The organism is Bacillus sp. RB3 (assembly GCF_030164735.1).
Lineage (GTDB): Bacteria > Bacillota > Bacilli > Bacillales > Bacillaceae_G > Bacillus_A > Bacillus_A cereus.
The window spans coordinates 171,930-229,215 of record NZ_JASNGE010000003.1 but is presented as its reverse complement, the minus strand read 5'-3'; the positions used below and the strand labels follow the sequence as shown (position 1 = coordinate 229,215).

Genomic DNA, 57,286 nt, shown 5'->3' with positions numbered 1-57,286 from the left:
GGCTGTATACTTTCGTCGGTAAACCAAATAATGAAATGAATCCAACTGCTGCATCATGATTAAATTCGTCCTGGGCAGTATATGTTGCTAATTTTTCATCGTATAAAGAGTATTCAGATTTACGTCCTTCTACAATCGCATGACCTTTAAATAATTTCACACGCACTGTACCTGTTACATTCTTTTGCGTTTCTTGTAAAAATGCATGAAGCGCTTGTTTTAAAGGTGAGAACCATAAACCGTTATAAATAAGTTCTGTTATTTTCTGTTCAATCACTGGTTTAAAATGCGCTACTTCTTTTACGTGTGTTAAATCTTCCAACTCTTTATGCGCAGTGATTAACGTCATTGCTGCTGGGCATTCGTATACTTCACGAGATTTAATACCGACAAGACGATTTTCTACGTGATCAATACGTCCAACGCCGTGTTTTCCAGCAAGCGCATTTAACGTTTTAATTAATTCTGCAAGTGAATATGCAGTGCCATTTAAAGTAGTCGGTACGCCCGCTTCAAATCCGATTTCTACAAACTCTGGTTTATTCGGTGTATCTTCTAACGCTAATGTCATCTCATATGCATCTTCTGGCGGCGCTGCCCATGGATCTTCTAAAATTCCACATTCGTTGCTGCGTCCCCATAAGTTTTGATCGATTGAAAACGGGCTATCTAAATTAATCGGAATTGGTACATCGTTTTCTTTTGCATATGCAATTTCTTCTTCACGTGACCATTTCCATTCACGTACAGGCGCAATCACTTCTAAGTAAGGATTTAATGCTTGGATAGAAACTTCAAAACGAACTTGGTCATTTCCTTTTCCTGTACATCCGTGTGCAACTGCAGTTGCGCCTTCTTGTTCTGCGATTTCTACTAATTTCTTCGCAATAAGCGGACGAGATAATGCAGAGACAAGAGGGTATTTTCCTTCGTATAATGTGTGTGCTTGCATCGCCATCAATGCATATTCGTTTGCAAATTCTTCTTGAACGTCAATCATATATGATTTAATTGCACCTACTGAAAGTGCCTTTTCTTTTACAAATGCTAAGTCTTTACCTTCCCCTAAGTCTAAACAAAGCGCGATAATATCATAATTCTTCTCTTGTAACCATTTAATTGCAACGGAAGTATCAAGACCTCCGGAATATGCTAATACAACTTTGTTCTTCTCCATTTTGCATCCCCCTAAAGAATAAATATTCATTTTCTTTTATAATAATTCACACTTTAACACCTTTCACAAAATGTATCAAGAGTCATTTTCAAATTTTTTCAAACAATTTCGTCGAACTTCTTTCTGTTTTTCTGTACAATATAAGCAGGAAAACGGGGGTGAACTTATGGAAAAGTATTTCTTATACGATGAACATCTAGGAATTGAAATTCCACATTTACAAGAAGACTGGGAAGAAATCCCCGAAAAAATGCAACATGCTATTTTACTAAAATGGGAACAAGTTCGCGGGAAAATTCCTGATCGTATAAAAGAACTTGAGCACTATATTAATAAAAAACAACATTATTTAAATAACGAAGAAGACTTCGAAGTTTCTTGTAAACTAAATTCAGAAATTGCCGATCTTGCTTCCATCATTAATGACCTTTGGCTTTGGTATCGACTCACTCAAAATGTATCTGAGGGGAAAGCACACCAATGAAAAAAGCATGCCCCTCAATTACTTTGGGTCATGCTTTTTTTGTCGTAACATGATTTACAATATATCTCTTGTGCTGTTTTTGCCAAACACACATCAAAAGGGCCAACTAATATACTTCTTTCTTTCGGCAACTTTACAAAAGCAACAAGCTCTTCTTCATATTGAATTTTTTTCTGACATGAAATACATATTAATTCTTTTCTTTTGAACATTTCTTTTAGCATACCTTCACTCTCCCCTTCATCTATCTATATTAATATACTCTCATAATAGTTAAGACTTGTAAAAAAATGACACATTCCGAATCGAATGATTCATATACTATGTACAAAAGGAGGTCTACAGCTTATGCGTGCTTTCGTTATTATCGCTTTAACTTTTTTAAGTGTGATTAGTTGGGATGCGTTTTTCAAAGATAAAAGTGATGAAAAGAATACAACGGAATAAAACCTTTTTTTCTTACTTATTGGACAAACCGTTACAAACTGTCCAATCCTCCGAAATAACTTAGGCTTTTCTACAAAAATATTTAAACATAACATTTTTTGTAGATTCCCTCCGTTTATTGTCGGTTTCCATCCGCATACATTTTTTAAAAGTATGATATAATAGTATAAATCTTGAAGGAAGGGATTTTGATATCATGATCGCTCGAAGGAGCATGTGGCATCGTATTGACGAATCATACACGTAGCGTATTTTTCAGCTCAGATACTTTAGTCTAGCGAAAAAAATACGAGAGTGGGGAAATTATGATTGCCCGAAGGATAATTTGGCAAAAAAAAGACTCTTCTTACACATAGCGTTTTGTTTAGGACTTAATTGTTACTAACTAAACAAAACAAAGAAGAGCAGGATTGCTAAATGAAGAATCCTACTCCACGTTTTGTTTAGTCGTTTTAAGACTTAAACTAAAACGAAGGTAGGGAGAATTGATGGACGAGAGGATTATTCGTTATTTCTTCAGCGACATATAGCGTAGTTAGTTTTTTCGTAAACTAACTGAAAGCTACATGTGAGCTCGTAGTTAGTTTACAACACAAAAAGGACTACTAACTACGGAAAGAAGGAATAACGATGAGGAACATCCAAAGTCGGCAAATTATTAAAGAAATTTTTATGGTTTTAATCGGTTCATTTATTTTAGCAGCAGCGCTATATCACATTCACTTCCAAAACCACTTAACAGAAGGTGGCTTTGTAGGAATTGCACTATTCATTCAAAACTTTTATGATATTTCACCATCTATTTCAACTGTATTAATGGATATCCCAATTATTTTACTGTGTGCTTCATTTTTAGGTAGAAAAATGGTTGGCTATTCATTCCTAGGTTCAATTTCATTCGGAGTATTTTATTCCTTTATGGAAAATTATTCTCCATTTACGGTAGATTTATCAAATAACTTATTGATAGCTGCAGTAGTTGGCGGTGCGTTAGCTGGTATTGGACTCGGTTTTATATTGCGATTTGGCGGTGCAACCGGTGGAGACGATATTTTAACAATTGTATTAAGTAAACGAACTCGTTTTACAATTGGGCAAATTTTCTTCGTCTTTGACGCGATTGTTCTTGCGCTTTCATTATATTATTTAAATTGGACAGAAATTGCTTTTACTATTCTTTCGATTGCCGTACAGGCAAAAACATTGGATTTAATTTATTATCCAAAAACAGAAAAAACAGCAGAAAAGCAGCCAGTATCTGTTCCAATGTCCAAAAAACATGCAACAAATTAAAAAAGCGAAAGGCTTCGGCCTCTCGCTTTTTTTATGCTCTTTTTTCTTTCTCGACTATATGGCGCACTTGATAAAATCTATTTGCAAATTCAGTAACGTTTCTTGTTAAACGATAATTCACTGTAGATCCAATTGCCATTCCAATTACCGGTATACCTTGGAATAATTTACGACGAAGAGCATAAATCGAAAATGTCTTCAAAATTTGTTTTAACACAACCTCAGTAGAAGCTGTTTGTAGCACTGCTTCTTCTCCTTCGTAGAAGAACGAATCTTCTTGCTCCAGCTCTTGCAATAAATTGTACCATGCGTATTGCTGAAGTCTTCCTGGTAGTAATGACGCATGAAACACCTTTAACGCAAGCATCATTTCATACGGCTTGTTCACATCATGTCCAAATGATGTTGCAATAAGTTGGACTGCCTTCACATTTAATGCGATCATAACCGGAAAATCCGCCGTTAATAATAATAAACCTCCAGCACCTGTTGCCCCGCCTTGTACAAATGAATATAGACGATGACGTGCTGTTTGCTGCTCTGCTATGTATGTTAATTGATCAATAGATAATGCTTTCAAATCTTCAAGCTGTTCAATCGATTCATCAAATAATCTTGATGTTCCTAAAATCCGATTACGTGCATCTAACTGTGCTTGTGAACTTTGAATAAATGCATGCAAATGAAAGAGCCATCCATCTGCTTTCGTGAAGAATTCTTTTCGCTTTTTCTCAGGTAATTTCGCAACTGTAGTATGTAACCATTTATCAAACACTTTTTGAAAATCGGTCGCTTCTTGCTCAACTAATTGCGCTTCCCATTCTTTTATATTGTCTAAAATGGCTTGTTCTCGCTTCGATCGCATCGTAACAACCACCTCGTTCGATTTTTTTCTATTGTAACATATTTCTGCTTATTCTTTGCAAATATGCTTGTCTATCTTTATTCACATACCATTTTTGAATGGCATAAAATATTAACAAAAAGGATGAGATAAATCACATGAATCTATCCGATATAAAAAAAGAATATAATGCGGTATTCAGCTTAGGACAAAACTGCTGGCCTGCTTGGGCATTATATCAATTAGAATTATCACCATTTTTTGGCGTTATTGATTTTATGCTAAGCCCCTCATTAGAAAAAGTGAATGTATTATTACAAAATCGATTTGACCGCTTTTTAAATTTCGAAAATTTATCCTTCATCTCATTTTGGGATGATGATGCAAAATTAAGATTAAGGGACAACCTTTATGAAATTGACTCCTGTCATGACTTTAAAACAGATGTAAACACACCAACTTCTTGGCCTTCTTATACAGAAATTAAGTTAAATTATGAACATCGTATTAATCGTTTTCTAGCTACAATTGAAACGGCCGAATCCATATTATTTATTCGAACTGGAGGAACATATGAAGAAGCATGTTCCCTAGAACAAATTTTATCTCAAATCGTTACACATACATTCTCTGTCCTGTTACTAATTCCTGCCGATATACCAACTATCACCCAAGAAGATTGGGGATTACAACGTGTTTGCGTTATGAAATGTCCTATTATGGATGTATACCAATACAATGAAGCATTTTGGAAAGACTTATTTGATGGAATTACGATTAGACCACATTCTTAAATACATGACACCTTTACTACAAAACATATTATAATCTTCCTTATACAAAAAAATAAGGAGTGATTGTATATGTATCCACGTGCAAAGGCTTTTGGCATTGCTATACATCACGGGCGTCTTCTCGTACAAGAATATCATTCAGCCGATGAAACATTTTACCGACCTCTTGGTGGTTCAATTGAACTTGGTGAACAATCAGCACATACCGTTATTCGTGAATTTAGGGAAGAGCTTCATACAGAAGTGGAAATCACCAATTATTTAGGTTGTTTAGAAAATGTCTTTCATCTAGATGGAGACATTGGTCATGAAATTATTCAACTATATTCTTTGCGTTTATTAGACACGTCACTATATGAAATGAAAATATTAAATATACAAGATGAGGAAACAGTAGCATATGCGAAATGGATTCCTATTACGGCATTCATTCAGAAAGAAAAAATATTATATCCGGATGGAGTTTTAAAATACATCCAAAAGAAAAAAGACGAAATCCTATAGGATCTCGTCTTTTTTTTCATATATTAACCAATATCTCCAAGACGTAGTACGTCACGAGCAATCATAACTTCTTCGTCAGTTGGAATTACGATAATTTTTACTGGAGAGTGTGGGAAGCTGATGAATGCTTCTTCACCGAATACGTTATTACGTTTTGCATCGAAGTATACGCCCATGTACTCAAGGCCTTCTAATACGCGCTCACGAATAATCGCACTGTTTTCACCTACACCAGCTGTGAAGATGATTGCGTCTACACCTTTCATACGAGCAGTGTAAGAACCGATGTATTTGTGGATACGGCTTACGAATACATCAAGTGCTACTTTCGCACGGTGGTCGCCTTCTTCTTCTTTCGCAATGATGTCACGTAGGTCACTAGAGTAACCAGTAAGACCTAACATACCACTCTTCTTGTTTAATACGTTAACTACTTCTTCTACTGTTTGGCCTGTTTTTTCCATGATGTATGGAATTAACGCAGGGTCAAGGTTACCAGAACGTGTACCCATTGTTACACCAGCAAGTGGCGTGAAGCCCATAGAAGTATCAATAGATTTACCGCCTTCTACTGCTGCGATACTTGCACCGTTACCTAAGTGACAAGAAAGTAAGCTTAAGCTTTCAATTGGACGACCTAATAATTCAGCCGCACGCTCAGTTACATATTTATGAGAAGTTCCGTGGAAACCGTATTTACGGATGCCGAATTTTTCATAGTACTCATATGGTAAGCTGTATAGGAATGCAGATTCCGGCATTGTTTGGTGGAATGCTGTATCGAATACTGCTACTGCTGGTACGTTTGGTAATACTTCTTGGAATGCTTTAATACCAACAACGTTTGCTGGGTTATGAAGTGGTGCTAAATCGCTTAATTCTTCGATATCAGCTAATACTTCATCAGTAATTAAAACAGAGTCAGCAAATTTTTCGCCGCCGTGAACAACACGGTGACCGATACCGCCAATCTCATCTAGAGATTTAACGATTCCGTTTTCAGTTAACTTTTTAAGAAGCATATTAACTGCTACTGCGTGATCTGGAATGTTTGTAATTTCTTTTTGTTTTTCGCCATCTACAGTAATAGTGAAGATACTATCTTCTAAACCGATACGTTCTACTAAACCTTTTGTTAATACTGTTTCACTTGGCATTTCAAATAATTGGAATTTTAAGGAAGAGCTTCCTGCGTTAATCGCGATGATTTTTGACATCTAGTCTTTCGCCCCTTTTTCTCTTGGTAGTTGTGTGGATGTTTCCACAAACCGCTCGATTTTATCTGATCAAATTCACTAAATATGAAAACGTTTCATCATTAGCAAATTTTATACTCACGATTTTAATTTAAACATCGTCCGACATATATTTCAAGTGAAAAAATTGTAACACCAAGAAAAAATATATATTACAGATTTCAAAAAAATTCAGTTAAATCTTGTATATATTTAAAAATATGACATATTATATAAAACTGTACTACATAAATCACTAATGCTGTTACATATACCTAGCTTTATTTATGTGTTGCAAACCAAGTATTTAATTGATCCATAATGTCTTCCATCGCCTTCATGTTAGAGAATTTAGGCAACTCCACTAATAACGCCTGTTTTGGCATTGTTACATTAGCGCCTTTCTTTTGGAGAACAAATATACTTTTTGCATTTTTCTCGTTTTTAAACATGGAAACAGGAAGCTGTAATAACCCTTGAATAAAGCATGTTTCTTTAATAAATGCATGTAATTTCGGTGCTTGGTCACTTTCAAAAATGAAGTTTGGTACTAAGAAGAATAAGTAACCGCCCTCTTTCGTATGTTTCACACTTTGTTCAATAAATAAGTGATGGGCATACGACATTCCTTCATCTGCTTTTAATTTATATTCACTTGCACCGATTTCGTTTGGATAATAACCAACCGGTAAGTCTGAAACGACTGCATCAACTGGATCGATATAAAGTGGTGCTAGTCCATCTTGATGGAAGAATTCGATTGCATGCTTTTGTAAATTTGCATTTACTAAAGCAAGTTTAATTAGCACTTCATCCACTTCTACACCAAATCCACTCATTGTTAGTCCTTCTTTAGCGCTATTAAACACTGTAGTCATTAAGTTACCTGTTCCAATTGCAGGATCTAAAACTGTAATTTCATTTTGACCTTGCATAAATTTATGGAATAAGTAACTCATGAACATCCCAACTGCATCAGGTGTCATTTCGTGATTCGCTTGTACGCCTTCTTTCATTCCTTTTAAGATGGCTAACTGAAATGCTTTACGAATTTCTTCACCTTTATATGTTTCTTCATTAAACGTACTATATTCACGATTCAGCCTTTCAATTGCTGATTCGGATAATTCCTCTTGTAAAATCGCTCCCTCAAACAAGTTATCACCTGTTTCTACAAGCGCCTCTAAATATGTTACATCTAATTCTTTACGTAAAACTACCGCAGAAGAATCAAAAATAGAAAATAATGTTTCTACTGTCTGACTCACGTACATTCCTCCTTCTCTCTTTTACACATAACTTATATCATACCACAAAGTGATTTTTTCCAAAAAGAAAAAGCGACCTCCTGTAAAGAGCTCCCCTTTAGTTATATATGATATAACGTTTTTTCTCATATATCGATGCCGTTACAGAGCAATATATGAGAAAAAACGACCTCTTTATAAGAGGTCATTTTCTTCACATTACTTCGCAGATTTAGCTGCTTCTAATGCTGCTTCATAGTTTGGATGGCTTGTACCTTCGCTTACGTATTCTACGTAAACTACTTTGTCATTGCTATCTACTACGAATACTGCACGAGCAAGTAAACGAAGTTCTTTCATTACTAAGCCGTAAGCTTCACCGAATGAAAGGTCGCGGTGGTCAGAAAGTGTTACAACATTTTCTAAACCGTTTGCTGCACACCAGCGTTTTTGAGCGAATGGTAAATCAGCGCTAATTGTTAATACTTTCGCGTTTTCAATACCTGCTGCATCTTGGTTAAAACGACGTGTTTGTGCATCACACACACCTGTGTCGATTGAAGGTACAACACTAATTAATTTCACTTCGCCTTTGTATGTTTCTAAACTTACTGGAGATAAGTCGTTTGCTAATACTTGGAAGTTTGGCGCTTGATCGCCAACTTTAACTTCTGTTCCAACTAAAGTCATTGGATTACCTTTAAAAGTTACGTTTGCCACTTGAAAATCCTCCCTTATTTAAACAAAATATGTACAATGTAAATGATAGTTTGTCCCTATCGATAATGCAAATAAAATCGCTTTATTTACAAAAAAATTAAAGAAGCTAACCTATTGATTAGCTTCTTTATTCGTTAAATTTGAAATTCAGGATCATCTTCTTTTCGTTTATCCATCATTTCTTTCACTTTATCAACAGCTTGTGGCGCTAATTCAATTATTTTATCGATGACATGTGTTTGTTTATCTAAGTGCAATACTTTCACACCATCTCCATTTATAACAAGAAAGGCAACAGGATTAATAGAAACTCCTCCACCACTTCCCCCGCCAAATGGATGGCGGCCTGAATGTTCTACTTTACCAAATTCACTTCCACCAGCAGCAAACCCGAAACTTACTTTCGAAACAGTAAGAATTACACTTCCATCTGCCGCTTTAATTGGGTCACCAACAATTGTATTTACATCAGTCATTTGTTTTAAATGCTGCATTGCTGTTGTCATTAAACCTTGAATTGGATGGTCCATTCTATATCCCCCCTATGCTTGAACAGATTTTTCTGTCATACCAGATCTTTGCTTCCTCATAAATATGAGCAATTTCACCGCTGTTTTTATAGTGCGGAATATACGAAAAGATGCTGTTAACTCACATCTTGATGCAAATCCTTTTCCTTGAAAAACTGGGGTAATTTCAAATTCTGGTACGTCGACAATATGCATATATTGTCCGACAACTCCAGCAGCCATACCTTTTGTCCCCCATGCATATCCAGTGACAATTCCAGTACTAGCTGCGTCGCCTGCTCCAATTTGTGTATGCCATTTCCAACCATTGATTTTCACTCGTTTGAGAAAATCTTTAACAATAGTATGAACTTCTTGAAGCTTTTTTATCAGTTCACCAATGCTGTCAAGTTGCGCCATAATTTTATTATCGAGTCCGCCGTCCTCTTCAGCTTTTTCGATTTTCTGCCCTGTCTTTTTCTGCTGTTTTTCAATTCTTTCCAACACATCAAATGTATATCGAATCATCCATATTTTCACTTGAAGCAAACATTTCTTTTCCATTTCTGAATATAAAAATGTCACCTTAAGCTTTATTTTTGACAATAGTATAAACAAAATAAAAAGAAGAAGAATTATTATTCCAATTACGAGCCACTTCATACGTATCATCCTTTCACTCCGTACCCATTATCGACAACTTTATTCATCATTAAACAGAGTTCTATAAGATTGAATATAAAAATTTTTCTAAAAATAAAAAGGTATTTTGACATTTTATATCGAAATATATTATTTGAACATATCATCAGGGAACGGACTCTAATGATATGTAGCACGAAAAACAGAAAATTTAACTGCAGTGGAGGGATACATAATGGCAGATCGTCGCAATTTATTTTTCTTTTATGGTGATGACAAAGCAACGCTCGTTGAAAAAATGAAACCAATCTATCGTATTTTAGAAGAGAATGGATTTACCATATTAGATCATCCAAAAAATGCAAACGCTATCGTCAGTGTTGGAGATGATGCAACCTTCTTACAAGCCGTTCGTAAAACTGGTTTTAGGGAAGATTGCTTATACGCAGGGATTTCTACGAAAGATGAAACTTCTTTCTACTGCGATTTCCATATTGATCACGTTGATACAGCCCTTCAAGAAATTACAAAAAATGAAATTGAAGTGCGTAAATATCCAACAATTCAGGTAGATGTAGATCACAGTACATCTTTCCATTGTTTAAATGAGTTCTCATTACGTTCTAGTATTATAAAAACATTCGTTGTAGATGTTCACGTTGATGATTTATATTTCGAAACATTTAGAGGTGACGGTTTAGTAGTTTCTACCCCAACAGGAAGTACTGCTTACAATAAATCATTACATGGCGCAGTTGTTGACCCACTTATTCCATGTTTCCAAGTAAGCGAACTAGCATCTTTAAACAACAACACTTACCGTACGCTCGGTTCACCTTTCATTTTAAATCACGAACGTACATTAACTTTAAAACTAAGACCAGACGGTAACGATTATCCTGTTATCGGCATGGATAACGAAGCGCTTAGCATTAAACAAGTGGAAAAAGCTGTTGTACGCTTAAGCGATAAACAAATTAAAACAGTTAAATTAAAAAACAATTCTTTCTGGGAAAAAGTACAGAGAACGTTTTTATAGGATTAAAATAACCGCAGAATTATGGAATTCCATAATTCTGCGGTTATTTATTTACCCCGATTGGCGCGGACAATACTCTCTTACTATCCACCCGTTATTCTTGTCAGTTTTTGTCGGTAAGTCGATATATTTTAATAATCGCTCATATATTTCGAGTTACGGTAGATATATTTCAATAATCGCTTATATACTTCGAGTTACAGTCGATATATTCCGAAAATCGCTGATATATTTTTACGCATTTTTTCTATAGACAACTTGGCCATCTATTACGGTCATTTCTGCTTCTACTTCTTTTATTTCTTCTGCCTCAATTTCAAACATATTGCGTTCTAATATTGTAAAGTCTGCTTCATATCCTTTTGTAATTTGCCCTCGCTTCGCTTCTTTTCCGATTGCATAGGAACTTCCTGTTGTAAATAAAGAAACAGCCTCATAAACCGTTAATCTCTCCTCAGGCATATAGCATACACCGTCAATAAAACTTCTACGTGTAACAGCGCTATATATACCTAGAAACGGATTTACTTGTTCAATGGGGGCATCTGAGCCACCATTACAATGTAGCCCTGCTTCCAGTAATGTCTTCCAAGCATACGCATAACGAAGACGGCGCTCTCCTAGTTTTTCAATGACTGACGGAAAATCTGATGAAAGAAAGACTGGCTGTATATCTATAATGACTTGCAAGTTTTTCATTCTTTCAATTAACTCCTCACGAGCAAGCTGACAATGAATAATGCGGTCACGTAACCCTTTTGCTGGTGGATATAATTCGAGTGCATCAATGACATATTCAAGCGATAAATCACCGATAGTATGAATCGCAACTGGCATATGTAAATCTCGTGCTTTCTTCACTAATTCTGCAAGTTCTTCACATGAGAAAATCGCAACCCCATTCGTTTCCTTCGCATCTTCATACGGTTCACTTAATAATGCTGTTCTTCCGCCAAAAGAACCGTCAGAAAAAATTTTCATTGCCCCAAATTCAATATAATGTTCATTTTCATATTCTTTTCGTTCATGTGCTACTTCATGGTGAACGAGCAAATGGGCTTTAAATGGCATTTCTTTTATCACATGAGAAAACGCATTATGCGTTTTTCTAAAACCACCATAATAATTTAAATCTTCCGTATGCCCGCCAACAAGTCCGTATTTCCAGCAATCTTTAATCGCTGTTTGCAGAGCTCTTTGTAAATAAGCTTCATCAATTTCTGGCTGAACATGTTTAATTAATTCTTGCCCTTGTTCATATAAAAGTCCTGTTAACTTATTTGATGAATCTCTGCCAATTTTCCCGCCTTTTGGATCTTCTGTCGCTTCTGTTATATTCGCTTCTTGCAGTATGTATGAATTCACCCATGTAACGTGACGACAAACTCTCTTTAATAAAATAGGATGGTCTTTCGAAATTTCATCTAAATCACGCGCGTGAACATCTTTCGTATCTGTAAAGTTATTTTCATTCCATCCTTCTCCAATAATCCAAGAGCCCTTTGGAGCTTCTTCCACTCGCTTCTGAACAAGAGTCAGTACTTCGCTATAAGATGTACAATTTGATAAATCTAGACGGAGTAATCTCTCTCCATGCCCAATAAGATGCATATGGCTATCAACGAGACCTGGGATCATTGTTTTTCCTTTTAGGTCATGTAACTTTACGTTTGAATATCTGCTTTCTAATTCTCCCTTATTACCAGCATCAACAATTATGCCGTTTTCAACGTAAACAGCGTCCACTTTTTCATTTTCTTCTCTCATTGTGTAAATGGTGCCGCCATACCAAATTTCTCCCATATATCCCATCTCCTTTATTTTTTATTGTATAAAAAAAAGCACCATTTCAAAACATGGTGCTTTTCTAAAAATTACTTTTGTTCAGTAGTAGACGTTGTAACTTGCCATTCAATATTAAATTTATCTTTTACTTGTCCGTATGCTGGGCTCCAGAATGTTTCTTGAAGTGGCATGATAACTTCTCCACCTTCTTGTAACTTATCGAATACTTCTTTTGCTTTTTCTGCATTACTAATTTGAATTGCGATTGTTACTTGAGATCCGTTTGCATGTCCTTGACCTGGGAATGTATCAGAAATCATAAGATCCGTATTACCAACTTTTAAAGTAGCGTGTAAAACGCGCTCTTTCGCTTCAGCTGGAATCGGGTATTCTGGATTTTCAGGCATGTCACCAAAAGTTTGCATGACTTCTACTTTTGCATCTAAAGCCTCTTTATAAAACTGTACAGCTTCTTGCCCACTACCATCTAAAACTAAGTACGGATTAATACCTAAAATCATACGGACACCTCTTTTTTAAGTTTATAAAATCGAACTTGTGTTCGTTTTTATATTATCATTGTTTTGCATTTCATTCAACTATTTACTTCACTGTTTTCAAAATTATTTTGACGGAATCTCCATCTCTTGTTTTCTAAGTTCAATACGGCGAATTTTTCCAGAAATCGTTTTTGGTAGTTCATCTACAAATTCAATTTTGCGAGGGTATTTATATGGTGCAGTGAGTTCTTTGACGTGTTGTTGGAGTGTTGGAATTAATGCTTCTTCGTTCTTTTCTATATTCTCTCTTAATACGATAAATGCCTTCACGACACTTCCACGAATTTCATCAGGACTTGCGACAACTGCACATTCTCTTACGTAAGGATGTTTTACAAGTGCATCCTCTACTTCAAACGGCCCGATTGTATAACCAGAGCTAATAATGATATCATCACCGCGCCCTTCAAACCAGAAGTAGCCGTCTTCATCTTTCTTCGCTTTATCACCTGTAATATAATAATCACCGCGGAATTGCATCGCTGTACGTTCATCGTCTTTGTAATATTGTTTAAAGAGGGCCGGTGTTTCAATGTGAACTGCAATATCACCAACTTCACCTACTTTAACCGGAGTACCTTCCTCATTTACGATATCGACGTGGTTACCTGGCGTTGGTTTCCCCATTGATCCTGGTCTAATATCCATCCCTTTCATTACACCAACAAGTAATGTATTTTCCGTTTGCCCATAGCCGTCTCTTACTGTAATATGAAAGTGCTTTTGGAACGTTCCAATGACTTCTCTATTTAACGGCTCACCTGCGGATACAGCGCTATGTAACGCCTCTAAATTGTACTGGCTTAAATCTTCTACCTTTGCCATTAATCTATACTCAGTCGGTGTACAACAAAGCACATTCACCTTATTATCGTCTAATAAGTTCAGGTACGTTTTCGGTTCAAACTTACCGTGATATACAAATCCTGTTGCCCCTGATCCTAGCGTTGCTAAAAACGGGCTCCAAATCCACTTTTGCCAGCCTGGACTAGCTGTTGCCCATACAATATCATTCTCTTCAATTCCGAGCCAATTTGGAGCGCTCGTACGTAAATGAGCGTATGCCCACGCATGTGTATGAACGACACCTTTTGGATTTCCTGTCGTTCCTGACGTGTAAGATAAAAAAACCATATCTTCTTTATCTGTCTTCGCCATTTCTAACATGTCACTCTCTGTTTCTAACGCTGTTTTTAAATTAATCCATCCATCTACTGACTGCTCGCTCAGGACAAATTTTCGAAGAGATTCCATCGCTTCTATATCATCAAACTGCCTAATATACGGCTCATAGCTTACTATCGCTTTTACTTCTCCATGTTCAATTCGATATTCTATATCTTTTTTACGTAACATTTCCGAGCTTGGAATTACGACAAATCCTGCTTTAATAGCAGCAATATACGTCATGTACGCTTCAATTAAACGCGGCATCATAATGAGAAGCTTGTCCCCTTTTTGCAAACCACTTTTTATAAAAGCGTTTCCAATTTTATTCGCACCTTGCATTAATTCAGCGTATGTAACTTCCCTTCGATTCCCTTTATCATCTTGCCAAATTAAAGCTAACTTCTCTTTATCACCTGTATATTTCTCTATTTCAGAAACTAAATTATAAGACGGTGGCGCCAACAATTCTTCTCTCTTCATAAAATATCCTCCCTTTTCTTTATGCCTCCTTTATATAATAAAGAATTTTCTGTTAATTTTGAACCCTCTTCTTTTGACAAATTTTTCAGTTCTGTCGAATTACTAAATGAAATTACATCAACTTACCGACAAATGGCAACACAAAAAAGAAAGAGCGGAAGAACCCGCTCTTTCTAAGCCATCATATGGGATTATTTTTGGTAACCGCCTAATTGTTGCTCAGCTAGTGAAACTAGACGTTTAGTGATTTCACCACCAACAGAACCGTTAGCGCGAGCTGTTGCATCAGCTCCAAGTTGAACACCAAACTCTTGAGCGATTTCGTATTTCATTTGGTCTAATGCTGATTCAGCACCAGGAACCGCTAATTTATTTGTGCTACGTGACATGTTATATCACCTCCTTGTGAGTATAGAGTGTGATAAATAACATGACTTCATACACGTTTTAGATATGGTAATTTATGGTTTTAGAAAAGTTCTTCAAATTTTTCTTCTTCCGCCACTACTTCTACCGTTTGTAATACCATTGTTTCTTTGTTCGCTACAGCTTCATCGATTAATGGCGTGAAATCGTATTTCGCTTCAAAGCGATTTGCTTTTTCACGTTTCGGCTTCGTCGCTGGGCTTGCTGGTGTAAATACAGTACAGCAATCTTCATATGGACGAATTGAAATATCATACGTGCCGATTTCTTCAGCGATTTTAATAATCTCTAATTTATCCATCGTAATAAGCGGACGAATAACTGGGTAGTTTGTTACTTCGTTAATCGTATGCATACTATCTAACGTTTGGCTTGCTACTTGCCCAAGACTTTCACCAGTCGTAATTGCAAGTGCGTTACGCTCCTCAGCAATACGCTCTGTAATACGCATCATCATACGGCGCATAACCGTCATTGAATAGCTAGATGGGATTTCTTTATTAATCGTTTTTTGCACTTCTGTAAACGGAACAAGGTGAAGCGTTACTCGTTTACAATACTTCGTTAACTCTTGCGCTAAATCGATTACTTTTTGTTTTGCACGCTCACTTGTGAAAGGTGGACTATGGAAGTGAACTGCTTCCACAGATACGCCGCGTTTCATCGTTAAGTACGCTGCTACTGGGCTATCAATACCACCAGAAAGAAGTACCATTACTTTTCCGCCAACGCCAACTGGTAAACCGCCAGCTCCCATACGCTCATCACACATAATGTAGCTATAACCACTGCGAATTTCTACACGTACATTTACATCTGGATTATGAACATCTACAGTAATATCTTCTGTATTTTCTAGAATGTGTCCGCCAATCTCAGGTAATAATTCCATCGTTCTCATTGGGAAATGCTTATAAGAACGGTGTACAGTAATTTTAAATGTTTTCACATCGCCTTTTACTTGTAAGAAAGCTGCTAATGCACCTTTTTTAATGTCTTCTAATTCTGATGGTACTTTCATCGCTAAGTTAAACTTATGAATACCAAATACATCTTTCAATCTTTCAGATACCGCTTCATGATCTTCGCCATTTAATTGGATGTACATACGGTCATGTGTTGCATCGATTTTAATATTTGGGAATTTTTTCAGTTTGAACTTCACGTTATCTTTTAATGTGCTTACAAATTTAGAACGGTTCTTACCTTTTGTCGTCATTTCTCCATAACGCACTAAAATATATTCATATTTCAACATAATTTCTTTACCTCATCACTTCATATAATTTTGGCAGCGTCTCTTTTACAATGCCTTCAAATTGTTTTACTTCTTCCATTGTGTTTTCTGGTGCCAAACTAATACGAATAGCGCTTGCAGCTGCTGCATGCGGCACTCCCATTGACACTAACACTCTGCTCACTTCATTTGCTTTTGAAGAACAAGCAGATTTCGTTGACACATATACACCGTGTTCTTCTAAAGCATGAACGACTACTTCTGGTTTTAAACCAACAAATGATACATTTAAAATGTGCGGTGCTGCATATGCAAGCGACGTGTTAATCGTTACATCTTCCATCTCTTTAAAGAAACGAACAAGCTCTGCTTGTAAACTTTGCAAATGAGCTACCTTTTCTTTCACTTGTTCCATTGTCATGCGAAGTGCTTTCACCATCGCTACAATGCCAGGTAAATTTTCTGTACCAGAGCGATACTTAAGCTCTTGTTGACCACCTGATAAAATCGGATCTAATCTTACGCCATCGCGTACATAAAGAAGACCTGTTCCTTTTACACTGTGGAATTTATGTCCAGATATTGAGCAAAGATCAATATGAGAAGCATATAAATCAAGCGGTACTTTTCCTATCCCTTGTACATGATCTACATGGAATCTTATTTTCGGATGATTCGATAATAACGTTCCAATTTCAGCAACAGGCTGAATTGCTCCAGTTTCGTTGTTCACATGAATAATTGACACAAGAATCGTATCTTCACGAAGCGCTCGTTTCACATCTTCTACCGATACAACACCATGCTCGTTAACCGGTAAGTATGTTACATCAAACCCGAGTTCTTCTAATTGCTTATATGCTTCAAACACAGACGCGTGTTCAATATTTGTTGTAATGATATGTTTACCACGCGAACGATTCCTCATCGCTATCCCTTTAATCGCAAGGTTATTCCCTTCCGTTCCACCTGATGTAAAAATAATTTCAGAAGGTTTAACACGAAGAAGCTGCGCTGCAATCGTTCTTGATTGTGTTAATAGACGCTCTGCCTCTCCTCCAAGCGAATGAATAGAAGAAGGATTACCAAAATATTTCCCAGCAACCGTCACGTACGATTGAAGAGCTTCTGGATATGGCTTAGTCGTCGCACTATTATCAAAATAGATCATCGTTCTTCCCCTTTCAGCGCTATCACATCGTATAATCATATCATAAATACGTGTCATTACGCTAAGACTACGCAAAGGTTCCGTTTTATCTCGATTGGTGAAGGCTAATAATTGGCGAGGATGCCCTCCTATTACAGTTTCACTTTATCCCGCGTTAACGGGCAATAAGACTCTCACCTCAAAATCCAGTTAGAGCAAAGAAGTTAGATGGGAGATTAACTGCCCGTAAATGCCCGATTGGTGAAGGCTAGTAATCAGTGGGGATGAATCTTCCCACCGATTACAGTTTCACTTTATTTTGAAACGAATAACCTTGCTGTATTCCGCTATTCATTATAGCAACATCGCCTGCAAAATTACATAAAAAAACAAACCCTTTTATGAAAGGGTTTGTTCATTGTCTACATATTCAGCTATTTTTTGAACAACGCCAGGTTCAAGTTGCTCTAACACTGAAGCCGCTTGTTCTAAAGCTGCATCGTATTGGTATTCACGGAATAATTTCTCAGCATAATTTAAACTTTCTGCTAGGTTTTCATCATGACTACGGTAACGGTTACCGTACTGAATTAATTTTTCCACTAAATATGCTTGTCCAATTAACTCTTCTGTCATTTCAGCTACACCGTTCACAGTTGTGTATGCTTCTTCTAAACTGCTATTTACAGCGTTCATATTTAACGGCTTCACTTCTAATTGTTCATATACAGCTTGCATTGCCATTTGCCCTCTTTTTAAATCTTCCATAATACTCTCTGGAAGACCTGGCAAATTCGACTTTTGCATAAAGCGTTTCGTTTCGAAAATAATATTTCGCATTTCTTGTAACTTCTCACGTGCTTCAAATTCTTCTTTGCGCATCGCTTGCAGCATTTCTTTATATTCTGCATGAAGTACTTTTAACGTTTCACATTGCTCATAAACCTCTTCTAGTTCCTCACGAATAATAGAGAAGGCAATATCTTGTTCTGCAACGCGTAATTGCAGCATTTCAAAACGTTTCGTTAAAATGTGCATTTGCTTTTCAATTACTTTTTGAGACTCAATGTCTTTATCTTGTAACTGATAGCTTTGTTTCACAAGTTGTGTTTCTGTTTTCGTTTCAATCGTTTCGATACGCATTTCTTCTAAGTCATCGTAAACAGAAAGTGTTTTTTGCTCCACATAATGTCTCGCATGTACTTCTTGTTCCAATTGATCGTAGAAGACATCTAAACGTGTTTTTAAGTTTTCTACTTTTTCAGCCGCTTCTGTTATATGAAGCTCCTGTATATCCATTAAACATGTTTGTAGTTGTTTCGTCATATCGCGAACTTCTTTAGGGACTTCCAAATAATCTAATACATAACCTTGTCTTACCATATCATTATGTCCGTGTAATAAATCTTCCAGCTGAACTGGTAACGTCGCTTGGCACTCTACCAATAAATCTGGAATTTGGTGAATAATGATTTCTAAATCTGCTAAACCTTCTTCCAAACTAATAACAATTTCTCTCGCTTTTAAATAGTCGCCATTGTTTGTTGCTTCTTCAAAGGTTTTAAATTTCTCAGATTCAGCGTCTAGCATCTCTTCGATTTTCTGCTCTGCTGCTCCATACATATGTCTATGAGCAAGAACACTCTTTTTCATACTACGATATGTATCACGTAACCCTTCAATTTCCGAGCTATTTTTCTCATGGCTTTCTAACAATTGCTGTAATTCATTTAAAATGTCCGTAATACGATTATCAGCGTCATCTAAACCACTTATGGATTCGTTCATCGCATGCTTTGCTTTTCGGAAGGAGAATTGCGAGGCGAATTTTCGCGCTTGCGCTAAATCTTTGTCAGCTTTCGGAAGGGTTGTTGATACAATTTCATCCCATTCTTCACGCCATTTACCAAACAGTTCTTCTGTTTGACCCGTCATGTTTAAATCTTTTACCCGTTTTAATTCATCTGCCACAGGTTTATCTTTTATCTCTTGTTTCCACTGCTCCAGTGCTTCAATATCTTTATATGAACGATTTCTTATCACAAGCTCTATCATGAGCAGCACTAGAATAGAGCTTACTACAATGATAACGATCGTCAGGATAGAATCCATGCAAAAAAGCCTCCTAGTTATATCTCTTTTTTTGTCCGTTCCGTTTATGAAATGGAAGGCATTATGTATAAAAAGGGAATTCCCCTATATTTAACAACTAACAATGTACTAATCATACCATGTAATGGTTTGTTTTTGACCTAGTTTTTTTAAAAATTTCATGTTCCTTTCAATGTGATTGTAATCTTTCTCAATATTCCGCCTACCTCACTACCTATCCTCAAATGATTGTAATAACAAACAATCTTTCGTATGGGATACGAAATAAATTTTCCGCATGAGTGGTGGTTCAACAGAAATTACATGTACATTTCCTTGCCTTACAGACTGCTCTACTGCCCTTTCTGGAAGTAACGTGATACCAAGGCCAGCTTTTACCATTGCAAGCATCGGTTCTGCGTAAGATGTTTCCACAGCTATAGTTGGTTTTACACCTATTTCATGAAACATGTTCATAATCATTTTCCTTACATCACATATTTCTGGATATACAATTAATTTTTCATTGTGCAGCTCTTCTATTTGAATGACTATCTTCTCTTTGTACGGATGATTATTTGAAACGGCACAAACAATTTTTTCTTGTTGCACTTCTTTTATATACGTAGCACCTTCTACTACTGAATCGATGAACATCGCGTCAATCTCCCGCGCTTTAAATAACTCTCTTAATACTTCCGTATGTCCGATTTGCCATTCCACTTCGCACTCATCACCTAATATATCTTTACATTCTGATATGTAATGCTCCGCTAAACTCGGTAGTATACCAATTGAAAACTTCCTGTTCTCTTGATACCCCCTCATTTCTGTTTTCACTTCATTTATTTGCTCCAAAATCGGTAACATTCTTTTTATAAATAACTCTCCTGCCTCCGTTAACTCTACTCCTTGCGCCGAACGCTTAAGTAAAGTAACCTCTAAATCCGCTTCTAACTTTTGAATTTGTTTACTAAGCGCTGGTTGAGATATATGTAAAATCTTACTTGCCTTTGATAAACTTCGCGTATGCTTCACTTCAATAAACGATCGTACTGCCTCCAAATCCATCGTACACACCTCTAACAAAAAGTTATAACCGTTATAAGAAATCGATATTTCCTCCTATAAACAATTACTCTTTATACTTATTTCATCAACTTACTATAACGAAATGTAAAGGGGAAAGATACTCTTGAACAAAAAACAAATGCTACTCGGATCCTTTCTATGCTTACTCGCCGTCACTGCCTGGGGATTTATGTTTCCTGTAATGGCAAATGCTCTGCAATTTATCGATCCATTCTTCTTCACAACGCTTCGCTATGGATCAGCAGCTATTATTTTTCTTATTTTGCTATTAATTACTGAAGGAAAGACTTCACTCCGCTTAGAAAAAAGAACACTTTCTCTATTCTTTTACGGGACAGTCGGTTTCGCGGGGTATGGTTTTCTCGTTTTCTACGGACAACAACTTGCCGGACCTTCCGGAGCAATCCATGCAGCTATGATTCAATCCCTTATGCCACTGATTGCCTTATCACTGCAATGGATAACGAAAAATCGCCGCCCACAAAACTATACATTCCTTTGTATGTTTGTTGCATTACTTGGTGTTATGCTTGTCATTTCAAAAGGAAATATTCACTTATTATTTGGAGCTGCAAGCCACTTATCAACAAATATATTGATGCTATGCGGCGTTACTTGCTGGGTCATTTATACAAACGGGGGTGCTCGTTTTCAATCTTGGTCACCACTTAGGTACACGACATTAACTTGTTTATTTGGCTCCATTTCACTCATCGTTATTGTTACTTTCTTAACGTACACAAATATAGTTACTATGCCGTCACTGCGTACAGTTGTGAGCGTTCGTTTTGAGCTCTTTTATATGTCGATTATCGCAGGCGTTATCGCTGTATTTTGCTGGAATATGGGAAATCGCTATATTTCATCTATTAACGGCATATTATTTATGAATTTAGTTCCTATCCTTGCACTCATTGGTTCTATCTTTCGAGGTTATACAGTCGATAAAATTGAAATCGCTGGAGCTGCATTAACAATTATCGCGCTATTATGTAACAATTTATGGCAAAGAAAAGTAAACATAAAAATCCCCACCTCAGTTCGTTAGGTGGGGATTCTTCACATATGAACAGCTCTTGGCCATTCATGGTACATATTCGCTTTACATAATGCTTGTTCCATCCATTGCTCAATCTCTTTCGTATACATTTCTATGAAAAATGTCTCAGACGGGAAAGAATGGAGTACTTCTGATATATATTGTGGATATAAAAACGGCATACTTATCATACCTTTTAATTGCGTCATAAACATTGTAAATGATACTTTCTGAAATTCTTGTTTCATTTGTCCTTGTCTAATCATTTGTTCTATATAATATCTTTCTTTAGAAAAATAAACGGTCATCACTTCACGAATTAATGTCGTATCAAGCGAAAGCTCTCGGTAGAAGAAACGTGTTAGTTCTCTATTTTCAAATTGATATCGTAAAATCCCGCGCACCATTTGCACCATTACATCTTTAGCCGACAAATACTCTCTCTGTTCAAACGACATTTCAATCACATGAATATATCCTTCTAAAAAATCAGTAATAAGCTGTTCTAATAAACCTTGCTTCCCAGCAAAATAATATGAAATATTCGCTACATTCACATCCGCTCGCTTTGCAATGTCTCGCACTGACGTTCCATCATAACCTTTCGTATTAAACAACGATATTGCCGCATCAATTACTTTTTGTTTCGTCTGCTTCATGCGCTCACTTCCCTTCACTGAACAGCTATAGTTTAAATTTCTTGACTTTTAAGACAAATTCCTTTAATTTTCTATCGACAAAGTCATGTGAAATACATCGTATTTTGCTAATATTTTACACATCTCGATAAAAAAGGAGCTGTTTCCATGTTTACTAAAGAAAGTTATGCAGGATCTCGCGTGCAGCAATATGAGACAGTAATTAAACAACTGGATGCGTTATTAACTGGCGAATCAAACGTAGTCGCAAACTTATCAAATGCGTCCGCATTATTAAACCAATTTTTAGATCGCGTTAATTGGGTTGGCTTTTACGTAACAGAAGGAAATCAGCTTGTCCTTGGACCGTTCCAAGGAATGCCTGCTTGCGTACGCATTCCATTTGGACGAGGCGTTTGCGGCGTAGCAGCTGAAACGAAAACAACGCAGCTTGTAGCGGACGTTCACCAATTCCCAGGTCACATCGCTTGCGATAGTGCTTCTAATTCGGAAATCGTTGTACCGATTGTGAAAGAAGGAGCTGTCATTGGTGTACTGGACATTGATAGTCCTGAAAAAAATCGTTTTGATGAATTAGATCAGCGCTATTTAGAAAAGTTTGTGGAAACACTCCTAAAACATATGTAAAAAGAAAAGAGCGAGTTATCGATTTAGTACGTCCTGTACAAAACCGATAGCTCACTCTTTTTTCATTGATTAACAGTAGATATTTTCTTTAATGCCTGCTCTAAATCAGAAACGATATCCTCCCACGATTCTAAACCGACCGATAAGCGTATTAAATTATCGAAAATGCCCATTTCTTTTCTTAGTTCCGCTGGAATCGCAGCGTGCGTCATCGTTGCTGGATGCTGAATTAACGTTTCTGTATCTCCTAAACTCACCGCAATTGTAATAAAGTGAAGATCATTAATAAACGCTTGCGTCTCTTCTTTTCCGCCTTTTACTGAAAAAGAAATAACACCGCCCCCGCGTTTCATTTGACGAGATGCTAACTCCCCTTCTGGATACCAAACACCTTCTACCGCATCATGTTTTCTTAAGAACGATACAATTTTTTCTGCATTATCACAATGACGATCCATTCTTACTGCTAACGTCTTTAACCCACGTAATAATAACCACGCATCAAACGGCGCCATAATACCGCCGATATCCTTTCGCATCGGGCGAATCTTTTCAGCTAATGCTTTCGTTTTACAAATTGTTACACCTGCTACAACGTCACCGTGACCACCAATATATTTTGTCGCACTATGCACAACAGCGTCACAGCCAAGCTCAAGCGGCCTTTGTAAATAAGGTGAACAAAACGTATTATCAACAATAACAAGTAAGCCTTTTCGCTTCGCAACCCGAATCACTTGTTTTAAATCAATTAATTTCATTGTCGGATTAATTGGTGTTTCAACGAAAATAAGCTTTGTATTTGGGCGAATTTTATTTTCAATATCAACCTCTGTCTCCATATCACAAAACGAATGCGTAATCATAAATTTTTCTTCTAACACTTCTAAAAAACCGTACGTGCATCCGTATAATCCATTTGAACAAATAATATGATCTCCAGCCTTTAAAAAACCGATTAAAGTCGCTGAAATAGCTGCCATACCAGATCCGAAGGCAAGTGCCTCTTCTCCTCCTTCTAACACCGCCATACGTTCTTCAAATAATTTCACAGTTGGATTTCCAAGCCGTGAGTAAATATAAGATGGATCCACTCCCGCAAAACTCGCCTCTCCTTGCTGCGCAGTCTCAAATGTAAATGTAGAAGTTTGAAATAAAGGTGGTGTTAAACTTCCTTTATGTTCCTCAGGTGTATAACCGTGATGAATTAACGCTGTCTCCATATGCTTCTTTTTCATAAAAACATCCCCCTTATGTTTTTATTGCCGCATATTCATCCATAAAAATTTGATGAACGTTTTCCTTCATTTTATGTAAGCGTTTTATTTGTGTTTCTATCTCTTCTTCTATATTGTTTTAAATTCCTTCTTATATTAATTTCCAAAATTTATATGCATAAAACAAAAACGTACTCGCTTGACGAAACTCTGGGTAAAAGATATAATAGCGTTTGTGTAAAATAAAAAGGCAGCCTTGTAATGTGAGTTTATCGTTTGTATTTTGTTCCTCTACGGAGGTGTATCTCGTAACTCCCTGCTGCTGGAGCGAAGGTACATGAAAACAAAATGCCCGTAAATATCGATTACGTCTGTTTTTATTTTACGTAAATAAAAACATTTTTAAAGGAGGAGTCAACTATGGCTCGTTATACAGGTCCAGCTTGGAAACTGTCTCGTCGTCTTGGAATCTCTCTAAGCGGCACAGGAAAAGAATTAGAAAAACGCCCTTACGCACCAGGTCCTCACGGTCCTAACCAACGTAAGAAACTTTCAGAATACGGTTTACAATTACAAGAGAAACAAAAACTTCGTCACATGTACGGCATGACTGAGCGTCAATTCCGTCGCACATTTGACCAAGCAGGTAAAATGCCTGGTAAGCACGGCGAAAACTTCATGATCCTTCTTGAAGCTCGTCTTGACAACTTAGTTTACCGTATGGGCTTAGCTCGCACTCGTCGTGCAGCTCGCCAATTAGTAAACCACGGTCACATCATGGTTGATGGCGCTCGCGTAGATATCCCATCTTACCGTGTAAAACCTGGTCAAACTATCAGCGTTCGCGAAAAATCTAACAGCCTTGTTGTTGTTAAAGAAGCGATCGAAGTTAACAACTTCGTACCAGAATACTTAACTTTCGATGCTGACAAATTAGAAGCTACTTACACTCGTCACGCTGAGCGTTCTGAGTTACCAGCTGAAATCAACGAAGCATTAATCGTAGAGTTCTACTCTCGTTAATCTCTGTACTCTGCAAAGAGTAGTATTAAAAGCCTTAGGAACCTTGTTTATCAAGGGGCCTGGGCTTTTTTTATTTGTCACTAATAATGCAAAATAAAGCATTAAAAAGTATACACCTGGGGCTAAGTGGGGCTAGTTTGGGACAAAAAATATAATGGCTGGCGTGTGTATAGAAATGGATAAGTGCAAAAAACAGATGATAAAAGGAGTTAATTGTTTTGAAAGAAAAATTCACCAAGATCCCTCTTCATGTACAAGACTTTCAAAAATTAAAAATGTTATTAGACGAATTGGTACAAGATGAAATAATGTTCATAGAAGGTCTTTCTAAGTATTCTTTAGATATTTCTTCTAAAAAATCTAAAGTCACCATTAACCTTAGAAGCGAATTTTCCCCCGATCCATACTTGGCGATTACTACTATAAACATTACACCAAGTAATCAAGGGAAGGGAAGTATTGTTCTTGAATGGTTTAAAACATTCGCTAAAGAAAAAGGATTTGAACGATTAGTATTACAAGAAGTTATAACTGAAGAAGGTTACCACTTTGCATTAAAAAATGGTTTCTCAAAAAAGCTTAATCCATTCGAGGAAATATTTAGAAAGCCCAATAGTACTGACGGAAATTATGAACTACATTTATAAAAATTAAAAAGTGAACGAATATTTTCCGTAGGCGTTCACTTTTTTACTTGGCTAATTATTTAATGTGTTCGGTTCTTTCCACGTTCAATCGCATATACATCTAATACATAATAAAGAGCACACTCGATTGAATGTGACTACATTAATTCTTCAATTAATTTATTTTCTTCTTCAATATATTTATCAATCAGAATCCATATTGACTTCATATTTTTATAAGATGCTCTCTCGAAATTTGATTTTTCTTCATCATTCGATGACTCTAAAAAAGAAGCCCACCAGGTAATATATTCATTACAGTTTATCCTTAAATCTTTTGTAAACTTATTTTTTCTATCTAAGTTAATCCAAATAAATATTTTATGATTTAACAATTCAAATTTTATTTTTTGCTTTTCTTTTTCATCAGTTTCCACACTACACCTTCTACCCAAATCAAGAACTTTTGTAATGTGTTCGAATAAATCATTTTGCATTCTTCTTTTCTCAGATAATTCTACAGCTATCCTACGATCTTTTTCTTTGTTTTCATTTAATGTTCTAGCGTTATAAATTGATACAATTAATGTAGCTAATGAAAGAATTGATGTAATAATTAGTGCTATATTCACTTTGGTCCCTCCTTATGCTCTAAATCACCATTATTACATAAGATTATTACGATATACAAGGACTATGCATTATCACGATAATTGTCATGATATTTATCTAAATCACCCTTTTATTTAAAATATTGGTGAATTTGTTTGAAGTTATATTAATACCCCTAAAAAAAGCGCAAAAAGAATCTACTTATAATTAAATCCCCCCTCTTTTCAAAATAACGTAATAAAAATCAGATTATCTTCAGATACCAAATTTCTTTCATACGTCAAATATTAAATTCCAAACTTAGCCACTTCGAATGCTGATAATGGTAAAATATCCTATATAAATACAATTTATGATGGTGGTAAATTTTCTTTATTAGGAGGAGAGGAAAATGGCAGTAACAATGAAAGAAGCTTACTCGACAATTTTGAATGAAAAGGTTTCAGCGCAAGAAATAGATGAACCTGTAAATAAGCATTTAAAACAAGAATTAGAATGTAGAGTTTGTAGAATACCTGTGGCGCATCGCACAAGACATATGAGAAATGAAGTAGAAATTCCAGCGCTTTTTTACCGAAAAGGCGGCATAAACCACGAGGAATTCTGTTCATACAATACACTCGGTCAGATTAAAGTTATCGCACGTGATTCCGATGATGACATTTTAAAAAGTGTAGAGGATAAAACTTTTTTATTTCGCTTAAATATGATCCATGAGCCTTTAGAAGAATTGAAAAATCAAACTACAAAGCCAAAGAATGATCAAAGCAAGGCACTGAATAAAAAAGATAGAACTTATCATTCTAGCGGGAGCTTAAACTCATACTTATCAACCATGAAAAAGATAATTGAGTTACGGAATATTCTAGAAAAACAAACCGAACTACACTCTATTATTGAAATTGAAATGCATGGAAAAAGAATAAAGTGGAGTGATTTTTATTATGAACCTGACCGTTATATACAATCGTGCAATTACGTCAAACAACTAAAATGGGAAAACAGACATCCCATTTGTATAGAAGGCATTGTAGACAGCGTGCGATATATAGAAATGTCAGGGAAATACGCTATAAACCTTCGTTGGGGAAAAAAAGGAATTAATAGTAATGGTATAGAGCAAATTCCTTCACCCTCTATTTACTTCGATTCTGAAACACTTTCGCCAGAAGATATAAACCCCGGACAGCATATTGCTGTATGCGCAATATGTACATATCGAATGACAGGCGGAAAAGTTAGACAATTTATGAATACAAATGCCCATTTATATCACAAAAACCAGCTTGTAATTTTATCTGATTAATAAAAGTTCAAACTATTTTTAATCCTACTATCTTTCATTTCCAACTTTCAAACTCACATTATATGCTATAGAAATGTGAGTTTATTTTTTTATGTCACCTGTCATTTTGAATATGGATAAGTTCGCTTTGAGGTATATTACTACCTCTAATAAACTCATTGCAATGTAATATTTACAGTTCTTTCCTTAAATTGGTATCATTTACTTATTAAAGGGGGGAGATTTTTGAGTTTAAATATGTATCTAGGGGAAGTACATACCCAAACACAAAGTATGAATGCTGTATGTACCGCTACCATTCAAGGTATGGAACAAGCTATTCAGTCGATTGATGCTTTTGCAATTGATACTGTTCTACAAGGACAAACATATAGCAGTGCAAAATCATTTTTTGTACAAACCTTTCGACCTTTGGCACAAGGAATCATTTATTTGTGTGAAGAATTAATTCGTCAGAATGATGCTTTTCCAAATCAATTTCAATCACAAGTCGCTTCTACAGATGTAATTGAACAAGAAATATTAGAACAAATTCGAGAAATTGACCGAATGATAGCAAGTACAGAAGCGCTCAACCAAACTATGTCGATCCCAGGTATGGACGCTATGGTAAATCTTTTTACTGTCATGAGGCAAAAAATGCAAGAAAAATTAGAACATCTATATAAATTTAATTATACTTCTAGTAATAATTATGATACTGCACTCCAACTAGCCGCTAGCATTGCGACAGGTTTGGCGGAAGTTCAAAGTGGAAAAGGTTTTAGTCCTGCAAGTGGTACATTTAGTACGCAAGGGTTGAATATGGAGTGGACGGGTCCTATTCAAGCAATTACAGAAAGTAAAACTCGTAAAGCACAAATTGAAAAAGCAATTGCTTTACGAGAACAAGAAGCCAATAGACCATGGTATGAAAAAACAGCTATCAGTACTTGGGAATTTATGGAAGAATTTTTTCAAGGCGCTGGCAGCGCGGCTTTCGAAAGCGTTACTGGACTAGAATCACCTGATAATGATGAATTAGAAAGCAAGTTAACTTATCAAGCGGGAAGGTTCACGGGAAATGTTATAGCAGGAGCGGCTTCCATTATAGAAATTCTAGAAGGCCTTACCGTCATAGGCGGCTCTAATTTTTTAACTCTAGTCGCAACAGTAGGAACTGGTGGATTAGCATCACCAATTGCTATTACGTTTGATGCAGCTGCTACAACGGCTGGAGTTAGTCTTGTTGGACATGGTGTATTTGTTGGGCGTAATGCAATTCAAAATGGTAAGGATACTCTTCAAAAGTTCCACTCTTCTTCTAATGGGACTAGTGGTAGAATAAAGGAGAAAGCCGATGCTAACAACCTTCAAAAATCCCAGTCTTCTAGCGAGGTTGGTCATAGTGTTAAGAATACAGAAAAAATACGGATTGTTGATGGAAAAAAAGAATATAATGTAAACGGAAAATGGTTAACAGATAAACAATTTTCCGCTCTTCGCCAGAAAGCTGTTCGCCACGCATGGAGACAAGAGAAAGAATTAATTAAAAAAACTGGAAAAGGAACGAGAGATTGGACCCCTGCAGAAAAACTAGAGTTATTACAAACAGGAAAAGTGAAAGGCTACGAGGGACAGCATATGAAATCCGCTAATGAATATCCTGATTTTGCTGGTGAACCAGATAACATTCAATTTTTAAAGGGAAGGAATATGGATGTAAACGAACATCTTGACGCCCATCGTGGGAATTATCACAATCCTACAAATGGCTACTATACTCCTAAGAATGATAGTATGACTGACTTTGGAGACGTTGTGCCTTGGAAACATGAATAGAGGGAGATGGTTTTATGCTAAGAAAATATTATTCAAAAAACAATCATTTACAACCATTTTTTGAGGAAGTTAATAAATATGTAGATGGTATTCATAACCTAAATAATGGAATCAGCTTAGAAGATATAACAAGCCTTCAAAATGAACTTAACATTCAAATTCCTGATATATATAAAGATTTTCTCCAAGTGTGTAATGGCGGAGAATTATTTATACCTGGAACAGTCCTGTCAGAAATTCATACAGCTGCTCAGGGCCCAAAACAGCGTGGTGGCTCTTATCTAAATGATTCGTTTAAAAAAGAACGAAGACCGACAAAGATGCCAGACACGTATTTAATCATCGCAGATTTAAACTATGGTGACTCGATATGTATAGACTTAGAATCAAGCAATGGATACGATGCAACGGTAATACAATGGGATAGGGAGACTCACAGCGTTTCTAGATCATGGAATGGTTTGGTGGAATGGTTAATGGATACCTTAGACGAAGGATCATTACTAGTAGATTATGATGGTAATGAAAAAGATTTAGACTTTTAACATGAATAGTAGAAGTGGAGCCACAAGAATTAATTCCTATCTATTCATAATTTCATATTCAAGAAAGACAATATTATTTTAAATATAAAAAAAGAAAATCCGACTCACAAGAGCCGGATTTCTTCATTTAACTAAAATTTATACCGTTCTATTCGATTTCGAACGTTTAATTGCTCAGGATAGACTAACAACACCTCATTGGAAAAAACTCGCTCTAAAGTGGACAAAAAGAGATAATGAGTATTTGATAAAAGGCGAAATACCAAAAGACTATTTCAAAATTCATGAATAAGAAGGTGCAAATATGAAATTATACTTTAAAGATACTGAAATAGGTGAAATTAGAGACATTTTTGCAGAAACACCATGGATGTATGGAACAATACATTTAAATGATAATAGTAAACCCTATCAAGAATATTTTCGTGAAATGGTAGACGAAGACAGTACTTTTGGCTTTGAAAGTATTGACCCTGAATTTCTAGACGATGAAAATTGGTCCGTTTTCGATGAAAACGAAGGGAAATATTTAGGAATCGGCATTCCAGCAATCCACATTGAAGATACCACGATTGCATGGCGATGGAGATAAAAATCACACAAAGAAAAACACCTGATTAATATTTAAACTAACGTTTACGCTAGCTTGCTCCTTTGTTTCGAATCAAATATCATGGAAAAGGAATATTTGATTTTACTGGTGAAAATATCATAACTAAGATACTTCAAAATGAACTGTATCAAGCAAATTATAAATTTGCAAAGACTTCAATTCCACGTACGAAAAAAGAAACAAATTTAGGGGAAATTTTGAGATGTATTTTAAAAAAATGAAAGGTAAATATGCTATTAAGATTAGATTTAGGGAGGAATAAAAAATGGCATATGCATTGAAACCTGAAATACAAGAAGTATTTGAGAAAATTGATTTTTTAACGAGATATAGAGAGCTATCTGAAAATTTTTCATCAAATAGTGAAAGTTCGTTTGAAAACTATGAAAACGAAAAAGCTATTGAAATATTTGAATCCCTTGGTTATAAAGCTCGTTTTATAAAAAAGGAAAACTTTTTTATTGTTGGTGAAGTAAAGAACAAGGATTTCTATACTTTCAGATTCAATATCAGCTTAAAATATGGGCTTGTTGAGTTCATTTGGTCTGCAAGGTATAATGGTGAAGTTAGAGTTAGGAATTCATGGGATATGTTTGTAAAAGTATTATCCAATGGTTCTGAAAGATTGCCAGCAGTATGCTTCCACAGTTACGATGAACTCAAAGAAATCATGAAAATCGCCTTTGAAATGTACGAAGATTTCAAGCGAGAATTAATTCCTATCTATTCATAATGTAAAAAGCTACCGAAGACACCAAAACAGTTACTTCGAGTAGCTTTTATTTATATATATTAAAGTTATTTATTTCCCTCTTTTTGAACATATACATAAGCATCTTTCTGCTCTTTATGTATATCAACTTTCGAATTCTCTGCAAGTTGACCCGCGTTTAGCAAAGAAAAAATAATCAACGCTTCTAGTGACATTTCGTTTTACCACTCCTTTCTAATTGTTATACGTTTATCATACCGCTTACATGTGATTTCCGTATGAACTCGAAAAGGAGATTAAAACAAAAAAGCTTTGAGGAATTTCCTCAAAGCTTTTTATTTATTAGTAACGAATTAAGAAATATTTCTTCTTACCGCGGCGAATGATTGTGAATTTACCTTCGATGCGGTCGTTTTCTGTTACAACGTAGTCTAATGCTTGTGTACGCTCACCGTTCACGTAGATTGCGCCGTTCGTTACATCTTCACGTGCTTGACGTTTTGATGGAGAGATTTTGCTTTCTACAAGTAAGTCGATTAATACTGTATCTTCTGCAGTACGTTCTACAGATGGTACGTCTTTGAATCCTTGCTCGATTTCGCTTGCAGTCAGTTCTGCTACAGAACCGCTGAATAATGCAGCTGAAATTTTAATCGCTTGCTCTAATGCTTCTTCACCATGAACAAGTTTTGTCATTTCAGAACCTAATGCTTTTTGTGCTGCACGTTTTTCTGGCGCTTCAGCTACTTGCTTTTCAAGCTCAAGAATTTCTTCATGAGATAAGAATGTGAAGTATTTTAAGTATTTAACAACATCGCGGTCATCTGTGTTAATCCAGAATTGGTAGAACTCGTAAGGAGTTGTTTTCTCTGGGTCTAACCAAATTGCTCCGCCTTCTGTTTTACCAAACTTCGTACCGTCAGATTTAGTAACAAGTGGAATTGTTAAACCGAATGCTTTCGCATCTTCTTCTGATTTACGGATTAATTCAAGACCCGCTGTAATGTTACCCCATTGGTCACTACCACCGATTTGTAGGCGACAATTATGTTGTTGGTATAAGTTTAAGAAGTCGTATGATTGTAAAATCATGTAACTGAACTCAGTGAATGAAATACCAGTTTCTAAACGAGATGCTACTGTATCTTTTGCTAACATATAGTTTAAACCGAAGTTTTTACCGATATCGCGTAAGAATGAAATGACATCTAAGTTACCAAGCCAGTCATAGTTGTTAGCCATTGTTGCTGGGTTGTCCACGTTGTCGAACTCTAAGAAGTTTGAAAGTTGGTTTTTAATACTTTCTGTGTAGTAAGCAACTGTGTCTTTCGTATTTAATGTACGCTCTGCTTTTTTACCACTTGGGTCACCGATCATACCAGTACCACCACCAACAAGTGCGATTGGTTGGTGACCAGCTAATTGGAAACGACGTAACATTAATACTGGTAACATATGACCAATGTGTAAGCTATCTGCTGTCGGATCGAAACCACAGTATAATTTAACGCTTTCTTTTTCTAATAATTGCTCAAGGCCCTCAGCATCTGTTTGCTGATTAATTAGACCGCGAAATTCAAGATCTTGTAAAATACCCATATCCTACATACTCTCCTTTAAGTTCATTACTGGCGTGAAAGTTGAAAACATAAAAAAATCGCCCCTTCAAATAAGGGACGATTTTGATTATCGCGTTACCACCCTAGTTGCAGGCAAAAAAAGCCTACCACCTTATTTACATAACGGCTTAGCACCGTCTTTTCCCTTTTGAATATAATTCAATCGAAAAAAGATGCTCTAGGGGCGTAATTCGCGATCATCTATGTGCTGATTTTCACCGGCCATCAGCTCTCTAAAACAGGGAAATGATCACTACTTCTCCCTTTCCACGCTCAATTATTCATATACTTTTCTTTATACCATCATTTATATAGGCATGTCAAATAGAGGTCAGGTTTCCCTTCTTGTCAATCCTTTACAACACCATAAAGAGTATCGTAATAAGAGAAAGAATTGGAACCCCAACTAATAACGATACATGAAACACAATCGATAAATCATTCCCAATGGTCGCCTCCACAGGATCTTTCGCTGGGGAACCAAGAAACCCGATTAATCGATCGAATCGACTTACCGTTTTTGGAAAGTCTGGTATTTCTACATGATCACTATCTAAATGTTGCTTTAACTTATATTCACTCTTAAAGGGATTTTCGCTCAATTTCGTCCACCTCCAGCAATTGTTTCAATTTCTTTATCCCGTTATGAAGTCTCGATTTCACCGTTCCAATCGGAATGTTTAATATCTCTGCAATTTCTTTTTGCTGCATGTCATGATAATAAGAAAGGATTAGGACCGCTCTTTGCTCTTCTGGAACTTTCAAAATTGCTTCTCTTACTGTGAGCCGATCTTCGTGAGAAAATTCTTTTTCCGGAATCGGCACTAAAAATGGCAAAAGCGTACGCCACTTTTTTCTCCTATTTAATTTATTAATCATAAGACGATAACCAATTTGAAATAAATACGTTTTTATTTTACCTTTTTCAAGTTCATACATATGTTTCTTACGCTCTAGCGTCAAAAACGTATCTTGCACAAGATCGATACTTAATTGTTCATCTCGGTTAAATCGATATAAAAATGTGTATAGCGCTGGTTTGATTAAAACATATAGTCTTTCTCCCGCTTGTTTATCTCCACTTTGATACGCAAGCATGAGCTCCTCCTCAATCCCAATCTGCGCCATGATTTTTGATCTCCTTTATTCCTTTTAACGTTAATGAAATACGGGAAATTAAATATGAAATCGCAATAAAAATCCACAATTGTGATTGATTTGTAAAAAATTGCACATATGGGTTTTGAATCGTAAATCCCATTGTAACTAAAGTATTTAACGCTTGCACACATATGCATGCATACAACGCAAGGCAGATAGAAATAGTGTCAAATACATTCCAGCGAAAATACACTTTTGTTTTTGTAAAATCAATTTTATATCCATTTTTCCGTACTATATGTTTTCTATCAAATGGAATAATGATTGAAAACATAACACCCATTATAACTCCAGCTGTAAGCATTGATACTCTATATCCAATTGGTATCGGTAAGAAAAGACCACAAGAAAATACAACTATAATTCCAATTACAGCAAAAGTAAGAAGTAATTTATTAGACATATAAAAGCCTCCCTCATCTATTCTTTCATAAATGTATACAGACGAGGAAGGCACTTCGTTCAAATATTATTTTAGTTTTTTTATAATCTTTGCAGGATTCCCGCCAACTACTACATTATTAGGCACATCTTTCGTTACGACAGCACCAGATGCGATCACCGCATTGTCTCCAATTGTTACACCTGGATTAATAATTGCTCTTCCGCCAATCCATACGTTATCGCCAATTGTAACTGGTTTTCCGTATTCTGATCCGCTTATACGCTCTACCGGATCAAGTGGGTGCGTTGCTGTATAAATGTGAACACCTGGAGCTAACATACAGTTCACTCCGATTGTTACCGGGCATACGTCTAGAATCGTACAGTCAAAGTTCGCGTAAAAATTTTCACCGACATGAATGTTATAGCCGTAATCACATCTAAAGGAAGATTCAAGATGAATATTATCTCCTGTCGTTCCGAATAATTCTTTTACGATTTCGCTACGCTCTTTCAATTGCTCTTCTGGCGTATCATTTAATTTTCTCGTTAATATACGTGCTTGCTCTCTTTCTTGTACTAAAACTGGATCAGCCGGTATGTACATTTCTCCTAGTATCATCTTTTCCTTTTCTGTTTTCATCATACTATCCCCTTTAACTTATATATATAAGTTCATGATATCATAAAAAAGAAAGGCCTGAACATTTTTCGTTCAGACCTTTCTCTCTTAATCTTCCATCGTTGATAAGTCACCTGTTGGTAAGTTTAATTCCCACGCTTTTAATACACGGCGCATAATTTTACCACTTCTCGTTTTCGGTAATTTATCTCTAAATTCAATTTGTCGTGGCGCTGCATGAGCTGCTAGGCCTTTCTTTACAAATTGACGAATTTCTTCTTTTAATTCATCAGATGGTTCGTATCCTGCCCGAAGTGCGATAAATGCTTTAATAATTTCGCCGCGCACCGGATCAGGAATACCAATTACACCAGCTTCTGCAACAGCAGCATGCTCGATTAATTTACTTTCTACTTCAAACGGACCAACGCGCTCACCTGACGTCATAATTACATCGTCAATACGTCCTTGGAACCAGAAGTATCCATCTTCATCCATATAGGCAGAGTCGCCTGATACGTACCAATCTCCCGGCATGAAATAAGATTCATATTTTTGCTGGTTATTCCAGATCCCGCGCATCATAGATGGCCAACCTTTCGCAATTGCTAAGTTACCCATTGTGTAAGGAGGCACTTCATTTCCGTCATTATCAACAATCGCTGCTTTCACACCTGGAATTGGTTTACCCATTGAGCCTGGACGGATTTCCATACAAGGGTAGTTACAAATAACTTGTCCACCTGTTTCTGTCATCCACCACGTATCATGAATACGAAGTCCAAATGCGTTCATACCCCAGCGAATTACTTCTGGATTTAACGGCTCACCAACGCTTAATACGTGGCGCACTTGTGATAAGTCATATTTTTTAATTGCGTCTTGTCCAGCTCCCATTAACATACGGAATGCTGTTGGTGCGCTGTACCAAACCGTCACACCGTAATCTTGCAGTGCTTCATACCAAGCTTCTGGACTAAAGCGTCCACCTAAAATAACGTTTGACGCTCCAACTAACCACGGTGCGAAAATACCGTAAGCTGTTCCAGTTACCCAGCCCGGGTCAGCAGTACACCAATATACATCGTCTTCTTTTAAATCTAATACCCACTTCGCCGTTTGATAGTGCTGAACCATTGCGTTTTGCGCATGAAGCACACCTTTTGGCTTACCAGTAGAACCAGACGTGTAATGTAGAATCAAGCCGTCTTCACGGCCTAACCATTCAATATGTAATTCTTTTGAAGCTTGTTCAAATAAAGGATTGAACGCTACCGTTTTACCGCCTTCTTCTACATTATCTCCAACAAGGAAAACTGTTTTTAAAGCCGGTAAATCATTTAATGGTACGCGCTCTAACAATTCAGGCGTTGTAATTAACACCTTTGCTTCGCTATCTTCTAAGCGATCGCGAACTGCGCCTTCCATAAATGCTTCAAATAGCGGTCCAACAATTGCTCCTAATTTCACTGCACCTAAAAGTGCGAAATATAACTCTGGAGAACGTGGCATAAAAATAAAAACGCGATCGCCTTTTTCTACATCGCCATAATTCTTAAGGACGTTTCCTGCTTTATTAGAAAAATCCTTCATTTCCTTAAATGTATATTTCTCTTTTCGCGATCCATCTTGATAATAAAGAGCTACTTTATTCTTTCGATCGGATTTCGCATGCTTATCAATTGCCTCATACGCCATATTTACTCGGCCTGTTTCATTCCAAGTAAAGTTTTTATTAACCTCTTCCCAGTTAAAATTCGCGTATGCCTCATCATAATTCGGCAAATTATTTTCTCCTTTAATGACAGGAAGCGTTTCTACTTTCATACTTTACATCCCCCTCCTATGTATTCTATTATCTATTATAATGACATTATTTAAAATTTTCAGTATATTTATTGATTTTTAGACAAATTTTTAATGACAAATTTCGATTCACATCGCATATATTATAAAGTACGATATTAATAGATTCACAAACCCTCAAGGTGGTGAGCAATACATTGATTCATAAAAAAATATATAATGCTAGAAACTTAAAAACAGCGAAAGGCACTTTAATTATTGAAGGTCCTGTCTCTACACATAACTTAGAAATGTATGAGTTTCATCCAGACTTAATTGCGTTTCGTCCTGCCGAGCAACAATATAAAGCAATTGTCGAAATTTCTAAATTACCAGAAGCTCGTCTCATTATTGCTAGACATGACCAAACAATTGTTGGATATGTTACATACTTGTATCCTGATCCACTTGAACGATGGTCAGAAGGAAAAATGGAAAACTTAATTGAGCTTGGGGCAATTGAAGTAGTCCCAGCCTTCCGCGGGAGTTCTGTCGGAAAGAACTTACTAGAGGTTTCTATGATGGACGATTATATGGAAGATTACATTATATTGACGACTGAATATTATTGGCACTGGGATTTGAAACAAACAGGATTGAATGTGTGGGAATACCGAAAAGTAATGGAGAAGATGATGAATGCTGGCGGGTTACAATGGATGGCTACAGACGATCCTGAAATTTGTTCACATCCTGCCAACTGTTTAATGGTCCGCATCGGTAAACGCGTTGATACGGATTCTATTCAAGCTTTTGATCGTCTACGTTTTCACAATCGTTTTATGTATTAATAAAGGGGGCAACTGGAATGATTGTAGAAGAAATTATGAATCAAAATGTAGTTACATTACATCCAAACGATACAATCGAAACAGCAATCCGAACGATACGCACGAAAGGCATTCGGCACATTCCAATTGTCGATCAAAATAATCACGTCGTAGGCATTATTTCTGATCGGGATGTAAGAGATGCAAGTCCGTCTATTCTAGATGAACAAGTTTCAATCGATATGCTACAGCAACCGCTCGAACTTATTATGAAACATCCTGTTATGACTTGCCATCCTCTCGATTTCGTTGAGGAAATTGCTACTTTATTTTTTGAAAATAAAATTGGCTGTCTTCCTGTTACAAAGGCTGGGAAGTTAGTTGGAATCATTTCTGAATCTACAGTACTGCACACATTAGTAAAATTAACAGGAGCACATCAACCAAGTTCGCAAATTGAAATTCAAGTAAAAAACGAACCTGGTATTCTTGGAAAAGTCGTTGCTATTTTTAGTGATTTACAAATAAATATCGTGAGCGTTCTCGTCTACCCAGCAAAAGACGAGAATGATAAAGTACTCGTTTTCCGCATTCAAACGATGAATCCTCTAAAAGTGATTGATGCACTTGAAGCAGAAGGTTACCGCGTATTATGGCCAAACATCATGGGGATGCAGGCATGAGTAGCGCGTTTATTTATTCGGATGACTTTCGGGGCTATTCATTTAGCCCTGATCATCCTTTTAACCAACTGCGCGTCACACTTACGTATGATTTATTACAAAAGGGCGGTTTCATCTCTCCCTCTCAAATCATCTCACCACGGATGGCTACAGATGAAGAGATCGCCTACGTTCATACAGAGGAGTACATAAATGCGGTAAAACGTGCTGGAGAAGGAAAGTTAGAAAAATCAATTGCAATGACATATGGACTCGGAACAGAAGATACACCGATGTTCCCAAATATGCACGAAGCAAGCGCATTGCTCGTTGGCGGTACGTTAACAGCTGTCGATGCTGTTCTTTCCAGAAAAGTAAAACACGCACTTAATTTGGGCGGCGGCTTACATCACGGCTTTCGCGGCAAAGCATCTGGCTTTTGTATTTATAACGACAGTTCTATCGCAATGAAATATATTCAAAAGAAATACGGTTTACGCGTCTTATATATTGATACAGATGCTCATCACGGTGATGGCGTACAGTGGTCGTTTTATGATGACCCTAACGTATGCACCATTTCACTGCATGAAACTGGTCGTTATTTATTCCCTGGAACTGGCGCTGTAAACGAACGTGGCCAAGGTAATGGTTATAGTTATTCTTTTAATGTTCCACTCGATGCTTTTACAGAAGATGAATCGTTCTTAGAATCATATCGAACTGTTGTAAAAGAAGTTGCAGCGTACTTTAAACCGGATATTATTTTAACGCAAAATGGTGCTGACGCACATTATTATGACCCACTTACACATCTTTGTGCGACAATGAATATTTACCGCGAAATACCGAAGCTCGCTCGTGAAATTGCTAATGAATATTGCGAAGGTCGCTGGATCGCTGTCGGCGGTGGCGGCTATGACCATTGGCGTGTCGTACCAAGAGCATGGGCACTCATTTGGCTCGAAATGAACAACATCCAAAACATCTCAGGTTATCTCCCTCCAGAATGGATTGAAGCTTGGAAAGGACAAGCAGAAACAGAACTTCCCCTCACATGGGAAGATCCAGACAACATGTATAAACCTATCCCCCGTAAACCAGAAATTGAAGAAAAAAACGCATTAACTGTAGCGAAATCCCTTGAAATTATTCGGAATAATATGACAAAATCTTTATACTAAACGAAAAGGAGGCTCGTTTTTGAATAGCCTCCTTTTATTTAAAGCTTGCTATTATTGTCGTTTTCTGTCGGTAAGTCGATATATTTTAATAATCGCTGATATATTTGTAGTTGCGCCGATATATTCTAATAATCGCTGATATATTTTCATTTTATAACAGTCTGGCCCAACTTTTATGAGAAAAGGTCGTGATATTATGTGGACACAACAAATAATCAATACGAAACGCGGTACATTTGAACTCTTTACAAAAGGAAATGGCGAATCGCTTTGTATTACACATCACTATTCACAATTTAATGAAACTGGTGATTACTTTGCGGATGTTTTTACTGCTACGCATCGTGTATTTCTCATTAATTTACGAGATACTGGTCGCTCTGTAACCGCCCAGTCAGAAAACGAATTAAGCATGATTGAAACAATCCACGACTTAGAAGCAATACGAGAAGCATTACAACTTCCAACATGGCATTTCGCCGGTCATTCAACAGGTGGTATGCTTGGACTTTTATATGCGATTACATATCCAAATTCCTTACAATCATTAGTCGTAGCAGGAGCTGCAGCAAGTAACTATACCGAAACACCATTTTGCATTTATCACCCAGCACATCCACAGTTTCATTATATGCAAAAACTCATCGAAAACTTAAAAAGCCCTCACCTTACAAGTAAAGAACGAAAAGAACTATCTACTGAGAGAACAAAATTATCATTGTATAAACCAGAAAACTACAACTCTTATTTTTGTAAACCAATCAATAAAACAATGTCCGTTAGCCGGATGAACGCTTTCGCCAATGAATATCCTTCATTTGATTTAAGAGAGTATTTACCTTTCATCCAAACAAAGACACTTATTATATGCGGAAGATATGATGTGCAGTGTCCAGTTCAATATTCTATCGAGATACATGATGGGATACGTAATTCTATCTTCATTCCATTCGAAAACAGCAACCATTATCCTTTTTTAGAAGAAGCGACCCTGTTTACTTCTACTACTCAAATATTTTATAAATCGTTACGCCAGTACCGTTATTATTAAGGAAAGCTCACAGTCTCTATAAGACTATGAGCTAAATTTTCAGAAGAAATATTTCGTACTATATAAAAATAAAAGATAAAAGGAAAAGAGCACCAAACCTACATCAAACAACACTGACTTTTTATCTCCTTCTTTTAAACCTATCGTAATATTAAAAATGCTTCTAACTATCCAACCTAATACTAAAAATAACCAGCCGAAATGATCATTTGTATAATCTTTATCATAAAACATTTGTATTGCACCAATAATTAATAAAATAATTATAATATTAGTTCCAATCCTTAAGACCTTGTTTGATTTATTATCTTGTAATGTATCTCCCAAAATGTAGCACACCCTCTCATGCTCTACTATGTTTTATCTCTCTTTATATCTTAACACAAATTACCTATTATTTCCTTTTGACAAATAACATAAAAAACCTGCCAATTACTCGGCAGGTATATTACACGTTAAAACGATAACCAGCTCCCCATACTGTTTCAATATATTGCGGGTGAGCAGGATCTCTTTCAATTTTTTCACGTAGCTTTCTAATGTGGACGACAACAGTGGCTAAATCACCAGCGGAATCTAATCCCCAAATGCGTTCAAATAACTGTTCTTTATTTAATACTTGGTTTGGATGTGTGACAAAGAATGTTAATAAATCAAATTCCTTCGTTGTAAACGCAACTTCTTCATTGTTTATAAAAACTTTTCTCGCTCGTTGATCGATAGAAATTCCGTGAATATATAACGTATCACGTTGCTTACTTACATTTCCTAATAATCTTTCATAACGGGCAATATGTGCTTTTACTCTTGCGACTAATTCACTCGGGCTAAACGGTTTCGTTATATAATCATCCGCTCCTAATCCGAGTCCGCGAATTTTATCTATATCTTCTTTTTTTGCTGAAACAAGTAGAATCGGAATATCTTTTACAGCACGTATTTGTTTACAAATTTCGAATCCGTTCATTTTCGGAAGCATAATATCTAAAATAATTAAATCATAGTCTTCTTGCAAGGCTGTTTGTAAACCTATTTCTCCTGAATGCTCTACATCAACTTGGAAATCATTAATTTCTAAATAATCTCGCTGTAATTCTGCAATACTTACTTCATCTTCTATTAATAAAATTCTTTTCAATTTACTCACCACATTCCTCTACTTTTTCCAATGAGAAGAAAATGCTTGTGCCTTTACCAAGCTCGCTTTCCGCCCAAATTTCCCCGCCATGTTCTTCAACAATTTGCTTCGCTATTGCTAAACCAAGTCCACTTCCACCTGTGCTAGAATTCCGCGATTGCTCTGCACGATAAAAACGTTCAAAGATATACGGCAATGTATCAGCTTCTATACCTGATCCGTTGTCCATCACTTTCACAATAACTTTATTATTATCACTCGATACTGTTACAGTAATTTTCTTCTCTTCTTTATCCATGTATTTCACACTATTATGAATTAAATTTGATATCACTCTATTTATTTTTTCACAATCAGCCGTTACATATAGTGTTGATGCATGTAATTGTAAGTTAACTTCTATACCTTCTTTACTTAAATCCATCTGCATCTCTTCTATTAATTCTTGCATAAACGTATTTAATTCAACTGTTTCAAACTGGAATGGAACCCGATTCAAATCGAGCTTCGAAAACAAAAAGAGTTCATCAATGAGTGTGTCCATATGTTTTGCCTTCGTATGGATAGTTGTTAAATACTTATCCATTTTTTCTGGCGTATTTGCTACCCCGTCCTTTATTCCTTCTACATATCCTATAATTGATGTAATCGGTGTTTTTAAGTCATGAGAGATGTTTGAAATAAGCTCTTTTCGATTTTCTTCATACTGTGTTTGCATCTCTATCGATTCTTTTAATCTCTTCCTCATTTCCTCAAACCCTTGATTTAATTGCCCTATTTCGTCGTGTGATGTAATTGGTATTTGAAAATCTAAATTTCCTTCTTTAATTTTCTCCGTTGCGCCTTTCAATACAAAAATTGGTTTTATTACGCTTCTTGAAACGAAGTAACTTAATAATCCAATGAGTAAAATGGCTAGTAGTAAAAGCGATACGAATAAGATTGGAAATAATTTTTGTGTAAGATCTACAAATGAACTTTGCTTTTTTAATACAAATATACTTCCCTCTTCTTCCTGAGGAAAATAAAAATCAAACTTTACATATCGATAAAATGTATCGCCTAGTTCCCTTGTACCACGACTATTAATATTTGCTGATTCAAATTTCGGAAGGGCTTCTTTTAAAGAAACACTTTCAAATACGTTTGAAGCATATGAAAGTGTTTCTCCTTTTCTTACTACTATTTTCACACCCTCTTTTTCTATTGCTGAGACAAACGACTCATCTAGCAATTGAGATTGATGCTGTTTGGCTGCTGACTTCAACTCAAGATAGGCATTCTCTTCTTCTGGTGTAAGCGGCTTTTGAATGTAAGAACTTTTATAGAAATTTTTCACTGCTTCCAAGTCACCTGTTATCGAAAAAACGATTAAAAATCCCGCGACTAATATAAGCGTAATGGAAACGAGGATAACAGCAATATAAGAAAATAAAAACCTTGTTTTAATAGACATATCTTAAATCCTCACTTTATCAAACCTTATTATTTATAAGCATAAAAATATATGTTCAATTACTCAAGCGATTTTATAGTAATTTTAGCGTCAGTTTATAAAAATTTAATGTTCCTATTTTACAGTTGAAATTAGGAGGTTGAAATTCCATGTTCAAAAAAACATTCAGTATGATATGTTGCATAATTTTTTTACAAGGATGCTCGCAAGAACAAGAAGTAAAAAAGAAGATGATAAACATGGAGACTGCACTACTAGCAGCCACTGAAAAAAATGAAACGAATACTGTTATATCTTTACTAAAACAAGGTGCAAATATAAATGCGACGGATAGTCAAGGACGCACTCCGCTTATGATTGCTACATACAAAAATGATGTAAAAACCGCAAAGGCACTTATCGAAGCTGGTGCTGACGTAAATATCCAAGATGACATGAAAAATAATCCCTTTCTATACGCCGGTGCGGAAGGTTACTTAGACATTTTAAAACTAACAATTGATGCTGGTGCAGATCCTACGATTACAAATCGTTACGGCGGAACAGCTCTTATCCCAGCCTCAGAACATGGCTATATTGACGTTATAAAAGAACTACTCACTCAAACAAATATTGATGTAAATCATGTAAATAACTTGGGATGGACAGCTTTAATGGAAGCCATCGTACTAAGTAACGGAAACGAAACACAGCAACAAGTCATTCGCCTTCTTATTGAGCACGGTGCAGATGTAAATATTCCAGACAATGATGGTGTTACTCCGCTAGAGCATGCTCGCGCTCATCACCTTGAGGAGATAGAGAAGATTTTGTTAGAAGGCCGTAAGTAAAAAGCTAATTTTTGCCTTCCTCCCCCACCCTATGCTACATTTAAGCCGTTACATTAATATTAATAGGGTGGGAATAAAAATGAACAAACCTAAAATTGGGATGATTGGACTTGGAAGTATTGCGCAAAAGGCCTATCTTCCAACACTTACAAAAGAAACTGATTGGAATTTTGTAGGGGCGTTTACACCTAACGCAGAGAAAAGAAAACGAATTTGCCAGCAATATCGTATTCAAGACTTCCATTCTATTGAAACGTTAGCTTCGGAATGTGATGCAATCTTCGTTCATAGTTCAACTGCTACACATTATGAAATTGTTTCTACACTTTTGGAAAAAGGAATCGATGTTTATGTAGATAAACCGCTAGCAGCTACAGTGGAACAAGCTGAGCAACTAGTCGAGTTGAGCGAGAAGTATAACCGAAAATTAATGGTCGGATTTAATCGCAGATTCGTTCCTATGTATGTCGCTGCCAAAGAACAGGCTACTGATATTTCATGGATTCGAATTGAAAAGCATCGTACAAATAAAGTCGGGCCATATACGTACGACTTCACTATGTTAGATGATTATTTACACATTGTAGATACCGCTCGCTGGTTAGCTAATGATGACCTTAACGCCGTTCACAATATGATACAAATCAATGAAAAGAATGAACTTCTTTACGGACATCATACATATACAACTCCAAATGGACTGTTACTTTCTACTGCAATGCATCGCCATGCCGGTACAAATTTAGAACAAATTGAACTTGTAACGCCAGGGAAAATCATTCGCGTAAAAAATATGAATACATTTGAAGTTGAACAGGAAAACTCAGTGTCACAAAGTGGTTCCCCATCATGGGATACGACGTTAAAACAACGTGGTTTTGAAGATGCTGTTCATCATTTTATTGAGTGTGTACAAGGCGATACAAAGCCCGTTGTAGATGGATTAGAAGGATTAAAAACGCAGCAACTGTTGCAATCTCTACTAGATGATGTAAACAAAAATTAAAACGGATACATTTTTCAGAATTTACTTTCATTCCCATTTCCCCTTTATTTCTCTCGTAAATTTCTATAGAATATGTTGATAGGAATTATAAATTTCATAATGAATCGTGGAAAGGATGGGATTAACACATGTGGAACGAGTTTAAAAAGTTCGCTTTCAAAGGGAATGTCGTTGATTTAGCTGTCGGGGTTGTAATCGGTGCTGCATTCGGTAAAATCGTTAGTTCTTTAGTAAAAGATATCATCACACCATTACTTGGTATGGTATTAGGTGGCGTTGACTTTACAGATTTACAATTTGGATATGGTAAATCAGCTGTTATGTATGGTAACTTCATCCAAACAATTTTTGACTTCTTAATTATCGCAGCTTCTATCTTTATGTTTGTTAAAGTTTTCAACAAACTAACATCTAAAAAAGAAGAAGAAAAAGAGGAAGAAATTCCAGAACCAACAAAAGAAGAAGTTCTTCTTGGCGAAATTCGCGACTTACTAAAACAGCAAAACTCTTCTAAAGATAGAGCATAATTGAACGGATAAAAAGGCATGTCCCTCGGGACATGCCTTTTCTATATACTATAACGTTTCCGAATTCATATGAATAAATAAAATAATACCAGCAACCATAAGTACCATAATGCTACCTGCAAATAGTGTAATACCAATAAACATTAAACTTGTGCTCATATCTACTGATACACTTTCAATAAAAATAGAAATTACATACGTGATAAGGGCAATTCCTGCAAGAATACTTCCTGGAACAAATCGCTTTAAACCATTTTGTTTTAACGTCATATATGCAAAAATAGCAGTCATACAAAGCGTAATTATCCAAAGAACGATCATCTCTTTTCCCCCCTCACAAGCCTTTTCTTTCTATTATACATGACATTGCCCTATAATAGTTAAATTTGCACTTATGTGACATATAACAAGGAATAGCCCCATCTATAGCGAAGGCATTATAACATACACTTATACAATAAGGAGGCTTTCATTTGGAATATACTACTACATATAAATTAGAGCTATCCGAACGATTCGATTGTGTTACGATTGACTTAGACAAACAGTTTTTTTACATCGAAGTTGTAAATTTACAAAGTAATATAACTGTACTAAAAATATCAATTAACTTGCAAAAAGACGAAACGATGGTAGAGGGAAATATAATTCATTATGATACTTTGCACGTAGATGCATTATTACAAGGATTGAAATATGTTGCTCGAACATGTATTGATCACAATTTAAAAAACCAAAAGGAACTGTTCGCATTTTTAGAAGAAAATTAGCCCCACTAAAAATGGTTATTTTTTCTTTTTATTGATATAATTGTTATAGAGAAATATTCTTTATAAGGGAGTGTTCATAATGATTTGGATTTCACTAATCGTATTAGCTTATTTCATCATTCTCGTCCCAATACAGTACAACTACATTAAAATGCTCAAAGAAAAACAGAAAAAATTGAGTGTCTCACAAAACGAACTATATGATAACATGTCTTATGAAGAATCCCAAGTACATTACCATTATCAAAGTAACGTATTTACAATACCTGCTTCGCTTGTCGCAAGTATTATTTATAAAGTGAAACATGTAGCATAATATGTACGCTGTAAAATTATTGTTTGAATCTGTTCATTGTAGTGAGCCTGATCCTACGAAAATTGATGAGCATTATGAAGAGAATCACGATACACTTTTTGAAGAAAGTATTATTCTTGTTAAAGCAAACAATTTAGAAGATGCTCACGAACTGTGTAAAAAAATTGCTATACAATCTGAAGATACGTACGATAATATGTACGGTGAGCAAATAACGTGGAAGTTCCGAAAAGTGTTGCATGTGTTTGAATTAGACGATACACCATTTGAAACCGGAAAAGAACTGTACGCAAGATTTTTACACGTTAAGAAAGACGAAATGGTAAATGCAGTCGTACAAAAATACTATCCTGAATACGAATAAAAGCTCACAGCAAATGCTGTGAGCTTTTTTATACTTACTTCGTTGAATCTCTAAATTGGATACGGTGAGGTAAGATAACAGTGTGATCTTCCACTTTTTCTTTGTTCATATACTTTGTTAATAAACGCATTGCTACTGCGCCGATATCATACATCGGTTGAACAACTGTTGAAAGCTGCGGACGAACCATTAATGCAAGACGTGTATTATCGAAACCAAGTACTTCTACGTCAGTTGGTACGTTTAATCCAGCGTCTTGTGCTGCATGGATTACACCTAGTGCCATTTCATCAGAAGATACGAAGATTGCTGTTGGCTTTTCATCATTGCTCCAAAGCTTTTCGAATGCTTCGATACCTGAGTCATATGTGTAATCTCCATCGATTACAAGATTTTCATCATATGAAATACCAGCTTCTTCTAAAGCTTTTTTATAACCTTGTAACTTCTTCGCACTTCCCGCTTTATCAATGAAAGGACCAGAGACGAAACCGATACGTTTATGTCCTTGCTCGATAAAGTACTTCATTGCATCATAAGCTGCTTGTGTATAATTAATATTTACTGATGGCGTTTCATTTTGCTCATCAAATGACGCTGCTAATACAATTGGTACTGGAGATTTTTTAAATTCTTCAATGTGAATGTCTGTAATATCTTCACCCATGAAAACAATTCCGTCCACTTGTTTTCCAAGCATCGTATTTAATAAATGGAACTCTTTCTCTTTGTTTTGATCAGAGTTACTTAAAATGATGTTATATTTGTACATTGTTGCGATATCTTCAATTCCACGTGCAAGTTCTGCATAAAACGTATTTGAGATATCAGGAATAATAACACCTACTGTAGTTGTCTTCTTACTTGCTAGTCCACGTGCTACCGCATTCGGGCGGTATCCTAAACGATCAATTGCTTCTAATACTTTCTTTCTTGTTGTAGGCTTTACATTTGGGTTACCGTTCACAACACGAGATACGGTAGCCATTGAAACGTTTGCTTCGCGCGCTACATCATAGATTGTTACGTTCATCTCATCGCACACTCCTTCTATTTTTGTTATCTATTTTTATGTATCGGTTACTTGAATGAAAAAAAGACATCAACTCTATTTGCAGATGCCACCAATCGTCCCGAGTTCTTCCTTTTACTAATGATACGATAAAAACGCAGGCTCATACAATATTTTCCCGCAAAAGTTTCGAAAAAATTCGCTTCTTTTCTCGTATTTTCGTATTTTTTATGAAAAAAGGGCATTTTTTGTAAAAAAATAGATGTTTCCTAAGTAGAAATCTTATTTTAAGCCGTACGATAGTAAATGAAATTTATATCGGCGATTTTTCGAATATATCGACTGTAACTCGAAATATATCAGCGATTTTCCAAATATATCGACCGCAACTCTAATTATATCAGCGATTTTTTAAATATATCAACTTACCAACAAAAATCGACAATGACAGTCGCTATACAATAAGAGAAAGCTGTTCCAAAATGCCTTTTTGGAACAGCCCATTAAAAGTTTTTATAATTTACTTCCAAATGATTTTAATTCATTCATAAAATCATTGAACTGCGGTATATTCATTTGTTGCGCTGCATCAGATAAAGCTACAGCTGGATCTGGATGTACTTCAGCCATAATTGCGTCTGCACCAATTGCCATCGCTGCTTTTGCAGTTGGTAAAAGAAGGTCACGTCGCCCTGTTGAATGCGTTACATCGACAACGACAGGTAAATGTGTTTCTTTCTTTAAAATCGGCACAGCGGAAATATCAAGCGTATTACGCGTCGCTCTTTCATACGTGCGAATACCTCGTTCACATAAAATAATGTTCCCATTTCCCTTTGCCATAATATATTCTGCCGCATTAATGAATTCTTCAATCGTTGCTGATAGACCACGTTTTAATAATACTGGTTTATTTACAGCACCAGCTGCCCTTAGCAAATCAAAGTTTTGCATATTGCGAGCGCCAATTTGAATAACATCAACGTAATCTAATGACATCTCAATATCATTCGGATTTAAAATTTCACTAATAACAGCCAAATCATATTCATCTGCTACCTGGCGCAAAATTTGTAATCCCTCTAATCCAAGACCTTGAAAATCATACGGTGAAGTACGTGGTTTGAACGCACCACCACGCATTAATTTCAGACCTTGCTCTTTCATTGCTTCAGCAACTTGACGTACTTGTTCATAACTTTCCACTGCACACGGCCCCATAATAAAATGCTGATTTCCGTCACCAATTTTTTCACCATTAATTTCAACAATCGTATCTTCTGTTTTTTTCTTACGAGAAACAAGTAATGCTTTACGATGATCATCTTCTTGTAATTCTAAACCAGCTTGAAAAATTTGTTTGAAAATATGTTGTAAAGTCGAATTTTCAAATGGACCATTATTATTCTCTGCAATTAAATCCAGCATATTTCTTTCACGTACAGGATCAAAACGTTTCACACCTTGTACTTCTTTTAAATTACCAACTTCTTGTACGAGACGACCTCTTTCGTTTAGTAACTCTAATATTTGTAAATTAAGTTGATCAATTTCAGAACGTAAACGACCTAATTGTTGTGATGCCATAAGAAAGCCACCTCTTTCAAATTCCTATATGTTACTTTTTTAAGATAACTTATTATAGCTGATACATATACGATTGTCACACGATATACAGCAATGAATTACTATCAAAAAACGTTGTATATTTTCATTTAAAATAAAAAAAGACAGTTTACATACTGTCTTTTTTACAAGAAGGAAACAAACGGTTTATCACTGTTTTTCTCTTTTATAATCACAGCCTCGATTTTACTCTCGGACTTGATCTGTAATTGTACTTTCGCATCTTTAGGCAATTTGTCTAACATACCTTGCGCAGCTAATTGGGTAAGAGCCATTAATTCTGTTTTACCGTTATATTTAATAACAATATTCATATTTAATGTATCCATTTGATCTTTCTTATAAGAAACTTTAGCGTTGACTGGAATAAAATCTCCATTAGAAAAACCTTTTATTTCCTTAGCAAAGTTATTTATTTTTGTATTATCTTCTCCATGTGCTTGTGTAAATTCATCAGAAGGATATGAATACGACTTTTCATCAATTGTACTCCAATTTCCAAGGTTCGTATCATTCTTTTGAACAGTAGCACTAGCAATATACGTACCATTTTTTAAAGAACTAGTACTTTCTTGCTTAAAGATAGCAAACGTAATTGGAGATTTGTTATACTTATCATTTTTGTTAATAGCTTCAATAAGTTGTTTAGCAACTTCAGTCCCTTTAGACATAGCTTCTTCATTCGATACACTTGAAGACATAGCTAAACCTATCATAACACCAGATAAACTTAGTTCATTTGAATTCTGTTTTCCGAAATAGTCTTGTTCTATAATATTCGTCAAAACTGGCGCTTCTACTTTCGCAACTAGTTCATCAATTAGTTTCTCTGGAATATACTGGTTTAATTGCAGTACGTGACTCTCTGTATCAAATTGCTGCGTTGCAATATTTATTAAACCATTTTCATACTCTGCTAAATCTAATTTAGAATTTGTTTTTATATTAGCTGTATTAATAACCTTTTGTTCTTTTAAAGGAATAACAGTTCTATAATAATCTTTAGAAACAGCAGTTCTCGGAATCATACTTTTTTCTTTTGTATCTTTTTGTATAACTTCATCCTTCTTACTAATCGTATTACTATTGTTACTACAAGCTCCCAGTAATAAACTTACGACTGCGAAGGATAATGCCATTTTCTTCATTACTTAAAACCTACTTTCAACAATCTAGTTATTTAGTTTGAACTATTAATAGTGTACCACTAAATATATTTCAACAAAAACAAAAAAAAGAAGCAAGCACCTTTAGCTTGCTTCTTTTTACTTTATATTCTCTTCTAAAGCATCTTTTTTAATATTCCAATGAGATGTATTCCATACTACCATCCCATCTTTTATGTATAGCACTTGCGGTGATTCATGTCTAATACTGTATTGTTCTGCAACACGATTTGACACATCTCTCGCATCTTGTACGTATAAGTAATACGCTGGCACTTCTCTTTCTTCACTGCAATACGCTTGAAATTCTGTGTATGCACCGTGACTAATCGGGCATGTCGTACTATGTTTAAAAAGAACATACGGCTCATTCTTTTCTACTAAGACTTCAAGCTCTTCAATTGTTTCAAGTTTTGTCATATTCATCACGATTCACCTCTCATACGAAATCTAGAGCGCTTCTCTTTCTTTTCAGCTTTTTTCTCAATTCTTTCTAATTTACGCTCTTCTTTTTCAACCTTCTTCTCTTGTCTCGACGCACGGTAATGATTGTATACTTCAATCGCCGCACTGCTCCACTGTACAACTTGCGCTACTTTATCAGCGTTATTTTCAATTTCGTCCGTTACAGAGTCTGATACATTACGAAGCTTCGTATTTAAAGATTGGATTGTCGTTCCAATCCCATCTACACCCGCTACCACTTTATTTAATGACTGTGACTTCTGTTGAATATCATCAGCTAACGCATTCGTTTTATGTAATAATTGCTCTGTCTCTACGCTAATTCCTTGCATTTGCTTTTCTAAACCTTCTAACGTGCTTGCAACGTTTTCCAACGTCTTCTGAACCGATAACAACGTTCTGCATACATACACTACTAATACTGCGAAAGCAACCGCGATAATAGCCGCACTTACATATAAAAGAACTTGCATTTCATCACTTCCTTTATCTTTTTCATACTTTCCCCTATTATACAATCATTTTCCGTTTCATTCTAATCCCTATCTCATCATTAGAATTTTCATACTTATTCGTTAACTGTAACATAAATCATTCAACAAATTCCACTAAGTAGGTTACAATAGGAGAGGATACATAATTAGTAGGGAGGCTTTACATATGAAAGATCCACGTATTGAAAAGTTAGCATACAATTTAATTAACTACTCTATCCGCTTACAAAAAGGTGAAAAAGTATTAATTGAAAACTTTGGCTTACAAAAAGAACTTGTAACTGCACTTGTAAAAGAAGCATATGCAGCTGGTGGTTTCCCATTCGTCTCTTTAAAAGATCATCAAGTAGATCGCTCTTTATTAATGGGTGCTACTGAAGAACATTTCGAACAAATCGCTGCATATGAAGCAAGCGTAATGAAAGACATGGACGCTTATATCGGTCTTCGCTCTGGCGATAATATTAATGAACAAGCTGACGTTCCAAGTGAGCGTATGAAAGTTCATGGCCAAACAGTTGGTAAAAAAGTTCATAGAGATATTCGCGTTCCAAAAACACGTTGGGTTGTTCTTCGCTACCCAAATGCTTCTATGGCACAGCTTGCTAAAATGAGTACAGAAGCTTTCGAAGACTTCTACTTCGAAGTATGTAACTTAGACTACGGTAAAATGGATAAGGCGATGGACAGCCTTGTTACATTAATGAATAAAACAGATAAAGTTCGTTTAACTGGTCCTGGAACTGACTTAACATTCTCTATTAAAGACATTCCAGCAATTAAATGCTCAGGTCATTTAAACATTCCAGACGGTGAAGTATACTCTGCACCAGTTCGTGATTCTGTTAACGGTACAGTTTCTTACAACACACCATCTCCTTACAACGGTTATACATTTGAAAATGTACAACTTAAGTTTGAGAACGGTCAAATCGTTGAAGCAACTGCAAACGATACAGAGCGCATTAACAAAATCTTCGATACAGACGAAGGCGCACGCTACGTTGGTGAGTTCGCAATTGGCGTAAACCCATACATCTTACATCCAATGGGAGACATCCTATTCGATGAAAAAATCGATGGCAGCTTCCACTTCACTCCTGGACAAGCTTACGACGATGCATGGAACGGCAACAACTCGAACATCCACTGGGATTTAGTATGCATCCAACGCCCTGAATACGGCGGCGGCGAAATTTACTTCGACGACGTACTAATCCGTAAAGACGGACGCTTCGTTGTACCTGAACTAGAAGCTTTAAACCCAGAGAACTTAAAATAATAATAAAAACGCTCGGAATTTTCGCCGAGCGTTTTTATTTCTTCCCTACCATTTCTATTTTCACATGTGGATTTTCTTTCTCTATAAACGTCAAGAATTCATCCATATTTTGCGGCATCGCAACGATATGCACTTTATATGCATTCGTCGTAATTTCAAGAGACTTTCCGACCTGACGTATAATTCTCACATCTTTTAATACAATATCATCATTTAAAATACCGTACTTTAATACGCCATTTTCTACTTTATGTTTTTTAATAAATACTTCCCAAACGAGTGGTACATTTACAATGAAGCATAAAACCATCCCAATCAACGCTGACATCCAATGCGCTTTATTGGTGAAAAGCATGACAATTAGATATATAAACATAAACGCTAACGTAAGACAAACGAAAATGACTACTGACTTACTTCTTTGAATTGGAAAGTTCATACCTACACCCCCTAACCCAAATTATACCACTATTTCCATTTTGCTTCATAGAAAAAGGCCATTTCTAAATGACCTTTTACACAATGTACCTATAAAATTTCTTATCTACCTGTAGCACCGGAAAGTTTTTCGGCAACTCGTCTATACTCACACTTTCAAAACCATTCTTTTCATAAAAACGATGTGCCGCTAAAAATTTTACTGTTGTTCCCAAGTAAATATCTTTCAATTTTTTATCCTCAGCCCATGAAATTGCTGTTTGAAGCAACATATGTGATGCGCCCCATTCTTTTCCGCGAAACTCTTTCTTCACGAACATTTTTCTTAACGCTACTTGATGATTCTCAATATCTAATAAAGCTACTGTTCCAACTACTTTACCATCATAAATTGCTATCCAAAAGTTTCCGTAATCCTTTTGATAGAATGTTTCTATTTCAAGTAAATCAGGTTGCTCTTCTTTCGTAATTGAAACATTATACTCTTTTTGCTGAATATGAACGATAAGATCTACTACTTCCTCTTGAAACGTACTTTCATACGGAATAATGCGTATCTTCTCGTTCATCGAATCTCCTTCCACTCTGAAACTAGTAAACTATATACAGCGATATCGTGAAAATGATCATATAGCCATTCATCATCTCTTAAAATGCCATCTAACTTAAATCCTAAACGTTCTGGAATAGCGCGGCTTTTCACATTTTCAACACCGCATCTAATTTCCATTTTATTTAATTTTAAATTCTCAAATGCATAGTGAAGTACAGCCTTCACACTACGCGTCATAATACCTTTCCCGCCAGCATCTTCTGCAAGATAATACCCAAGACTCGTCGCTTTCTTCCCCCAGCTCACTGGATGAATACCTACCATCCCAACGAGCTTTCCTTTGTAACGTATGCCACTTTCAAAACCATCTCCCTCTGCAAATTTCTTTAACCACATCGGAAAAATCTCATCATAAGCATCAGCAGATTTCGTCCCATCTACCCAAGGGAGCCATTTTCGTAAATGATTACGGTTTTGATCTAATAATTGATATAATTCCTCTTTATGATGTTTTTCTAGTAATTGTAGTTCGATTTCGTCATCTACTCGGAGTGTGAACATGTTTTTTAGTCCCCCTTTTTAGTTTTCTTATTATTCTAACACTTATATTTCAAAACGCGTACCAATATATCAACGATTTTTGAAATATATCGAACACAACTCCATATATATAGACGTTTCAACATTAATGCATAACCACGACAACATAAAAAAGACGCACAGCTAAGCTATGCGTCTTTTCTATTACTTCTCTGCAACTTGAACTTCTTTTACGTAAGCTGCTTCGAATTTTTGGATGTCTCCTGCGCCCATGAAAATTAGAACGCCGTTTTTATGTTTCTTTAATACATCCGTTGTTGTATCTGTAATTAGTTCTGCACCGTCAATACGCTTTTGCAGATCTTCGATTGTTAATTCACCTTTGTTTTCGCGCGCTGATCCGAAAATATCACATAAGTATACTTGATCAGCTTTGCTTAGGCTTTCTGCGAACTCATCTAAGAACTTTTCTGTACGTGAGAATGTGTGTGGCTGGAATACAGCGACAATTTCACGCTCTGGATGTTTTTGACGAGCAGCTTCAATCGTTGCATTAATCTCTGTCGGATGGTGTGCATAGTCATCGATGATTACTTGCTCTCCCATCGGCTTTTCATTAAAACGACGTTTTACGCCTTCAAAAGTTGTTAATTGATGTTTTACTGCTTCTACATCAACATTTTCATAATGGCAAAGCGCGATTACTGCTAACGCATTTAATACGCTGTGATTGCCGTATCCTGTAATTTTGAACGTATCATAGTACGTGTTACGAACGAATACATCGAATATCGTGCCATCTGTTCTCTTTTGGATGTTGCGTGCTTGAAAATCATTATCTTCTCCAAATCCATAGAAAATAACAGGTACTTTCGCTTGAATTTTTTGAAGTTCTTCATCATCTCCACATGCAATAATGCCTTTTTTCACTTGCAATGCCATCTCTTGGAATGCACTGAATACATCATTGATGTCTGCAAAATAATCTGGATGATCAAAATCAATATTCGTCATAATTGCATAGTCTGGATTATAAGACAAGAAATGACGACGATACTCACAAGCTTCAAATACAAAATACTTACTATTTTCTACCCCATGCCCTGTTCCATCTCCAATAAGGTAAGATGTCGGGTGTGCACCTTGCATTACATGGGCTAACAAACCTGTTGTTGATGTTTTTCCGTGTGCACCAGTTACAGCAACACTTGTGTATTGGCTCATCAGGTCACCTAAGAAATGATGGTAACGATGGACTGGGATGTTTAATTCTTTTGCTGCTACGATTTCTTCATGCGTATCAGGAAATGCATTTCCTGCAATAATCACTTGTCCTTCTTCTACATTATTCTTATCAAAAGGAAGGATCGAGATACTACGCTTTTCCAACGCTGTTTGTGTAAAGAAACGCTTTTCATAATCAGACCCTTGAACAGTATGCTTCATATCATGAAGAATTTGCGCTAATGAACTCATTCCTGTTCCTTTAATTCCTACAAAATGGTAAACTGTCATCTTAAAGAACCTCCAACATTTCGAACTAATACAACGGCCTATCTATAAGACAGTATATGAATCTTTTCTTATTTTGGTAATCATCATACATTTTTGATGTAGTGAAGTTATTTTTTCCCTTCACTTATCAGGATAAACTCGTACGTACTTCTTTATATGTCCATAACAAGTCCATTATAGCAAAAAAGAAGCCGCTATACTATGATAACAGAAAAACTGATAGGGTCAATCACCTATCAGTTTTTCTCTCTTTTACATCTCTTCTCTTTTTTCTAATTGAACACGCTCTAAACGTGGGTTTGGACGATATTTACGACCAGCTTTTGCTTCTGGTTTCCCATTTAATTCTACATTATCACCAGTAAAGCCAATATTCATTTTTAATAAGCTACTTCCTACCCCGTATATGTCAACAGGTACGTTTTGAGCTTCAAATTCACGAATACGCTTCTCATCAAATCCACCAGTTACAACGATGTCTACATGCTGGAATCCTTCTTCATCAAGTGCTTTACGAAGTGCGAATACAAGCGATGGGTTTACACCACGTGGATCGAATGTTCCAAGTACTTCTGGGTGGCGAATGAAGTATTGATCAATCATCGTGCGGGACGTATCTACACGTACACCTTTTAATGTTGATCCAAATTCACGCGCTACGCGAAGTGCATCTGTAATGACATCATTGTTGTAATCAATTAATACAACTAATTCATCTTCTGGGAATTTCTTATGATATGCTTTTGCCGCTTCTACAACATCAC

65 protein-coding genes and 1 other annotated feature (2 of these 66 only partly in view) are annotated in these 57,286 nt (G+C 36.0%); of the genes, 25 read left to right on the top strand and 40 right to left on the bottom strand.

The window, feature by feature from the left end:
• Window positions 1–1,177: the 5' portion of an argininosuccinate synthase gene (locus QO049_RS06585; RefSeq protein WP_246961385.1), read on the bottom strand. 29 nt of this gene lie to the left of the window's left edge; 1,177 of the gene's 1,206 nt are visible here — the first part of the coding sequence; it begins with the start codon at window positions 1,175–1,177; its stop codon lies beyond the left edge, outside the window.
• A gap of 166 nt (window positions 1,178–1,343) precedes the next feature.
• On the opposite strand from QO049_RS06585, the gene QO049_RS06580 reads away from it, so the two are divergent.
• Window positions 1,344–1,661, top strand: coding sequence for a hypothetical protein (locus QO049_RS06580; protein ID WP_000417216.1), 318 nt, complete (start codon window positions 1,344–1,346; stop codon window positions 1,659–1,661).
• A 14-nt stretch (window positions 1,662–1,675) separates the two neighbouring features.
• On the opposite strand, the gene QO049_RS06575 is transcribed toward QO049_RS06580, so the two are convergent.
• Window positions 1,676–1,885 (bottom strand): hypothetical protein, encoded by a 210-nt coding sequence (locus QO049_RS06575; protein ID WP_000910674.1) that lies wholly within the window; start codon window positions 1,883–1,885, stop codon window positions 1,676–1,678.
• 853 nt (window positions 1,886–2,738) lie between these two features.
• Here QO049_RS06575 and QO049_RS06570 point away from each other — a divergent pair.
• The gene (locus QO049_RS06570; RefSeq protein WP_246961387.1) at window positions 2,739–3,401 is read left to right on the top strand and encodes a YitT family protein; all 663 of its coding nucleotides are present in this window, start codon (window positions 2,739–2,741) and stop codon (window positions 3,399–3,401) included.
• 31 nt (window positions 3,402–3,432) lie between these two features.
• Here the strand turns inward: QO049_RS06570 and QO049_RS06565 are convergent, their stop codons facing one another.
• Window positions 3,433–4,266 carry an EcsC family protein gene (locus QO049_RS06565; RefSeq protein WP_246961389.1) on the bottom strand — a complete coding sequence of 278 codons (834 nt, stop codon included), beginning with the start codon at window positions 4,264–4,266 and terminating at the stop codon, window positions 3,433–3,435.
• A 137-nt stretch (window positions 4,267–4,403) separates the two neighbouring features.
• On the opposite strand from QO049_RS06565, the gene QO049_RS06560 reads away from it, so the two are divergent.
• Together QO049_RS06560 and QO049_RS06555 are read left to right on the top strand one after the other, a co-directional pair.
• Window positions 4,404–5,039 (top strand): DUF1796 family putative cysteine peptidase, encoded by a 636-nt coding sequence (locus QO049_RS06560; protein WP_001053732.1) that lies wholly within the window; start codon window positions 4,404–4,406, stop codon window positions 5,037–5,039.
• Window positions 5,040–5,108: 69 nt separating this feature from the next.
• Window positions 5,109–5,543, top strand: coding sequence for an NUDIX hydrolase (locus QO049_RS06555; protein ID WP_000283468.1), 435 nt, complete (start codon window positions 5,109–5,111; stop codon window positions 5,541–5,543).
• Window positions 5,544–5,566: 23 nt separating this feature from the next.
• Here the strand turns inward: QO049_RS06555 and ackA are convergent, their stop codons facing one another.
• The 5 genes from ackA to QO049_RS06530 form a co-directional block, all read right to left on the bottom strand.
• Window positions 5,567–6,760, bottom strand: coding sequence for an acetate kinase (ackA, locus tag QO049_RS06550; protein WP_000034575.1), 1,194 nt, complete (start codon window positions 6,758–6,760; stop codon window positions 5,567–5,569).
• A gap of 299 nt (window positions 6,761–7,059) precedes the next feature.
• Window positions 7,060–8,046 (bottom strand): class I SAM-dependent methyltransferase, encoded by a 987-nt coding sequence (locus tag QO049_RS06545; protein ID WP_000084367.1) that lies wholly within the window; start codon window positions 8,044–8,046, stop codon window positions 7,060–7,062.
• A gap of 198 nt (window positions 8,047–8,244) precedes the next feature.
• Entirely contained in the window at window positions 8,245–8,745 is a 501-nt protein-coding gene (gene tpx, locus QO049_RS06540; RefSeq protein ID WP_000024529.1) for a thiol peroxidase, read from the bottom strand.
• A 134-nt stretch (window positions 8,746–8,879) separates the two neighbouring features.
• Window positions 8,880–9,275: a GerW family sporulation protein gene (gene ytfJ, locus QO049_RS06535; protein WP_000350003.1), complete on the bottom strand. Its 396-nt coding sequence runs from the start codon at window positions 9,273–9,275 to the stop codon at window positions 8,880–8,882.
• A gap of 12 nt (window positions 9,276–9,287) precedes the next feature.
• Window positions 9,288–9,926, bottom strand: coding sequence for a DUF2953 domain-containing protein (locus QO049_RS06530; protein ID WP_002101410.1), 639 nt, complete (start codon window positions 9,924–9,926; stop codon window positions 9,288–9,290).
• A 205-nt stretch (window positions 9,927–10,131) separates the two neighbouring features.
• Here QO049_RS06530 and QO049_RS06525 point away from each other — a divergent pair, with 205 nt between their 5' ends.
• Window positions 10,132–10,935: an NAD kinase gene (locus QO049_RS06525; protein WP_000785186.1), complete on the top strand. Its 804-nt coding sequence runs from the start codon at window positions 10,132–10,134 to the stop codon at window positions 10,933–10,935.
• A gap of 234 nt (window positions 10,936–11,169) precedes the next feature.
• Here QO049_RS06525 and QO049_RS06520 read toward each other — a convergent pair whose 3' ends face one another.
• The 8 genes from QO049_RS06520 to QO049_RS06485 all read right to left on the bottom strand — a co-directional run bounded on the left by QO049_RS06520 (window position 11,170) and on the right by QO049_RS06485 (window position 20,905).
• Window positions 11,170–12,738: an amidohydrolase gene (locus tag QO049_RS06520; protein WP_098686535.1), complete on the bottom strand. Its 1,569-nt coding sequence runs from the start codon at window positions 12,736–12,738 to the stop codon at window positions 11,170–11,172.
• Window positions 12,739–12,809: 71 nt separating this feature from the next.
• Window positions 12,810–13,241, bottom strand: a complete 432-nt coding sequence (locus QO049_RS06515; RefSeq protein WP_000600356.1) for a VOC family protein — start codon at window positions 13,239–13,241, stop codon at window positions 12,810–12,812.
• A gap of 102 nt (window positions 13,242–13,343) precedes the next feature.
• Window positions 13,344–14,930, bottom strand: coding sequence for an acyl-CoA synthetase MbcS (mbcS, locus tag QO049_RS06510; RefSeq protein ID WP_284489229.1), 1,587 nt, complete (start codon window positions 14,928–14,930; stop codon window positions 13,344–13,346).
• A 191-nt stretch (window positions 14,931–15,121) separates the two neighbouring features.
• Entirely contained in the window at window positions 15,122–15,319 is a 198-nt protein-coding gene (locus QO049_RS06505; RefSeq protein WP_000091640.1) for an alpha/beta-type small acid-soluble spore protein, read from the bottom strand.
• Between the two features lie 80 nt (window positions 15,320–15,399).
• Window positions 15,400–16,614 carry a tRNA uracil 4-sulfurtransferase ThiI gene (gene thiI / locus QO049_RS06500; RefSeq protein ID WP_000922341.1) on the bottom strand — a complete coding sequence of 405 codons (1,215 nt, stop codon included), beginning with the start codon at window positions 16,612–16,614 and terminating at the stop codon, window positions 15,400–15,402.
• A 7-nt stretch (window positions 16,615–16,621) separates the two neighbouring features.
• Window positions 16,622–17,764, bottom strand: a complete 1,143-nt coding sequence (locus QO049_RS06495) for a cysteine desulfurase family protein (protein ID WP_000638991.1) — start codon at window positions 17,762–17,764, stop codon at window positions 16,622–16,624.
• A 378-nt stretch (window positions 17,765–18,142) separates the two neighbouring features.
• The gene (gene ezrA, locus QO049_RS06490) at window positions 18,143–19,855 is read right to left on the bottom strand and encodes a septation ring formation regulator EzrA (RefSeq protein ID WP_284489228.1); all 1,713 of its coding nucleotides are present in this window, start codon (window positions 19,853–19,855) and stop codon (window positions 18,143–18,145) included.
• 210 nt (window positions 19,856–20,065) lie between these two features.
• The gene (locus QO049_RS06485; RefSeq protein ID WP_000362527.1) at window positions 20,066–20,905 is read right to left on the bottom strand and encodes a LysR family transcriptional regulator; all 840 of its coding nucleotides are present in this window, start codon (window positions 20,903–20,905) and stop codon (window positions 20,066–20,068) included.
• Window positions 20,906–21,029: 124 nt separating this feature from the next.
• Between QO049_RS06485 and QO049_RS06480 the strand changes: the two genes are divergently transcribed.
• Window positions 21,030–21,974, top strand: a complete 945-nt coding sequence (locus tag QO049_RS06480; protein ID WP_016110795.1) for a DMT family transporter — start codon at window positions 21,030–21,032, stop codon at window positions 21,972–21,974.
• An 11-nt stretch (window positions 21,975–21,985) separates the two neighbouring features.
• On the opposite strand, the gene refZ is transcribed toward QO049_RS06480, so the two are convergent.
• Window positions 21,986–22,624, bottom strand: a complete 639-nt coding sequence (gene refZ / locus QO049_RS06475) for a forespore capture DNA-binding protein RefZ (RefSeq protein WP_000814923.1) — start codon at window positions 22,622–22,624, stop codon at window positions 21,986–21,988.
• Between the two features lie 147 nt (window positions 22,625–22,771).
• Between refZ and QO049_RS06470 the strand changes: the two genes are divergently transcribed.
• On the top strand, window positions 22,772–23,251 hold the full coding sequence (locus tag QO049_RS06470; RefSeq protein ID WP_000494337.1) for a GAF domain-containing protein: 480 nt from the start codon (window positions 22,772–22,774) through the stop codon (window positions 23,249–23,251).
• A gap of 62 nt (window positions 23,252–23,313) precedes the next feature.
• Here the strand turns inward: QO049_RS06470 and megL are convergent, their stop codons facing one another.
• The gene (megL, locus tag QO049_RS06465; protein ID WP_000726572.1) at window positions 23,314–24,489 is read right to left on the bottom strand and encodes a methionine gamma-lyase; all 1,176 of its coding nucleotides are present in this window, start codon (window positions 24,487–24,489) and stop codon (window positions 23,314–23,316) included.
• 399 nt (window positions 24,490–24,888) lie between these two features.
• Here megL and rpsD point away from each other — a divergent pair, with 399 nt between their 5' ends.
• Both rpsD and QO049_RS06455 read left to right on the top strand, forming a co-directional pair.
• On the top strand, window positions 24,889–25,491 hold the full coding sequence (rpsD, locus tag QO049_RS06460) for a 30S ribosomal protein S4 (protein WP_000135317.1): 603 nt from the start codon (window positions 24,889–24,891) through the stop codon (window positions 25,489–25,491).
• A 218-nt stretch (window positions 25,492–25,709) separates the two neighbouring features.
• Window positions 25,710–26,138, top strand: coding sequence for an N-acetyltransferase (locus QO049_RS06455; RefSeq protein ID WP_284489227.1), 429 nt, complete (start codon window positions 25,710–25,712; stop codon window positions 26,136–26,138).
• A 137-nt stretch (window positions 26,139–26,275) separates the two neighbouring features.
• On the opposite strand, the gene QO049_RS06450 is transcribed toward QO049_RS06455, so the two are convergent.
• A complete protein-coding gene (locus tag QO049_RS06450; RefSeq protein WP_088098004.1) occupies window positions 26,276–26,749 on the bottom strand; it encodes a hypothetical protein in 474 nt (157 codons plus the stop codon).
• A 371-nt stretch (window positions 26,750–27,120) separates the two neighbouring features.
• Between QO049_RS06450 and QO049_RS06445 the strand changes: the two genes are divergently transcribed.
• From QO049_RS06445 to QO049_RS06425, 5 genes are all read left to right on the top strand, one after another.
• The gene (locus QO049_RS06445) at window positions 27,121–28,035 is read left to right on the top strand and encodes a hypothetical protein (protein WP_284489226.1); all 915 of its coding nucleotides are present in this window, start codon (window positions 27,121–27,123) and stop codon (window positions 28,033–28,035) included.
• A gap of 225 nt (window positions 28,036–28,260) precedes the next feature.
• Window positions 28,261–29,856, top strand: a complete 1,596-nt coding sequence (locus tag QO049_RS06440) for a T7SS effector LXG polymorphic toxin (RefSeq protein ID WP_284489225.1) — start codon at window positions 28,261–28,263, stop codon at window positions 29,854–29,856.
• 14 nt (window positions 29,857–29,870) lie between these two features.
• Window positions 29,871–30,401 (top strand): SMI1/KNR4 family protein, encoded by a 531-nt coding sequence (locus QO049_RS06435; protein ID WP_284489224.1) that lies wholly within the window; start codon window positions 29,871–29,873, stop codon window positions 30,399–30,401.
• A gap of 304 nt (window positions 30,402–30,705) precedes the next feature.
• Window positions 30,706–30,993: a hypothetical protein gene (locus tag QO049_RS06430; protein ID WP_000780768.1), complete on the top strand. Its 288-nt coding sequence runs from the start codon at window positions 30,706–30,708 to the stop codon at window positions 30,991–30,993.
• A 286-nt stretch (window positions 30,994–31,279) separates the two neighbouring features.
• Complete coding sequence (locus tag QO049_RS06425) at window positions 31,280–31,747, top strand: hypothetical protein (protein ID WP_284489223.1); 468 nt, start codon at window positions 31,280–31,282, stop codon at window positions 31,745–31,747.
• 65 nt (window positions 31,748–31,812) lie between these two features.
• Here QO049_RS06425 and QO049_RS06420 read toward each other — a convergent pair whose 3' ends face one another.
• The 7 genes from QO049_RS06420 to acsA form a co-directional block, all read right to left on the bottom strand.
• A complete protein-coding gene (locus QO049_RS06420; protein WP_098236703.1) occupies window positions 31,813–31,941 on the bottom strand; it encodes a transporter in 129 nt (42 codons plus the stop codon).
• Window positions 31,942–32,068: 127 nt separating this feature from the next.
• Window positions 32,069–33,325 carry a tyrosine--tRNA ligase gene (tyrS, locus tag QO049_RS06415; RefSeq protein ID WP_284489222.1) on the bottom strand — a complete coding sequence of 419 codons (1,257 nt, stop codon included), beginning with the start codon at window positions 33,323–33,325 and terminating at the stop codon, window positions 32,069–32,071.
• Window positions 33,326–33,395: 70 nt separating this feature from the next.
• Window positions 33,396–33,624 (bottom strand) — a binding site (T-box leader).
• A gap of 77 nt (window positions 33,625–33,701) precedes the next feature.
• Window positions 33,702–33,947: a hypothetical protein gene (locus tag QO049_RS06410; protein WP_001293778.1), complete on the bottom strand. Its 246-nt coding sequence runs from the start codon at window positions 33,945–33,947 to the stop codon at window positions 33,702–33,704.
• Window positions 33,928–34,473 carry an RNA polymerase sigma factor gene (locus tag QO049_RS06405; RefSeq protein WP_000057201.1) on the bottom strand — a complete coding sequence of 182 codons (546 nt, stop codon included), beginning with the start codon at window positions 34,471–34,473 and terminating at the stop codon, window positions 33,928–33,930. Before QO049_RS06405 ends, QO049_RS06410 begins: the two co-directional genes overlap by 20 nt.
• Complete coding sequence (locus QO049_RS06400; RefSeq protein ID WP_284489221.1) at window positions 34,454–34,909, bottom strand: hypothetical protein; 456 nt, start codon at window positions 34,907–34,909, stop codon at window positions 34,454–34,456. Before QO049_RS06400 ends, QO049_RS06405 begins: the two co-directional genes overlap by 20 nt.
• A 66-nt stretch (window positions 34,910–34,975) precedes the next feature.
• A complete protein-coding gene (locus tag QO049_RS06395; RefSeq protein ID WP_002026426.1) occupies window positions 34,976–35,536 on the bottom strand; it encodes a maltose acetyltransferase domain-containing protein in 561 nt (186 codons plus the stop codon).
• Between the two features lie 84 nt (window positions 35,537–35,620).
• Window positions 35,621–37,339 (bottom strand): acetate--CoA ligase, encoded by a 1,719-nt coding sequence (gene acsA, locus QO049_RS06390; RefSeq protein ID WP_284489220.1) that lies wholly within the window; start codon window positions 37,337–37,339, stop codon window positions 35,621–35,623.
• 176 nt (window positions 37,340–37,515) lie between these two features.
• On the opposite strand from acsA, the gene acuA reads away from it, so the two are divergent.
• The 4 genes from acuA to QO049_RS06370 all read left to right on the top strand — a co-directional run bounded on the left by acuA (window position 37,516) and on the right by QO049_RS06370 (window position 41,024).
• A complete protein-coding gene (gene acuA / locus QO049_RS06385; protein WP_000581388.1) occupies window positions 37,516–38,148 on the top strand; it encodes an acetoin utilization protein acetyltransferase AcuA in 633 nt (210 codons plus the stop codon).
• Window positions 38,149–38,165: 17 nt separating this feature from the next.
• On the top strand, window positions 38,166–38,810 hold the full coding sequence (locus QO049_RS06380) for an acetoin utilization AcuB family protein (protein WP_000634578.1): 645 nt from the start codon (window positions 38,166–38,168) through the stop codon (window positions 38,808–38,810).
• On the top strand, window positions 38,807–39,973 hold the full coding sequence (acuC, locus tag QO049_RS06375) for an acetoin utilization protein AcuC (protein ID WP_284489219.1): 1,167 nt from the start codon (window positions 38,807–38,809) through the stop codon (window positions 39,971–39,973). Before QO049_RS06380 ends, acuC begins: the two co-directional genes overlap by 4 nt.
• A 175-nt stretch (window positions 39,974–40,148) precedes the next feature.
• The gene (locus QO049_RS06370; RefSeq protein WP_100240194.1) at window positions 40,149–41,024 is read left to right on the top strand and encodes an alpha/beta fold hydrolase; all 876 of its coding nucleotides are present in this window, start codon (window positions 40,149–40,151) and stop codon (window positions 41,022–41,024) included.
• A 39-nt stretch (window positions 41,025–41,063) separates the two neighbouring features.
• On the opposite strand, the gene QO049_RS06365 is transcribed toward QO049_RS06370, so the two are convergent.
• The 3 genes from QO049_RS06365 to QO049_RS06355 form a co-directional block, all read right to left on the bottom strand.
• A complete protein-coding gene (locus tag QO049_RS06365) occupies window positions 41,064–41,351 on the bottom strand; it encodes a hypothetical protein (RefSeq protein ID WP_000502934.1) in 288 nt (95 codons plus the stop codon).
• A 121-nt stretch (window positions 41,352–41,472) separates the two neighbouring features.
• The gene (locus tag QO049_RS06360) at window positions 41,473–42,162 is read right to left on the bottom strand and encodes a response regulator transcription factor (RefSeq protein WP_001986686.1); all 690 of its coding nucleotides are present in this window, start codon (window positions 42,160–42,162) and stop codon (window positions 41,473–41,475) included.
• A gap of 1 nt (window position 42,163) precedes the next feature.
• On the bottom strand, window positions 42,164–43,618 hold the full coding sequence (locus QO049_RS06355) for a sensor histidine kinase (RefSeq protein WP_103653366.1): 1,455 nt from the start codon (window positions 43,616–43,618) through the stop codon (window positions 42,164–42,166).
• A gap of 149 nt (window positions 43,619–43,767) precedes the next feature.
• On the opposite strand from QO049_RS06355, the gene QO049_RS06350 reads away from it, so the two are divergent.
• The 3 genes from QO049_RS06350 (at window position 43,768) to mscL (ending at window position 45,981) form a co-directional block, all read left to right on the top strand.
• Window positions 43,768–44,448, top strand: coding sequence for an ankyrin repeat domain-containing protein (locus QO049_RS06350; RefSeq protein WP_284489218.1), 681 nt, complete (start codon window positions 43,768–43,770; stop codon window positions 44,446–44,448).
• A 79-nt stretch (window positions 44,449–44,527) separates the two neighbouring features.
• Window positions 44,528–45,454, top strand: coding sequence for a Gfo/Idh/MocA family protein (locus tag QO049_RS06345; protein WP_284489217.1), 927 nt, complete (start codon window positions 44,528–44,530; stop codon window positions 45,452–45,454).
• A 128-nt stretch (window positions 45,455–45,582) separates the two neighbouring features.
• Window positions 45,583–45,981: a large conductance mechanosensitive channel protein MscL gene (gene mscL, locus QO049_RS06340; protein WP_016110800.1), complete on the top strand. Its 399-nt coding sequence runs from the start codon at window positions 45,583–45,585 to the stop codon at window positions 45,979–45,981.
• 48 nt (window positions 45,982–46,029) lie between these two features.
• Here the strand turns inward: mscL and QO049_RS06335 are convergent, their stop codons facing one another.
• Entirely contained in the window at window positions 46,030–46,302 is a 273-nt protein-coding gene (locus QO049_RS06335; protein ID WP_000636589.1) for a DUF3917 domain-containing protein, read from the bottom strand.
• A gap of 152 nt (window positions 46,303–46,454) precedes the next feature.
• Between QO049_RS06335 and dhp61 the strand changes: the two genes are divergently transcribed.
• The 3 genes from dhp61 (at window position 46,455) to QO049_RS06320 (ending at window position 47,431) form a co-directional block, all read left to right on the top strand.
• On the top strand, window positions 46,455–46,751 hold the full coding sequence (dhp61, locus tag QO049_RS06330) for a protein Dhp61 (RefSeq protein WP_284489216.1): 297 nt from the start codon (window positions 46,455–46,457) through the stop codon (window positions 46,749–46,751).
• A gap of 79 nt (window positions 46,752–46,830) precedes the next feature.
• The gene (locus tag QO049_RS06325) at window positions 46,831–47,067 is read left to right on the top strand and encodes a DUF3949 domain-containing protein (RefSeq protein WP_284489215.1); all 237 of its coding nucleotides are present in this window, start codon (window positions 46,831–46,833) and stop codon (window positions 47,065–47,067) included.
• 1 nt (window position 47,068) lies between these two features.
• Window positions 47,069–47,431 (top strand): DUF4288 domain-containing protein, encoded by a 363-nt coding sequence (locus QO049_RS06320; RefSeq protein WP_065704988.1) that lies wholly within the window; start codon window positions 47,069–47,071, stop codon window positions 47,429–47,431.
• 34 nt (window positions 47,432–47,465) lie between these two features.
• Here QO049_RS06320 and ccpA read toward each other — a convergent pair whose 3' ends face one another.
• The 5 genes from ccpA to QO049_RS06295 all read right to left on the bottom strand — a co-directional run bounded on the left by ccpA (window position 47,466) and on the right by QO049_RS06295 (window position 52,173).
• Window positions 47,466–48,464 carry a catabolite control protein A gene (ccpA, locus tag QO049_RS06315; protein WP_284489214.1) on the bottom strand — a complete coding sequence of 333 codons (999 nt, stop codon included), beginning with the start codon at window positions 48,462–48,464 and terminating at the stop codon, window positions 47,466–47,468.
• A 492-nt stretch (window positions 48,465–48,956) separates the two neighbouring features.
• A complete protein-coding gene (locus QO049_RS06310; RefSeq protein WP_284489213.1) occupies window positions 48,957–50,030 on the bottom strand; it encodes a bifunctional 3-deoxy-7-phosphoheptulonate synthase/chorismate mutase in 1,074 nt (357 codons plus the stop codon).
• A 164-nt stretch (window positions 50,031–50,194) separates the two neighbouring features.
• Window positions 50,195–51,217: a CamS family sex pheromone protein gene (locus QO049_RS06305; RefSeq protein ID WP_000738025.1), complete on the bottom strand. Its 1,023-nt coding sequence runs from the start codon at window positions 51,215–51,217 to the stop codon at window positions 50,195–50,197.
• 117 nt (window positions 51,218–51,334) lie between these two features.
• A complete protein-coding gene (gene ytxJ / locus QO049_RS06300) occupies window positions 51,335–51,661 on the bottom strand; it encodes a bacillithiol system redox-active protein YtxJ (protein WP_001057469.1) in 327 nt (108 codons plus the stop codon).
• Complete coding sequence (locus QO049_RS06295; RefSeq protein WP_001197720.1) at window positions 51,661–52,173, bottom strand: DUF948 domain-containing protein; 513 nt, start codon at window positions 52,171–52,173, stop codon at window positions 51,661–51,663. Before QO049_RS06295 ends, ytxJ begins: the two co-directional genes overlap by 1 nt.
• Before the next feature lie 187 nt (window positions 52,174–52,360).
• Between QO049_RS06295 and QO049_RS06290 the strand changes: the two genes are divergently transcribed.
• Window positions 52,361–53,476: an aminopeptidase gene (locus QO049_RS06290; RefSeq protein WP_000654731.1), complete on the top strand. Its 1,116-nt coding sequence runs from the start codon at window positions 52,361–52,363 to the stop codon at window positions 53,474–53,476.
• Between the two features lie 34 nt (window positions 53,477–53,510).
• Here QO049_RS06290 and QO049_RS06285 read toward each other — a convergent pair whose 3' ends face one another.
• The 5 genes from QO049_RS06285 to QO049_RS06265 form a co-directional block, all read right to left on the bottom strand.
• Window positions 53,511–53,915, bottom strand: coding sequence for a PH domain-containing protein (locus tag QO049_RS06285; protein ID WP_284489212.1), 405 nt, complete (start codon window positions 53,913–53,915; stop codon window positions 53,511–53,513).
• A gap of 76 nt (window positions 53,916–53,991) precedes the next feature.
• Window positions 53,992–54,483, bottom strand: coding sequence for a GNAT family N-acetyltransferase (locus QO049_RS06280; RefSeq protein WP_001003149.1), 492 nt, complete (start codon window positions 54,481–54,483; stop codon window positions 53,992–53,994).
• Window positions 54,480–55,028 carry a GNAT family N-acetyltransferase gene (locus QO049_RS06275; protein WP_284489211.1) on the bottom strand — a complete coding sequence of 183 codons (549 nt, stop codon included), beginning with the start codon at window positions 55,026–55,028 and terminating at the stop codon, window positions 54,480–54,482. The genes QO049_RS06280 and QO049_RS06275 overlap by 4 nt, the downstream gene beginning before the upstream one ends.
• 183 nt (window positions 55,029–55,211) lie before the next feature.
• Window positions 55,212–56,522 (bottom strand): UDP-N-acetylmuramate--L-alanine ligase, encoded by a 1,311-nt coding sequence (gene murC / locus QO049_RS06270; RefSeq protein WP_000219468.1) that lies wholly within the window; start codon window positions 56,520–56,522, stop codon window positions 55,212–55,214.
• Between the two features lie 252 nt (window positions 56,523–56,774).
• Window positions 56,775–57,286, bottom strand: partial view of a nicotinate phosphoribosyltransferase gene (locus QO049_RS06265; protein ID WP_000658370.1) — the 3' end only. It continues 607 nt past the right edge of the window; only the last 512 of its 1,119 coding nucleotides appear in the window; its start codon lies off the right edge, out of view — the gene reads right to left on this strand; the stop codon is at window positions 56,775–56,777.

What these genes read in the sequence shown, in the direction of transcription:
- QO049_RS06555 (WP_000283468.1), top strand. Translation starts at nt 5,109, where the DNA reads ATGTATCCACGTGCAAAGGCTTTTGGCATTGCTATACATCACGGGCGT.
- QO049_RS06570 (WP_246961387.1), top strand. Translation starts at nt 2,739, where the DNA reads ATGAGGAACATCCAAAGTCGGCAAATTATTAAAGAAATTTTTATGGTT.
- QO049_RS06430 (WP_000780768.1), top strand. Translation starts at nt 30,706, where the DNA reads ATGAAATTATACTTTAAAGATACTGAAATAGGTGAAATTAGAGACATT.
- QO049_RS06290 (WP_000654731.1), top strand. Translation starts at nt 52,361, where the DNA reads ATGAAAGATCCACGTATTGAAAAGTTAGCATACAATTTAATTAACTAC.
- ytfJ (WP_000350003.1), bottom strand. Translation starts at nt 9,275, where the DNA reads ATGGACCATCCAATTCAAGGTTTAATGACAACAGCAATGCAGCATTTA.
- megL (WP_000726572.1), bottom strand. Translation starts at nt 24,489, where the DNA reads ATGAAAAAGAAGCATATGGAGACAGCGTTAATTCATCACGGTTATACA.
- QO049_RS06425 (WP_284489223.1), top strand. Translation starts at nt 31,280, where the DNA reads ATGGCATATGCATTGAAACCTGAAATACAAGAAGTATTTGAGAAAATT.
- murC (WP_000219468.1), bottom strand. Translation starts at nt 56,522, where the DNA reads ATGACAGTTTACCATTTTGTAGGAATTAAAGGAACAGGAATGAGTTCA.
- thiI (WP_000922341.1), bottom strand. Translation starts at nt 16,614, where the DNA reads ATGTTGAAATATGAATATATTTTAGTGCGTTATGGAGAAATGACGACA.
- QO049_RS06530 (WP_002101410.1), bottom strand. Translation starts at nt 9,926, where the DNA reads ATGATACGTATGAAGTGGCTCGTAATTGGAATAATAATTCTTCTTCTT.
- QO049_RS06400 (WP_284489221.1), bottom strand. Translation starts at nt 34,909, where the DNA reads ATGTCTAATAAATTACTTCTTACTTTTGCTGTAATTGGAATTATAGTT.
- QO049_RS06325 (WP_284489215.1), top strand. Translation starts at nt 46,831, where the DNA reads ATGATTTGGATTTCACTAATCGTATTAGCTTATTTCATCATTCTCGTC.
- QO049_RS06420 (WP_098236703.1), bottom strand. Translation starts at nt 31,941, where the DNA reads ATGTCACTAGAAGCGTTGATTATTTTTTCTTTGCTAAACGCGGGTCAA.
- QO049_RS06505 (WP_000091640.1), bottom strand. Translation starts at nt 15,319, where the DNA reads ATGTCACGTAGCACAAATAAATTAGCGGTTCCTGGTGCTGAATCAGCA.
- QO049_RS06445 (WP_284489226.1), top strand. Translation starts at nt 27,121, where the DNA reads ATGGCAGTAACAATGAAAGAAGCTTACTCGACAATTTTGAATGAAAAG.
- tyrS (WP_284489222.1), bottom strand. Translation starts at nt 33,325, where the DNA reads ATGGGTATTTTACAAGATCTTGAATTTCGCGGTCTAATTAATCAGCAA.
- QO049_RS06345 (WP_284489217.1), top strand. Translation starts at nt 44,528, where the DNA reads ATGAACAAACCTAAAATTGGGATGATTGGACTTGGAAGTATTGCGCAA.
- QO049_RS06395 (WP_002026426.1), bottom strand. Translation starts at nt 35,536, where the DNA reads ATGATGAAAACAGAAAAGGAAAAGATGATACTAGGAGAAATGTACATA.
- QO049_RS06560 (WP_001053732.1), top strand. Translation starts at nt 4,404, where the DNA reads ATGAATCTATCCGATATAAAAAAAGAATATAATGCGGTATTCAGCTTA.
- ackA (WP_000034575.1), bottom strand. Translation starts at nt 6,760, where the DNA reads ATGTCAAAAATCATCGCGATTAACGCAGGAAGCTCTTCCTTAAAATTC.
- QO049_RS06485 (WP_000362527.1), bottom strand. Translation starts at nt 20,905, where the DNA reads ATGGATTTGGAGGCAGTACGATCGTTTATTGAAGTGAAGCATACGCGA.
- QO049_RS06355 (WP_103653366.1), bottom strand. Translation starts at nt 43,618, where the DNA reads ATGTCTATTAAAACAAGGTTTTTATTTTCTTATATTGCTGTTATCCTC.
- QO049_RS06275 (WP_284489211.1), bottom strand. Translation starts at nt 55,028, where the DNA reads ATGTTCACACTCCGAGTAGATGACGAAATCGAACTACAATTACTAGAA.
- QO049_RS06520 (WP_098686535.1), bottom strand. Translation starts at nt 12,738, where the DNA reads ATGGGAGAAATTTGGTATGGCGGCACCATTTACACAATGAGAGAAGAA.
- mscL (WP_016110800.1), top strand. Translation starts at nt 45,583, where the DNA reads ATGTGGAACGAGTTTAAAAAGTTCGCTTTCAAAGGGAATGTCGTTGAT.
- QO049_RS06525 (WP_000785186.1), top strand. Translation starts at nt 10,132, where the DNA reads ATGGCAGATCGTCGCAATTTATTTTTCTTTTATGGTGATGACAAAGCA.
- acsA (WP_284489220.1), bottom strand. Translation starts at nt 37,339, where the DNA reads ATGAAAGTAGAAACGCTTCCTGTCATTAAAGGAGAAAATAATTTGCCG.
- QO049_RS06470 (WP_000494337.1), top strand. Translation starts at nt 22,772, where the DNA reads ATGTTTACTAAAGAAAGTTATGCAGGATCTCGCGTGCAGCAATATGAG.
- ytxJ (WP_001057469.1), bottom strand. Translation starts at nt 51,661, where the DNA reads ATGAATATGACAAAACTTGAAACAATTGAAGAGCTTGAAGTCTTAGTA.
- rpsD (WP_000135317.1), top strand. Translation starts at nt 24,889, where the DNA reads ATGGCTCGTTATACAGGTCCAGCTTGGAAACTGTCTCGTCGTCTTGGA.
- QO049_RS06495 (WP_000638991.1), bottom strand. Translation starts at nt 17,764, where the DNA reads ATGATCTATTTTGATAATAGTGCGACGACTAAGCCATATCCAGAAGCT.
- QO049_RS06580 (WP_000417216.1), top strand. Translation starts at nt 1,344, where the DNA reads ATGGAAAAGTATTTCTTATACGATGAACATCTAGGAATTGAAATTCCA.
- QO049_RS06295 (WP_001197720.1), bottom strand. Translation starts at nt 52,173, where the DNA reads ATGCAAGTTCTTTTATATGTAAGTGCGGCTATTATCGCGGTTGCTTTC.
- QO049_RS06280 (WP_001003149.1), bottom strand. Translation starts at nt 54,483, where the DNA reads ATGAACGAGAAGATACGCATTATTCCGTATGAAAGTACGTTTCAAGAG.
- QO049_RS06305 (WP_000738025.1), bottom strand. Translation starts at nt 51,217, where the DNA reads ATGAAGAAAATGGCATTATCCTTCGCAGTCGTAAGTTTATTACTGGGA.
- QO049_RS06320 (WP_065704988.1), top strand. Translation starts at nt 47,069, where the DNA reads ATGTACGCTGTAAAATTATTGTTTGAATCTGTTCATTGTAGTGAGCCT.
- QO049_RS06405 (WP_000057201.1), bottom strand. Translation starts at nt 34,473, where the DNA reads ATGGCGCAGATTGGGATTGAGGAGGAGCTCATGCTTGCGTATCAAAGT.
- QO049_RS06350 (WP_284489218.1), top strand. Translation starts at nt 43,768, where the DNA reads ATGTTCAAAAAAACATTCAGTATGATATGTTGCATAATTTTTTTACAA.
- QO049_RS06335 (WP_000636589.1), bottom strand. Translation starts at nt 46,302, where the DNA reads ATGATCGTTCTTTGGATAATTACGCTTTGTATGACTGCTATTTTTGCA.
- QO049_RS06565 (WP_246961389.1), bottom strand. Translation starts at nt 4,266, where the DNA reads ATGCGATCGAAGCGAGAACAAGCCATTTTAGACAATATAAAAGAATGG.
- QO049_RS06380 (WP_000634578.1), top strand. Translation starts at nt 38,166, where the DNA reads ATGATTGTAGAAGAAATTATGAATCAAAATGTAGTTACATTACATCCA.
- QO049_RS06575 (WP_000910674.1), bottom strand. Translation starts at nt 1,885, where the DNA reads ATGCTAAAAGAAATGTTCAAAAGAAAAGAATTAATATGTATTTCATGT.
- mbcS (WP_284489229.1), bottom strand. Translation starts at nt 14,930, where the DNA reads ATGAAGAGAGAAGAATTGTTGGCGCCACCGTCTTATAATTTAGTTTCT.
- QO049_RS06285 (WP_284489212.1), bottom strand. Translation starts at nt 53,915, where the DNA reads ATGAACTTTCCAATTCAAAGAAGTAAGTCAGTAGTCATTTTCGTTTGT.
- refZ (WP_000814923.1), bottom strand. Translation starts at nt 22,624, where the DNA reads ATGAAGCAGACGAAACAAAAAGTAATTGATGCGGCAATATCGTTGTTT.
- QO049_RS06370 (WP_100240194.1), top strand. Translation starts at nt 40,149, where the DNA reads ATGAGAAAAGGTCGTGATATTATGTGGACACAACAAATAATCAATACG.
- QO049_RS06515 (WP_000600356.1), bottom strand. Translation starts at nt 13,241, where the DNA reads ATGATTTTAGGTATTAATCCGTACTTAGTTTTAGATGGTAGTGGGCAA.
- QO049_RS06435 (WP_284489224.1), top strand. Translation starts at nt 29,871, where the DNA reads ATGCTAAGAAAATATTATTCAAAAAACAATCATTTACAACCATTTTTT.
- ezrA (WP_284489228.1), bottom strand. Translation starts at nt 19,855, where the DNA reads ATGGATTCTATCCTGACGATCGTTATCATTGTAGTAAGCTCTATTCTA.
- ccpA (WP_284489214.1), bottom strand. Translation starts at nt 48,464, where the DNA reads ATGAACGTAACAATCTATGATGTAGCGCGCGAAGCAAACGTTTCAATG.
- acuC (WP_284489219.1), top strand. Translation starts at nt 38,807, where the DNA reads ATGAGTAGCGCGTTTATTTATTCGGATGACTTTCGGGGCTATTCATTT.
- QO049_RS06310 (WP_284489213.1), bottom strand. Translation starts at nt 50,030, where the DNA reads ATGGCATCACAACAATTAGGTCGTTTACGTTCTGAAATTGATCAACTT.